Genomic DNA, 43845 nt, shown 5'->3' with positions numbered 1-43845 from the left:
CATGGCTCGATGCAGGGTATGGACCATGGCTCGATGCAGGGTATGGACCAGGGCTCAATGCAGGGTATGGACCAGGGCTCAATGCAGGGTATGGATCAGGGCTCAATGCAGGGTATGGATCATGGTTCGATGCAAATGCAAGGCGGCTCACCGCCTCCTGATGCGCGGGATCCGAATGCATACTCGGGTGGATATCAGTTGGGTGTCGGAAAGTTCGCGCTGGGCAATACCCGCCAGCTCATGATGGCCGATGAGCACAATTTTGGATCGTTCTTGATTGATCGCCTGGAGTGGGTACGCGGCCCCAACTCCAACGCCGCTTCTTACGAAGCGCAAGCGTGGTACGGAAGCACTTACGACAAGGTCGTGCTGAAGGCGGAAGGCGATGTGAAAAAAGGTCGACTCGAGGAGGCGCGTACCGAGTTGCTATGGGGGCATGCGATCACGACGTTCTGGGACACCCAGCTTGGGATTCGCAATGACGTTGGCTCGGGGCGTCCAGCGCGGAACTGGGCGGCTTTCGGTGTGCAAGGTCTGGCGCCATACTGGTTCAACATCCAGGCCACTGCATACGTTGGTAACAGTGGTCGTACCGCCCTGCGGTTGTCCACGGAGTATGAGTTGCTGCTGACTCAGCGCCTTATCCTACAACCGCGCGTGGAGGCGAACCTCTACGGAAAGAATGATCCGGCTTTGGAGATCGGCAGCGGCCTGTCCAGCGCTAGCGTCGGATTGCGTTTGCGTTACGAGTTCAGTCGGCAATTCGCGCCTTACATCGGCGTCGAGCGGTATCAGACTTTTGGCAACACCGCCAACATGATTCGGGCAGATGGCGGCCGAAGCGGTGAGACCCGATTTGTGGCAGGCCTGCGTGTTTGGTACTAGCCATTCTCTATTTACACCACCAGGAGGTATTGACATGTTGACCCCTCGTTACATCGCAAGCATCGCTGTCGCGGCATCGGCCATTTTCGCCAGCACGGCCGCATTCGCGCATCCTAAGCTGCTGTCTTCGACGCCTGCTGACAAAGCGGAAGTCGCCGCGCCGGCAAAGATCGAGCTTAAGTTCTCGGAAAATCTCTCGACGCAATTCTCGGGGGCTAATCTCGTTATGACGGAGATGCCTGGCATGTCCAGTCACGACGCCATGAAAGTCGCCGCGAAGGTCGCCGCCGACGATGACCCCAAGACGATGGTCATCACGCCCGCACAGCCGCTGATGACGGGAACCTACAAGGTCGAATGGCGTGCTGTCTCGTCGGATACGCACCCGATGACGGGAAACTTCTCGTTCAAGGTGAAGTAAAGTTATGGCAGACGACTGGCTCAATATCGCCCTGCGCTTTGCGCTGTACGTGGATCTGACGATCCTGTTTGGAGTCTCGCTGTTCGGTGCTTACGCCTTGCGCCCCGATCATCGGAGCTCAGCGATTGCGCGCCGGTATGTCTGCGCCATTGGCGTCGCCGCAGCTTCCGGTATTGTGCTGTCTCTCTGGAGTATCGTAGTGACGGCCAAAGCGATGACCGGAGCCGCCGAATACGCGGAGTTGAGCAGCCACGTCTTCGGCATGATGCTGAGTAGCACTGCGGTTGGCATTGGGTGGTTGGTTCGTATCGCAGCCCTGGCGGCTTGTTTAATCATCGTCATGTGTGTGCGTAGGATGCCAACTCTGCACTTTGATATCTTTGCTGTTCTGGGGGCGGTAGCGCTGGCAACAGTGGCCTGGGCAGGGCATGGCGCGATGCACGACGGTTCGCGTGGATACGTCCACATCACGGCCGACATCGCCCACTTGTTAGCCGCGGGTGCATGGGTTGGATCGCTGACAGCGTTTGTGTTGCTTGCGCGGGCGCAGCAGGCGGCTTCATTGGAGTCGGTGGAAATCCTCAACCACACGTCCAACGGCTTCGCCCGTCTTGGGACATTGATTGTCGCCACGCTGCTCGCAACGGGCGTCGTCAACTATCTGTTGATCGTGGGCCCAACAATCGACGGGTTGGCCACTTCGGCATACGGCGTCCTGTTGTTGGCCAAGTTGGCACTGTTTGGGCTTATGCTCGGGCTGGCGGCAGCCAACCGTTACCTGTTGAGTCCGCAACTTGAAATCGCAATGCGCAGCGGCGACCACGCTGGCGCAGTCATGACACTGCGCCGCAGCCTGCTCACGGAGGCCAGCCTCGCCGTCGTGATACTTGCTTTGGTTGCGTGGCTCGGGGTGCTTTCTCCGCCTGGGACCTAATTCCGTCATTTTCGTGTAGCCATTCAACGCTCCATGACAACGCCATTGAACTCGCAGTCTATATCCGCGTCTAGGCGATCTCTGATGGTCGGCCTGGCTCTCTTGCCTGCCATAGCTTTGGCGCAGAAGTCTGAGCCAAAGCCTACATTCCAAGTTTGGAAGACGCCGGGTTGTGGATGCTGCAAGGATTGGTTGTCCCACCTGCGGGACAACGGATTCGATGTAGTCACACACGACGTCGAAGACACCGTCGAGGCTCGACGCAAGACAGGCATTCCCGATCGCTACGCCTCGTGCCATACGGCAGCCGTGCAGGGCTATGCCGTGGAAGGCCATGTGCCTGCGCGCGAGATCAAGCGCCTATTGCGGGAACGCCCTAAGGCAATCGGGCTGGCGGTCCCCAGCATGCCCATCGGTGCGCCTGGCATGGACGGTCCGGCGTACGGTAATCGACGTATGCCGTACAACGTATTACTGATCGGTTTGGATGGGACATCCACTGTGTTCCAAGCGTACAGCTGAACGAATAGAAGACGTTGGCCGTGAAAACGATGGGTTCACCATGTATGTGGCCAACAAATCTGGCGATACACCGACGCAATCACTGGTTGGCTCACCAGGAGCGGTCATGAGGAACATGTCGGTGGCCGACCTGCCTGCCGATGTACTCGCGGCAATGGCTCTCGTCTTCGTCACATGGATTGTTCTCCTAGTGGGTTTCGCTTGGTACCTGCGCCGCAAACATGGCGTAAGACGGCACGCAGACGCGCGTGCCGCTATTCATGGCCGCCGTAGTAAGAAACCACGTCGACGCGCTTTGCGACGAAGCTCTGGGAACCCATGATCTGCCGCAGGTTCCAGGGTGCCTTGTGTCACGCACCGCTAGGAATTCGCCGTGTTTCTCGCCGCTGACTACAGCGTTCGAGCGATAGCTTCGATCGGCTTGATCCCCACGCCAAAACGCGCAATGCTATCTCGGTGTTCGGTGAGACTGGTATAGGGAACATAGCGAATGCCTAGTTCTGCAACCCTGCGGAAAGCGGGACGTGCGAGTTGGGCGCGCACGTCCGCCTCTCTGGCATCTGGAGCCACCAGGAATAGGTGTTTCCTTGTCGCTTGATCTGTGCCCAAAGCCAGATCTAGCAGTCGTACGATGCCCGAGTAGATGGATGTGGTGTGTTCGACCTCGAAGGCAGCTTCCACTTCCAGCGAGACAGCGTTCAGCCAGACGACATCGATGAGAGGCACGGTGTCAGCGCCTGAAACCAAAAGTGAATTCGGCAATGTTGCCAGGCAGCCCTCGCTGAGCACGCCGCCATTGTAGGGGCGGCTGCGGTCGTTGGTCGCCACCCAGACCGCGAAGCCCAATGCCTTGCCAAGATCGCGCAACCAGCCTTGCACCTCTGTATGAGAGGCATCGTCGGTTCGGCCTGCTTGAAGTTGCTTGGCGAAGGAGGCTGCTTCCTCGCGGGCCTTAGCCAGATCCTTCTCCCACTCAGCAATCGTGGTAGCGCCACCCTCTTGCGGCGGAGCTGGATAGCGCTCCATTCCGATATCGAACAGCAGTCCGGCAATCGCACCCAGGTCATTGGACAGCAGGTCGCGGTAGCGTCCATTCAGGGACAGCACGCCCTCGCGCATGGCCAAGTAGTGGTCCCATTTGCCGAGCTTGACACGAGAGCCCGTCAGCGCGTTGTATCCATTGACGATCGCAGTGTTGAAGGGAACCGCCAAAGTTGGGTGGATGAAATACAGCAGGTTGGCAACGGCTGGGCCCAGCCCCTTGATGCCGTGCCGGTTCAACTGCTGAATCGCTTGAACTACCTCTTGCTCGGTATCGCAGCAATTGCACGTATGCAGCAGTCTGGCGAACGCTCGCTGATGATCTGCGTTCTCGTAGATGTCCGGAATACGCAACTTGGGTTTCCAGAGGAATGCGTGGTCCGCCCCCTTGAAGATTTGGCGCTGCTCGGCAATCGCGGAGACCACGGTTTCGAGAGAGGATCCGCGATAGGCGTTGCCAAATGTCCCAGCCTGGATCTCGTTGACCACCGTACTAATGCCACGCCGGATGGAGCGGAAATTCTTGAGGCGCTCGGGCCAGAGAAACCACGTCTGGAAAGTTCCGTCTCTGTCAGGCTTCCATCGCTCAATGAGCGTTCTTGTTAAATCGGTCATGCAAAATCCACTATTTTTATCGTGGCACTGTCCGATCGGGACAGTGTATGTACTTTCCGGCACCGTTTCAATGCTGATTCGACAGAGTTAAAGCGACCTATTCACCGCCAATCTCCGCGTGCCATCCACGAAAAAAAGGTGCCAGGATTGCGACAAACGCAGTGCTTGTTAACAAAACTGTAATCGCAGCGACAGGGTGCTGTCGTCGTCTACAACGTAGAATTTAGCAGCATGGATGCATTCTCAGCATTTGTGCGGAGCACGTCATGAACCTCATGCGGGCCCTCCAAAGCGCCCTCATGCTCTTGCTGCTAGGTTTCGCGTCTGGGTGTACATCCGTCGCTACGACGCCAGCGCAGTTTGGGCATCCAGTCGCAATTGCACATGCGAGCCGAACAATTATTTTGACTCCACGCATCAGATACGTGCATGTGTACACTGGTGAAACAGTTGCTTTCCGGATTGGGGAAAAGGAAATTGGCTGGATGTTCACGGCCCCAACAATCGGAGGTGGCCAACCAATCGATATGGGCTCGATCTTTCCTGATATTCCTGAGGCAAAGGGCATCGCGATTTTTATTGAGCGGAGCAATCTTTACAGGGCAGGATAATCGGTCGCGATGGGAAAGGCGAAGCGCCGCAAGATGGCGCGCGGCTACAACCTCCGCTTCATGTGGTTCACATTCTTGGGATGACATGCCGATTTTAGCTTGACGAGAGCGAGACCTCGATTGACGAGTATCGAATGTTGTCGCTTTCCCCTACTTGACCACAATCTTTCCGATCATTCCGGCTTCGTAATGCCCTGGTACAAGGCAAGCAAAATCAACCATGCCGGGTTCATCGAATCGCCAAATGAGTGCTCCTTGTTGGCCAGGCTCGAGCGCGAGATGCTTTCCAATAGTGTGGTGGCTCATCTCCGGCATCTTGCGCATCATCTCGGCATGCTCCTTTAAGTCGGCAGCGGTGCCGATCACCAGTTCATGGTGTACTTTGCCAATGTTCTCGACAACGAAGCGCACAGTCTCCCCCACTTTGACGGTGAGCGTGGTCGGTTGGAAACGCATGTCATCGCTCATAGTCACATTGATGGTACGCGTCACCTTTTGAGGATCTCCAGGCTGGCCTGCCTTCGGCGCGGGTTCGCTGGAATTGGAACCGAGACCTTCGAGTTGATTCGCCGCACCAAAGGCGGCTAGGGGCGCAAAACTCAGTGCTAGGATGGAGCGAGAAAACCTGTTCATGAGCCTCTCCCTTTTGGAAAGCGGTTGAAATACTTGGTGCGGCTCGACGTTGCCGCGGGGTGGGCGGAAGCCGTTCGCCAAAACGGGGCCCGCCTCTACCGAATCGCGTTGGCTTGGCGACAAAAACTCGGCCCGTGGCATCAATGATAGATCTTGGAACACTCGCCCGTCGATCGGCAGTTACCCATCAGCAGGGGCAACATCAATTGCAATGAGACGCGTGCTGGTTGAAGCTCGCCAGTTGCGCTGGGAGAAAATCCGCTCGAGAAAGAGGGGGCACAGCGAAGACCAAGCTTTCTTTCGGACGGGGCGGCTAGGCGTGCAGATCCCGGTCTTCAAGCTTGATCGTCGGTGATGAGCTGAAGCGGAGCGCGTAATGTCAATCAGATATCCCGTGATTACTGAAGGCGGGTACGTTTTGCGGGCGTGCAGCGCGCTGGCACTGGCGGCGATGGTCAGTGGCTGCACAACTGCTTACGAAGGCAAATATGAGTACGCCGAAGGCTGGCGGCTAGGCGTGATCGTAAGAACCGGCACGCTCGCCGACATGGCCCCTGTGGAGGCAATGTGCTCGCTTGCAGACCAGAGCAGCACGGCACGCTTTGCCTATGTGCAGTTCATCTTTGGGCCGACCCACGGCAAGTTTCTTTACAGCGGACCACACCAACGCCATGTCATCGTGCCGCTGCCGCAAGGGGGTGGGCTGCACGAAGGCGCGCGCGTCTACATAAATCTCCAGGATTGCAACCAAGCGGCTGTTCCCGCATCCGCAACTACTCCATAGGCTGCGCGCTCACGGGGTAGCGTCGTCAGTCCGAGTTGGGCCGGGTGAATCCTCAAGAGCCTGCCTCCTTTGCCGCCGCCGCGAGAATACGTCTAGCGTGCGCCATAAACGCCTGTGCCGGTAGCGAAAGAGGCACACTGGCCGCCTGCAACGCCAGCGTCCGGAAACGGATCTTCTTGTCCAAGGGGCGAAACGCCGCGCCTCGCGCGTCCAGCTCGCTCAATGCGAGCGGGTTCACAAGGCCAATGCCGACGCCATTCTTCGCCAGCGACGCGACGGTGATCGAGTAGGGGGTCTCGCAGGCCAAGCGCAACGTCCGTCCGTCCACTGCCAGCAACTCGTCGAGTTGACGGCGCGTCGTATCCCGGCGTGACAGGGCGATGAACGGGTGATCGCATAGATCGGAGAGCTTCACGCGTCGTTGGCGTGCCAATGGATGGTTGACCGGCATCGCGACCACCGCGTTGGTTGTCACGATGGGTGTGGCGGTCAATCCTTCGAGTTCGACCTCATCAGCGGCGAAGCCGATATCGCACTGGCCTCGCGCGACCTGATCACGCACCTGCACGGAGCTGCCAATCTCGAATCGGACCAGCACATCAGGAAAGTCCTTGCGCAAGGCGGCAATGATTCTTGGCATCAGACCCAGGCCGAGAGCAGGCAAACAAGCCACGGCAATGCTTCCGCCTGATCCAGAGCGCAGTTGAGTCGCGTACTGCTGCAGATGATCCAGGCCGGCATAGGCACGCTCAATTTCCGCAAACCACAGCTTCGCTTCCGGCGTCGCTCGCAACCGCGAACGCTCTCGCTCAAACAAGCGCATCTGCAGGCTTGCTTCGAGCTGGGCGAGCAACCGGCTGACCGCGGGTTGCGAGGTATGCATGTACTGAGCCGCGCGGGCAGTCGTGCCCGTCAACATGATCGCGCGGAACGCCTCTATCTGTCTGTGGTTCATATCGATTTTGAATTGACTTGAGTCAACTTGGCATTGGAAAGAATAGACCGAGTGCAGGATACTCGCCAGTCATCAGGAAGACACCATGCCACCGAATACAACACCCAACTTCATGACCTCGTCGCCACGCTTCAGTGCGCTCACTGTGCCGGTGCACCGAGCTTCGACACTGGTTTTTGACACGACGGCCCAGTTCCTTGCGCGTAAAGGCCAGTTGTTCGACGGCTACTCATACGGGTTGTATGGGACGCCGACAACCCGCGCCCTGGAGACGGAAGTTGCTTCCATCGAAGGTGGATCCCGCACCGTGCTGGTGCCCTCCGGGCTGGCCGCGCTGACCCATCCCATGCTTGCTCTCCTGTCTGCTGGCGACCACGTCCTGGTGGCCGACTGCGTGTATGGGCCGACGCGCGAGTTCTGCAACAGCGTCCTCAGGAAAATCGGTGTTGCCGTCACCTACTTTGCCGCCGATGCCGCGACGATCGACGCGCACCTGCAAAGCAACACGCGACTCGTGCTGCTCGAATCGCCCGGCTCATTCACGATGGAGATCCAGGAGATCGCCGCCATCTCCCGCGAGGCTCACACTGCCGGCGCGCTGGTCATGCTGGACAACGCATGGGGCTTCGGCAACTCCGCCATGTTCGAGCATGGCGTGGACATCGTCTGCACCGCATTGTCGAAGTACGCGGCGGGCCACTCGGATGTCTGTTTGGGTTCCATTACCGTGCGTAGCGAACGCTTGTTCCGCCAGATCAAGACGTTTGTATCGGGTGTTGGCACCGGGGTTTCGTCGGATGACGCATTCCTCGTGCTGCGCGGCCTGCGCACCCTTTCCGTTCGCTTGGCCGAACACGCGCAACGAGGGCTGGACCTGACGCAGTGGCTGCGTGGCCGCCGCGAGGTCGCCTCGCTGGTCCATCCCGCTCACCCGGAAGATCCACAGCATCAACGCTTCAAGCGGTACTTCAGCTCCGGCAACGGCTTGCTGACCATTCTCTTGCACAGCCAGGATCTTGAACGCATCAGCGCCATGCTCGATGGCTTAAAGCATTTTCGGATCGGTGCCAGTTGGGGCGGCACGGACAGCCTGATTGCCATTGCAGACCTCACCGCCTCTCGCATCGTGCAGCCATGGCCTCCAGGACGCTATGCGCTGCGACTGCATATCGGGCTTGAACCGTTGGAACCCCTGTATGCAGACCTAGAGGCCGGGTTTACCAGGTTGAATGGGCAAGCGTAGACATCATTGAATCCAAGCAGAACACACTCATGGAGAAGACATCGTGATTCGACTACTCGCATTTGCCGCGCTCGCCACTGTGCTCGGCAGCGCAACCGCGCAGGAGACCGGGACGCTGGCGAAGATCAAGCAAACCGGCGTGATGACCTTGGGCGCGCGCGAAGCTTCCATTCCATTCAACTACCTCGATGACCATCAACGGCAGGCGGGGTACGCATGGGAGCTTTCCACCCGGATTGCCGACGCGGTGAAGAGGCAACTCAAGTTGCCCAAGCTCGAGATCAAGGAAATCAATCTCACCCCGCAGACCCGCGTGGCGCTGGTGGCCAATCAAACCGTGGATCTCGAGTGCAGCTCCACCACCAACAATCTGGAGCGCCAAAAGCAGGTCGCGTTCTCAAACACGTTCTTTATCGTTGGTGCGCGATTGCTCGTGCGCAAGAACTCCGGAATCCAGCATTGGGCAGACCTGATTGGCAAGAACGTGGTGGTCAGCGCCGGCACCACCGGTGAGCGCTTGCTCCGCAAGCTCAACGTCGAGAACAGGTGGGGCATCAACATCATTCTCGCCAAGGACATCAACGAGAACTTCCTGACCGTCGAGACTGGCCGGGCGGTGGCATCAATGCAGGACGACATCATCCTTTACAGCAACATCGCCCGCGCGAAAGACCCGTCGATGTGGGAAGTCGTTGGCATGCCGCAACAGCGCGAAGCGTACGGCTGCATGCTGCGAAAGGACGACCCAGCGTTCAAGAAGCTGGTGGACGACACTATCGCCGCCATGATGAAGAGCGGCGAAATGGAAGCGCTGTACAAGCGCTATTTCCAATCCACCATCGCAGTCAAGGGAGGCTTGCGCATTGATCGCCCGCTATCGCCCGAGATGCTGGACCTCTTCAAGCATCCGAATGACAAGGCGTTCCAGTAAATCACCCGCAACACGCATGCATTGATCAATGAACTACTCCTGGGATTGGCTCATTTACTTCAAGCCATCGGTGACGGGCGAAGGGCTGTATGGAGCGATGCTCCTGACAGGCCTGGGTTGGACCCTGCTGATCTCGCTGTTGTCCTGGACGTTGGCGCTGGCCTTGGGCACCCTCTTCGGTGTCGCCCGCACGCTGCCGCAGCGCTGGGTTCGATGGCCAAGCGCTGCGTATGTGCATTGCTTTCGCAACACGCCGCTGCTGGTCCAGCTCTTCCTGTGGTTCTACGTACTTCCCGAGCTGCTACCCGTCGACTGGGGCAATGCCATCAAGCAGATGAATCCGACGCTGAATCAGTTTCTGACCGTTGTCCTGTGTCTGACGCTCTATTCCGCAGCCAAATGCGCCGAGCAGATTCGGGCAGGAATTGAATCGATCGCTGCGGGCCAGCGGGCCGCAGGGTTGGCGCTGGGGCTTTCCACCGGCGGCATCTACCGCCACGTCATTCTGCCGCAGGCCTTCCGCATCATCATTCCGCCTCTGACCTCTGACTTCATGAATGTGTTCAAGAACTCGGCGGTTGCGCTCACCATCGGGCTCATGGAGTTGACCGGCCAGAGCCGCCAACTGAGCGAATTCAGTGCACAGCCATTCGAGTCGTTTCTGGCCGCCACCGTCATCTATATGTTGGTCACGCTGCTGGTGGTCTGGCTGATGCACGTGATCGAAGCGCGCTCGCGCCTTCCTGGCATGGTCGGTTCGCACTGAGGTCACGATGAGCTATCAATTCGACTGGTCCTCCATTCCGCGTGCGTGGCCTTACCTTGTAGAAGGGCTCGCGACGACGGGCGGCTTGGTTGCCGCCTCCATCACAGCAGGCATTGCTCTGGGCACCGTGCTGGCGATCGGACGGCTGTTCGGCCCGCGTCCCGTCACCATGACTGTTGCCGCGTATGTGAACGTGTTCCGCTCCATACCGCTGATCCTGACGATCTTCTGGTTCTTCTTTCTGGTTCCGGCCATGCTGCGCGCTGTGACCGGTGATCCGTATCTCACGGTCGGTCCGATATGGGCTGCGTTGGCGGCCTTCATTCTCGCCGAGTCTGCCTACTACTGCGAAATCATCCGCGCTGGCATCGGAAGCGTGAAAACCGGGCAACTGAGCGCGGCAAAAGCGCTGGGGCTTACGCAGTGGCAAGCCTTGCGGCACGTGATCCTGCCGCAGGCGTTTCGGAACATGACACCGTCGCTGATCAACCAGACGATCGCCCTGCTCAAGGACACCTCACTCGTCTACGTGATCAGCCTGACCGACTTCCTTGGCGCCGCTGGCAAGATCGGCCAGCGCGATGGGCGGCTGGTCGAGATGTACCTGTTCTCGGCTGCGGTCTACCTGGTGCTGTGCTCGTTTGGCGTCTGGCTCGTCGCCGCCGTGCAGAAGAAGCGCATGGGAGCCCGGGCGTGACCAGGCTCTTGCCCGGTTGCTCCGATATCAAGACACAAACGACACCAACCATGATCAATATTTCCGACGTCTCCAAATGGTATGGCCCGTTTCGGGTACTCACCGACTGCACGACTTCCATCGCCCCAAAGGATGTGGTGGTGATCTGCGGCCCCTCCGGGTCAGGAAAATCGACGCTCATCAAGACGGTCAACGGACTCGAACCGTTTCAGAAGGGGGATATCCACGTGGGAGGAATCTCCGTCGGCGCCGCAGACACGAACCTTGCGAGTCTTCGCGCCCGCGTCGGCATGGTTTTCCAGAGCTTCGAGCTGTTCCCTCACCTGACGGTATTGCAGAACCTGGCACTGGGTCAGATCAAGGTGCTCAAGCGCAACAGAGCCGCTGCAGAAGCCAAGGCGCTGGCGCTACTGGACCGCGTCGGACTCGTTGCGCACGCGTCGAAGTTCCCCGGGCAGTTGTCGGGCGGCCAGCAACAGCGTGTTGCCATCGCGCGCGCGTTGGCCATGGACCCGGAGGTCATGCTGTTCGATGAGCCGACTTCCGCGCTCGATCCGGAAATGGTGAATGAAGTCCTCGACGTCATGATCGATCTTGCCAGGGATGGCATGACGATGGCCGTCGTCACGCACGAGATGGGCTTCGCCAGGCAAGTGGCGAACAGAGTCATCTTCATGGACCAGGGACAGATTATTGAAGACGTGCCCAAGGCGGATTTCTTTGACTGCCCCGATGCGCGCACCGATCGCGCGCGGCAGTTTCTTTCAAAGATCCTCTCCAGTTAGCCATCCAATCGATACGTTTTTCCATCTTGCGCAGTGTGCCGGCACTTTACGCATGAAATCGCCGCAAGAGCGGCAACCACAACTACCTTGAGGAGACAACCATGAAAAACATGATGGCAGCGGCCGTCTTTGGCCTGGCGTCCATGGCAGCGCTGGCGCACAACATCGACGCCGATATCACCAAGTTCGAGAAGATCCATGCAACAAAGGATCCGAACAGCAAGGAGGCACGAGAAGCAAAGGTGCTGATCGAGCAGGCTCGCGCCGTGTACTTCCACTCGGACACCGTCCAACTCCTGCGCATCCGCGCGTTGCTAAACGATGGCTTCAAGTTCGTCGGAGCGCAGCCTGCTTTCCTCGGCAGCGAGATCAAACGCCTGGAAGATGCGATCGCATCGCCCAAGACCAGCGATCCCGCAATGACCGATGCCGCCAGGAAACTGCTGCTGCAGGCGAAGGCCGAGAAAGCCGCGTACGACGTGCTGCACGATTCCGTCGGCGAGAAGATCGATCAAGCCATGAAGCTGATCGAAGCGGCGAAGTAAGACGACCGCTCGACCACAAGGAGGAGCCATGAGAATAAGGACAACAGTTTGGAAGGTCGCGCCCGCGATCATCGCAATGACGAGTGAAGTCGCGCTGGCCCAGTCGAACGTGGAGGTATTCGGCATCGTCGATACGGCAGTTGAGTGGGCACGCAGTGGAGACGGAGTCAATGTCAACCGGCTGGTCTCGGGGCAGAATTCAGCGTCGCGTTTCGGCATGCGGGGCAGCGAAGATATCGGCGGCGGACTCAAGGCCAATTTCTGGCTTGAGAACGGCTTCAACACGGACACCGGCGCGCTGTCCGATAGCGCAAGGCTGTTCAACAGACGTGCGACGGTCGGCCTGTCGGGGCCATGGGGGCGCGTTGATCTCGGTCGCCAGTTCCGCCCCGAAGCCCGCGCCGTGTTCGGCATGGACCCATTTGATGGGGGCTCCACAGCATCGCCCTCCAATACCTACTCCAACACGGTGTTCCGCACCGACAATGCGGTCGTGTATGAGACGCCAAACGTGAACGGCTTCGTGGGCCGGCTCATGTATGCCTTCGGCGAGGCACCCGGCGCGTTCAACGGTGCCAACAACGATGTCGGCGCCTCCCTTCAGTACTATAACGGTCCGGTCTACCTCGCCTATGCTTATGACGCGCGCACCAACGCGACCAACAGCGACAAGCGAAGGTGGCACTCGTTGGGAGGCGCGTACGACTTCGGCGTGGCGAAGCTGTATGCCGCCTATCGCACCCGCAAGGAAGGTGCCGTGGGCCTCGACGAGAGCAGCTACTGGTTGGGTGTCAGCGTGCCGCTAGGTGCGTGGACCCTCTCCGCAACCGCAACGCGCGTCAATGACAAGACACCAGCCGACAAAGGTGCAACCGGAATCGGATTGGGTGCCGACTATGCCTTGTCGAAGCGAACGACGTTATACGGCCGGTTCGGCAAGGTCAACAACAAGAACGGGGCAACGTTCAATTTGGACAACGGCATCAACGGCCCCAGCCCCAGCTCGTTGGCACTCGGCTTGCGGCACAAATTCTGAGTTGCTATTCGGGGCACTCGATCACGACGTTCCGGAACATGCGGCTTCGCATCCGGAACGACGTCGGCTCAGGGCGTCCGGCGCCGAGCTGGGCGGCTTTCGGCGTGCAACCCCTAGTGCCGTATTGATTCAACATCCAGACCACCGCATACGTCGGTAATAGCAATCGCACCGCTCAGCGACTGTCTACGGAGAATGAGTTGCTGCGATAGCAGCAACTCATTCCGCCGCCGCGGTTGGGGACGAACTTCTATGGGAACGATGATCCGTCCCTGGATATTGGAAGGGGATTGTCCAGCGCAAGCGTGGGCTGCGACTGCGTTACGAATTCAGCCGCCAGTTTGCCCTACACATTGACGTCAAGCGCTACCAGACGCTTAGCAATACGCCAACCATCAAGGCCGATGGTGGCAGCAGCAGCGAAACCCGCCTTGTGGCAGGCCCGCGCGTTTGGCTCAAGCTTGTTCGTTTTTTTCACCACCCGCAGAGGTATTGACATGTCGAACCATCATTACATTGCAAGCATCGCTTTCACTGCATCGGCCATGCTTGCTAGCGCCGCGGCGTTTGCACATCCCAAGCTGCTGTCGTCGATGCCCACCGACAAAGCGGAAGGGGCGGCACCGGCAATGATCGAACTCAAATTCTCGGAAAGCCTCTTTACACAATTCTCGGGGGCAAACCTCGTTATGACCGAGATGCCCGGCATGTCGGAACACGACGCCATGAAAATTGCCGCGAAAGTCACCGCTGACGATGACCCGAAGGCGATGGTCATCACACCTGTGCAGCCACTGATGACCGGGACGTACAAAGTCGAATGGCGGGCTGTTTCGTCGGATATGCACCCGATGTCAGGGAACTTCTCCTTCAAGGTGAAGTAACGTCATGACAACGATCGGCTCAAAGAGAGGCGGCGGCAATTCGGGCAATCGAAATGGCGGAGAAACCGGGGCCTGGGGCGGCCAGAATGACCGGCAGACAGGCCTTAGAAGATGACGATACGAAGCAGGCAAACGCATTGTGTGAATTTGCCCCTGCTTCTCTGGACACCGCATCATGCCTGATGGACTGCTCCCGGGAGCGTGAGCATTTCCGGTCTCTGGTCTGGCGGCCAGTTTTTATGGACATCGCGTCTGAATTTAGCTGGGATTTCCTCGGAGCGTGCGAAGACCGCGGCAGCCCGATCGCCCCGCAAGCGCGTGCCGATCAGTACATTTTGGGCTGCCGCGGGGCCGGCAGCGCTGCCATCGGTTTGGAAAAGCAGGTTGAACTCCAAAAAGGGGAGGGGCTTCTAGTCGGCGGCGGTGAGGCGATAGGTGTCGACACAGTAGCGGTTCGAGTGATCCGGCGACGCCCCGTCGAGTTCCTTCAAGTTTGGCGGGCTACGATCGGGCAGCTTCACAAGCCCCGTGGGGGCTGCTTCAGCGTAGGCAACCAGATCAGTTCGCGGACGTGCGTCAGCAATACCGGGAAGGTCATTGCGTTATCCGGCACCAGCGCAGCAGGATTTTTGAGTCATGCATCGAAGCTCCGCTTACCCCAGATCAGGCGTCATTGCTTTGGGGCGCCAAGGTTGCGTGTGAAACCGTCGACTCTGCCCACCTGAGGCCCAATACGCCTCCAAAGCTCGGCCCTGTCTGTGGCGACCCGGTGCAGAATGGCACGCCAGGTAGGCTCGAGCGGCTTACGCGCCATGCGCGATGTCCTCCTTGGAAAGAGTGGAAGCACTAAGTGACGTCGCCGCAATTGACTCATGCGGATCGAACGCCCACCGGTGCTGAACATCGGCTTGAGATGGACAAACCAAGCCGTCAAGCTGATCACGCCGAGAAGCTCCAAGAAAGCGAATAGACGGGGTCAACGCTCGCCGCGCGCTCTTAACCTCTCCGTTGTTTCATTGACGAAGAGGACATGGAAACCAATCTCGATGGCGAACTGTGGGCGCTGATCGAACCATTGCTGCTGCCGAAGTCACATCGACCTTCGCACCTTGGGTGCAAGCCATAGGATGATCGCGCTGCCCTCACAGACAACTTGTCGTGCTGCAATCCGGCATTCCCGGGGGAGATGCCGCCCCAGCAAATGGGCAACGGCTGGGGCATGAGTTGCTGGGGCAGACACGCGACTAATTTGCGGCAGGCGTTTGGGACCGATTGCACGAACCCCTCTTTCAACTCCTGGCGAGTTCGGGGCTCCCAGGCGAGTCGGCTGCGCGCCGCCGCAGCACGATCCCGCAAATGGCCGGCAGCACAAACAGGGTTAGGACAGTCGCCGTCACCAAGCCGCCGATCACGACCGTCGCCAAGGGCTTCTGCACCTCGGCGCCGGTTCCGGTAGCGATCGCCATGGGCACGAAGCCGAGCGACGCCACCAGTGCCGTCATCAGCACGGGTCGTACGCGCTCCATGGCGCCTTCGATCACCGCCGCGTCGGGTGCTAGCCCATCCGCCATACGTTTACGGATCGCCGAGATCAACACCAGCCCGTTGAGAACCGCCACGCCGGACACGGCAATGAAGCCGACCGCCGCCGAAATCGAGAACGGGATGCCACGCAGCGCCAGCGCGAACACGCCGCCGGCCAGGGCCAACGGCACTGCCGTTAGCACGGTAGCGGTCAGCATGGCGTTGCCGATGGCCATATAGAGCGCTGCGGCAATCAGGATGAAGCAGATCGGCACGATGATCGCCAGGCGCTGGGTGGCGGCCTGGAGGTTCTGGAACTGACCACCCCATTCAATCCACGAACCGGTCGGCAGCTTCACTTCGCGGGCGATGCGTTGCGCCGCGTCGTCGACAAAGCTGCCAAGGTCACGCCCGGCCACATTGGCTTCCACGTAGATCCGACGTTTGCCGTTATCGCGGCTGACCTCATTCAGGCCCTGTGTAAAGCGGAATTGCACCAGTTGGCGCAGCGGCACGGAGCCGCGCGGCTGGCCATCTGCCGAGGGCAGCATCACCGGCAGCGCGCCAAGCATATCGAGATTGTCCCGCTGCGCGCCAGGCAGGCGCACCACGATATCGAAACGGCGGTCGCCGTCGAACACCTGGCCGGCGGCTTTGCCGCCCAATGCGGTCGACACGGTATCGGCCACCTCCTTGACGGTCAGACCGTAGCGGGCGATCGCCGCGCGGTCGAAGGCGATGTCGAAGGTCGGAAAGCCGCTTGTCTGCGGAACCCGCACGTCGGACGCGCCCGGTGTCTTGCGCAGCACGGCAGCAACGCGCTGGGCGGTGGCAGCCAGCTCGTCCAGATTGTCGCCATAGAGCTTGACGGCCACATCGCTGCGCACACCGCCGATCAGCTCGTTGAAGCGCATCTCGATCGGCTGCGTGACGTCGTAGTTGTTGCCCACCATCGGTGCGGTCTTCTCGCGGATACGCTCGATAACCTGTTCCTTGGTCGTTACCCCGGCTGGCCACTGATCTTTCGGCTTGAGGATAATGTAGTTGTCCGAGGCGTTGGGCGGCATCGGGTCGGCGGCCAAGCTTGCGGTGCCGGCCTTGGAGTAGACCGTCTTGACCTCGGGCAGGCTCATCACTGCGCGCTCGAGCGGCAGATCGATCGCCACCGACTGGTCGATCGACGTGGACGGGATCCGCACCGACGACAGGTTCAGGTTCTGCTCATCCAGCGTCGGCATGAACTCGCGGCCAACCAGGCCGAACGCCGCCACGGCCAGCACCAGCACGGCCACGCCCGCGCCGATGAACGGCAGCGGTCGGGCCACCGCACGTTGCAGCCACGGGCGATAGCGCTGCTTGGCGGCCACGATGACGCGCACCTCCTGCTCGGCCACATGCGAGCGCAGCAGGATCGCGATCATGGCCGGCACGAACGTCAGCGACAGCACGAAGGCCGACGCGAGTGCCAGCATCAGCGTGATCACCATCGGCGAGAACATCTTGCCTTCGACGCCCTGGAACGTCAGACACGGCACGAACACCAGGAAAATCACCATCTGGCCGTAGACGGTCGGGCGGACCATCTCGCGTGAGGAGGCGACCGTTTCGTCCAGCCGCTCGCGCAGCGTCAGCGTGCGGCCTTCCCGATGCTGACGCTCGGCCAGGCGGCGCAGCGTGTTCTCGACGATGATGACGGCGCCGTCGATGATGAGCCCGAAATCGAGCGCACCCAGACTCATCAGGTTGCCGGAGATGCCCAAGGCGTTCATGCCGATCGCGCTCATCAGCAGTGACAGCGGAATGATCAGCGCGGCAATGGCCGCGGCACGCCAGTTGCCGAGCAGCCAGAATAGGATGGCCACCACCAGCAGCGCGCCCTCGGTCAGGTTGCGCGCGACCGTCTCGACGGTGGCCACCACCAGTTGGGAGCGGTCCAGCGTCGGCACGATGACGACGCCCGGCGGCAGGGTTGTGCCGATCTTGTTGAGCTTCTCGCCAACCGCGTGCGCCACCGTGCGGCTGTTTGCACCGACCAGCATCAGCGCGCTGCCGACCACGGTTTCATAGCCGTTGCGGCTGGCCGCGCCGGAACGCAGTTCGCCGCCCACGTTGACAGTGGCCACTTGGCCGACCGTCACCGGCACGTTCTGCCGGTGCGCAACCACCGCTCGGGCGATTTCGTCGATGGTGCGGATGCGTGCGTCCGCGCGCACCAGATAGGACTCGCCCGAGCGCCGGATGAAGTTGGCACCCACCGAGAGGTTGGCGTCTTCCAGCGCGCGAGCCAGATCGGAGTATGAGATGCCGTAGGCCGCCAGCTTCGCTGCATCGGGCTCGACCACGTATTGCTTTACATACCCGCCGAGCGAATCCACGTCGGCCACGCCGGGCGTGGTGCGCAGTTGCGGCCGGATGATCCAGTCCTGCACGGTGCGCAGGTAGGCAAGCTTGGCAACCTGGTCGGCCAGGCGTTCGCCGCGATCGGTGAGGAAGCTGCCGTCGCTTTGCCAGCCGGGCTGGCCATCCTTGACCGCCGCGCCTTTGCCGTCGGGGTGCGCGTATTCGACGCTGTAGTGGAACACCTCGCCCAGGCCGGTGGAGACCGGGCCCATCTGCGGCTCGGCCCCCTCGGGGAGGTTGGGCCGCGCCTGGGCCAGCCGCTCCGACACCTGCTGGCGCATGAAATACAGATTCGCGCTTTCCTTGAAGATCACCGTTACCTGGCTGAAGCCATTGCGCGAGAACGAGCGCGTGCTCTCCACGCCGTTGAGGCCGGCTAGCGCGGTCTCGATGGGATACGTGACGCGCTTCTCGATCTCGACCGGGCTCAATGTCGGCACCACGGTATTGATCTGGACCTGCTTGTTGGTGATATCCGGCGTGACGTCGATCGGCAGCAGATTCAACTGCCATGCGCCGATCGCGGCCACCACGGCGGTCACGAACAGGACCATCCAGCGCAGGCGCACCGCGCCTTGCAGAATGCTGTGGATCATTCGTCGTCCCCGCCGCTCTTGTTCATCTCGGCCTTGACCAGGAAGGCATTGCGCGTCGCCACCTGCTCACCTGCACTCACACCCGACAGGATCTGCGCCACGCCACCGCGGCGGGTGCCGACCAGCACCGGCTGTGGCCGGAAGCCTTGCGGCGTACGCACGAAGAGGATGTCGCGCCCGTCCAGGTTTTGAACGGCGTCTTCCGGGACCAACAGGTCGTCCGCCTTGCCGGCGCGCGGATGCAATCGCACCTGCACGCCATCCCCGATTACCAGTGCGCCGGCGGCTGGCGTGGGCGTCAGGACCACCGTGGCCGCGCGCGTGCCGCCGCTCACGGTCGGTGTCACCGAGTGCACCACGGCTTGCAGCGGTGCGCCAGTCGCCGTCAGGATCGTCGCGGTGTCGCCTGCAGCGATGTGGGTGATGTCGGCAGCCGTGACCGAGGCCTCGACCTGCACTTGGCCCGTGCCCGCCACACGGAACAGCTCGGCCTGCGGCGTGACGGCGGCGCCGAGTACGGCAGCCTGCGCTGTCACCCGGCCAGCGATCGGACTGACCACGGCCACCGAGCGGCCATTGTCAGCAACATGAGCGGCGCGGGCGACCGTGGCGGCGCGCTGTGCTTCCGCGTTGGCCACGTCCAGGGCTGCCTTGGCGGCTTCCATCTCCTGACGTGGCGACACGCCCTGTTGATAGAGGCTGGCTTCCCGGGCGTAGGTCTTGCGCGCCAGCTCCGCCTTGGCCAGCGCCACGCGGCGCTCGGCCGCCATCGCGGCGGCGTCTGGGCTGTCCACCAGCGCCAGCACGTCGCCTGCCCGTACCGCGTCGCCCAGCCGGTGGTTGACGCGCTGGATGGTGCCAGACCCACGGGCAACGATGATCGCCTCGCTGCCTGGTACGGAAGCCACCGTGGCGGGGGCCAGGATTTCCGTGCTCACACCGCCCGTAGCAACCGGCCCGACGGCAATGTTGGCGGCGGTCAGATAGGCCTCGGGAATCTTGACCTCGGCCGGTGCGGCATGGACCGTTGCGGACTCTGCCTTGGGCGGCGGGGCGACTTTGGCTGGGGTTAGCCCGCGTGCAGCGCCGAAACCAATCAGTGCAGCGATGCCGGCAATCCCGGCGATCTTGGGCCAGCCCAAGGATTGGCGGTTGTCTTGCGTCATGGTGTTTCCTCGAAAGCCAGGCGGCCCTCTGCCTGTGCCAGTGCCGCCAGCGCGCGCACGCGCGCCAGGCTGGCATCAATCGTCAATCCCTTGGCCTCGAACAGCGCGCGCCGGGTGGCGAGCAGCTCGATCAGCGAAGTCTTGCCCGCGTCGTAGCCGATGCGGCCTAGCCGATAGGCCTCTGTGGCGGCTCGCTCGCCCTCGGCCGCAGCAGCCAAGCGCTTCTCCGATGCGGCCGCTTGTGCCAATGCCGAGCGGCGCGCAGCGGCCGCCTCCAGGCGAACGCTGTCCAGCCGCGCCTCGGCCGCCGCCTCGCGCTCCACTGCCGCCGTGGTCGCAGCATCGTTCCGGTCGAACAACGGAATCGTGGCGGACAGGCCCACGACGTACCCGCTGGCATTTGTCCAGCCATATCGCCGCAGCCCAGCACTGACGCCAACATCGGGGATCCATTTCTTCCGCTCGACCTGCACCTGAGCGTTCAACGCATCCCGCTCGGCTTGTGCCGTGAGAACAGCCGGCGTCTCGTCCGGCTTTGTCGTATTCGCGGGTGCAGGGCCAGCTGCCGCCAGCAATGAGGTGGGGAGCGTCGTATAGGGCTCGTCGGAGCCGGCCAGCACCGCCAAGTGCTCCAGGGCCTGTGTTGCCTCGGCTGTCGCCGCTTGTTCGGCAGCCTGCGCGGCCGCGACACTTGCTTGGGCCTGTGCGGCACGCAAGGCAGCCTCTTTGCCGAATTGCACCAGCGCCCGGGCCGCGCGCAGGTCGTCGGTTGCGCGCAGGCGATCCTCGGCTGCCAAGGCCTTGCGGCCAAGCATGGCTTCTGCCGTGGCATAGGCCACCGCCAGTTCAGCGGCATAGGTCACCCGCGTTTGCCGTTCGCGGGCCTCGGCAGCCACGAGGCCGCGTTGGCCTGCCTCGACGCGAGCACTACGCTTGCCGCCGATTTCCAGCGGCTGGGTGATCGTGTAGGTGTTCTGGCGCTGGCTTACGCCACCACTTTGCGGCGCGCCAAGGTTTTCGTACACCGTGTCCACGCGCGGATTCAGCCACGCACGTGCCTGAGCGGCGTCGGCGCCTGCCGCAGCCACGTTGGCGGCCTGTTCTCGCAACATAGGAGCATGCGCCAAGGACTGGCGCAGCAAAGCGGTGTAAGGCGGCGCCTCGGCAGCACTGCCAGGCATGGCAGCGAACGCCAACAAGAGCCCGGCAGCCTTGCGGTGGAAGTCATAAATTGCGGTGGAAATAGTCGACCTCCTCGTCGGAAGTCCTGGTATTTCACGCAATGTGTTGGTGGAAGCGGCCATGCTCGTTCCGTTTCATGGAAATGGTCAGTTGCGCAGAACAGGCTGTGCGTAGGTGCACACGCTTATGACTCGCATGCGCAACCTGAGAAGCACACTCGGCGTGGACAATCCATCAACCTGGAATCAATGTAGTATACCCCCCTATAGTATATTTGATGAGATCCTACATGAGCCACACAGTCCAAGAGAAGCAGAAGCTGCTCAACCGCGTGCGCCGCATCCGCGGGCAGCTCGACGCCATCGAGCGTGCGCTGGAGGATGAGCACGGCTGCGTTTCCGTCCTGCAGCAGATCACCAGTTGCCGAGGCGCCATGAATGGCCTGCTGGCGGGGGTGCTGGAAGACCACATCCGAACCCACCTCACCGAAGTGGATGCCGAACACGAGCACGCCAACGGCAGCGCCAAAGATCAGTTGATCGAGGTCGTACACAGCTATTTCAAGTGAGCCTGTTATGAGCGATTTCTACGACGCGCCGTTCGCCAGCGGCCATGACCACGTGTTCTTGGGTGCCGGGCACGAGAAGAACGAGCGCAAGACCTGGGCGGTGATCGTCTTGTGTGCCCTGATGATGGCCGTTGAGATCATCGGCGGCAGCGTGTTCGGCTCGCTGGCGCTGGTGGCCGATGGTCTGCATATGTCGACGCACGCCGGGGCCATGCTGATCGCGGCGCTGGCTTACACCTATGCGCGCCGGTATGCGCACGACCCGCGTTTCGTGTTCGGCACGGGCAAGCTGGGCGATCTAGCGGGTTACACCAGCGCCATCATCCTGGCGATGATTGCGCTGCTGATCGGCTACGAGGCGGTGGCGCGGTTCTTCTCGCCAGTGCCGATTCACTTTGCCGAGGCGATCCCGATTGCGATCGTCGGTCTGCTGGTGAACATCGCCAGCGCGTGGCTCCTGAGCGGCGGCGACCACCACGGCCACAGCCATGGCCATTCCCATGGCCACCATCACGGCGCCGCTCATGACGATGCGCACGACCACGGCGAAGACGTGCAGCACATCACCACGCCCGCTGGCGTGCTGGCTCTGTCGATCTTCGAGGATGGCGTGCCCCCTGTTTTCCGCCTGGCTGCGGAAGCCGCCGTGCTGCCGAATGACGCGGCGACGGTGACCACGATCCGCCCTGATGGCGCCCGTCAGGAATTCGTACTGGCCCGCAAGTCCGACGTCCTCGAATCCACCACGGACATTCCGGAACCGCATGCCTTCACTGCCGTGCTCAAGCTTGGCGGGCAGGAGCACACCGTCGTCTTTGAAGAGCACGACCACGGCTACGGTCACGAAGGGCACCATCGCGACCACAACATGCGTGCCGCCTACGTGCACGTGCTGGCGGATGCCTTTGTCTCGGTGCTGGCGATCATTGGCCTGCTGCTGGCCAAGACCTTCGGCTGGCTGTGGATGGACCCGCTGGCAGGCGTGGTGGGCGCACTGGTCATCGCCAACTGGTCATACGGGCTGCTGCGCGACACTGGTGGCATCCTGGTCGACATGACGCCGGACAAGCACATCGCCGGCCGCATCAAGATCGCCCTGGAAGCCGACGGCGACACGCTGCTCGACCTCCACGTGTGGCGTATCGGGCCCGGGCATCTCGGCGCGGTGGTGTCGGTGGGTACCCGCCAGGTGCAGCGCGGGCCGCAGTTCTATCACGGGCTCCTGCGGCGGTTCAATACGCTGTCCCACGTTACGGTGGAAGTGCATCCGCTGCCGACCAAATAGCGCAACGGCCAATACAGACGTTCCGCGAGGATGTCCTGCAGGGGGCACGGAGCCCAGCCGTAGGGCTGCTGCCACCGACGACGACAAGAAAGCGCCTTTGCGACCCGATCGGTATGCGCACGGTATCGCCGGCACCCGAGGCAACTTACGCGGGCGCGCTCCAGGGGACCGTCTGTCGGTGGCTTAGAGCAGCAGCGGCAACGAAAGGTTAATGTTTTGGGGTGGCCTGACGGTGGTGCATTCGCAGCACGCGTCCGGCGTCGTTGCACAGGGCTCCAAGCCATTTCGTACCGCAAGCCTGGTCGGAGAGCTCTTTGTGAGGCGCTCACACGTGATAATCCGCCATTATCACGTGTGAGAGATTGGCTCCAGTGAGGCGCCTTGACGCCTCAAATTAATACGTATATACATAGTACGTAATACCGTATCAAATTCTAACGCCATGGCCCGTGCCGGACTCAGTCGTCTTGACATTAAGCGTGCTCGCGATTCGCTGCTCGCCCAGGGGCAGCACCCGTCGATCGATGCGATACGTATCGCGTTGGGCAACACGGGCTCGAAGACGACCATCCACCGCTATTTGAAGGAACTGGAAGAGGAGGAAGGCACGGCGCTGAAGCGGGCTGGCACGACCTCCGACGCCATCCTGGATCTGGTCGGCAGATTGGCTGCGCGCCTGCATGAAGAAGGACAGGCGGTGGTCGACCAACAGGTTGCTGCCGCCACGGCGCAGCGCCAGCAAGTCCGGGCGGAGGCCGACAAGCTGTCCGCAGACCTCGCCGCGCTTCGCGCCGAGCTGGCGCAGGCCCACGCCACCATTGCCAACGTGCGGGCCGCGCAAAGTGACACGCAGACGGCGCTGCAGCAGCGCACCATCGAGGCTGAACGCTCGGCACAGCAGCTCCAGGACCTCACGGCCCGGCTGGCCGAGCATGAAGGCTTCCGTCGCTCGCTGGAGGACAAGCTGCAGCACGCACACCAGGCACTGGAGCACTTCCGCAATGCCAGCAAGGAGCAGCGGGATCAGGACGCCCGCCGGCACGAGCAGCAGGTTCAACAACTGCAGGCGGAAATCCGGCAGGCCAACCAGACGCTGATCGTCAAGCAGGGAGAGATCACGCAGTTGAACAAGGATGGCGCGCGGCTGGTCACCGAAGCCGGGACCGCGGCGAAGCGCGTTCGCGAGCTGGAGATGCGCGGCGAACAGGCCCAACTCGCACTCGACCAAGCGCGCGCCGATCGAGCCCGAATGGAAGCAGAGCGTGATGCTCTGCGCGCCACAGTCCAGGCGCAAGTGGGAGAGCTGGCGGCGGCGCGAACGGAACGCGAGAACATGGTTGGAGAGTTGGCCAAGCTTTCCGCGCTTCTCGAGGCGCAGCAAGTCATGCTGACCGATTACCGGGCGCAGCTCGGCGTGGCGGGCCCGGCAGCGTAAGGGGTGAGTCGCTGCATGTCAGGCGGGAGCTCTGCCACCGCCAATATTCGGCAGAAACGACATATTCACTGCGCAGTGAATATGCTGCCCACCCTCAGCCAGGCCTTCCGGACACAGCTAGGTTTGCCTGGGCCAGCAGTATGAAACCGCCAGATTCCGCACAAAAAGGACGACTGTCGCGAAATCGCTGAATTTCCAAGCCACTGATCTACAAGGAAAACTCAGACGGAACCGCCAGATTTTGCACGAAAAGGACGCTTACCCCGAGAATAAGAGCGGCTGCAAATCGCTTCATGGGCATCCTGGTTACACGGGTGGGGGCACGGAGCGCCTTCGTTCCGTTGCCTGTCTGACCTATTCTGACAAGAGCAATCGGTTGTCAATGCGCCGTGCTTTAGCCCCAAAGCCGCCTCGTGTCAGCTCGCTTTCGCAGCTTGGCCATGTCCAACTTCCGCCTGTTTATTGCGCTCGATCCCACGCCCGAGACGGTTGCGGTCTTGCGGCGCGCGCAGGTCTGTCTGCGGGACGTCCATTGGAGTGGGGCGCGTTGGCTACCCCCGGAACAATGGCACGCAACGCTACGCTTCTTGGGGGCAACGCCTGAGGATCAGGTGCAGCACTGGAAGCACACGCTGCAGCAGTTCGACATGCTCGCCCGGGATGCAGCGCCACTGCCGATCGACGGCGTTGCAATCTGGCCAGCGCCAGCGCACCCCCGTGTGATCGTGGTCACCGCGAAGTTCGCCATATGGGCGCAGGATATGGCGACGCGCTTGGAGGCCCTCGCGCGCGAAGCCGGCTATCGCGCGGAAACGCGAGCATTTCACCCGCATGTCACGCTCGCGAGAGTTGGCGCACATGCGGCAACTGCGCGATGCTTGGCCGCGGTGGACAATGCCGCCCGGGCGCTCGATGGCGCGCACCTGCAGTTCGGTAGTGTCTCTCTGTTTGTCAGTCGGTCGCCGGCGGAGGGGCCAGCCTATGAGAGGCTGGCGACCATGGAGTTTCGCCCGAACTGAAGATGCGGCCGCCTCCGGTGGTCGTCGGTGGGGTGCGGTTAGGCGGCGATATTCTGGACCAACAATGCCAGTTCGATGTCTGGCGACACGGCGGACTGTTCAGCGCTCAATGGTCGCGGCAATCCGATCGACAGTGCGAACGCTGGAGAGCCCCAGGATTCGGTTCACTTCGACATAGTCGACTCCATCGAGGAGCAGGCGCCGGCAGACCGTATTGCGCAGGACGCGCGGGCTCATATCGGAAGCAACGAAATCGATTGTGGTCAGTGCGGATTTAACGATTCGCCCGACACTGGCCTCATTGATCCGCGACCCGTCCGTGTGCAACGTGAGCAAGGCTTGGCCCTGGGTACCCTCTGCTGCCCGTCTGGTGAGCCACGTCCGCAGCGCCGGTATTGCGAATGGTGTGATGGGGACCGTTCGAGCACCGCGCGCCGCCTTCGCTTTGATGTGCAGGTAGGGCAGAGTGGCATCGAGCTGCAGGTCATCTAGCTCAGTGGCAATGCCTTCCGACAGTGTCACGCCGGTCGCCAGGTAGAGCGCTACGACCGCGCGCCCTCGGACTTCTCGCAATCCGTCATCGGGCGCTGGCTGCGTGTAGGCCTGCAGCAGTGCGTCCTTGTCTTCGGGGAGGAACAGGGGCTGATCCTCATCAGGCCAATGGCCCGTGCGCAACTGCTCCGAAGCCGGATTTGACACTCGGACATCGGCGCGCACGAGTTGCCGGCCGACGCGGTCAAGCAGCTTCAGGTACCGCATCCTTGTCGCGGCCGATCGGGCGCCGACCGATTCACAAAATGCCGCTACGTGCTCGTCTCCGTAGTTGGCCAGGTCGCGGCCCGTCTCGCGAAGGTAGCGCAGGAATTTCTCGAACATCGCCTGATGCTGGGCACGCGAGCGTGCCGAGAAGTGCTGGCCGTCGACGCCTTCGGCCTCCCGCTCCTGCCAATCAGCGTAAGCGCGTTCCGGATTGTTCAGCCAAAGTGTGTCCATCGCAATTTACGGCCTGCTATATACTGAAGTACAGCTACGACCACATTTCGGCTTCGCCGAAACCCCGCCTCCACAGGGGAGGGGCATATGCCTTCTTGGACCAAGTTAGCCGCGAAGAAGCCCTTGTCAACGAGATGGCAGTGCCGTCGCCCACGTCATTCGGCAGCCAGATCGCATTAGGCGGTCAGAAACTCTTCGATCTGGCGGCCAGCACTCAGATGGGCAACCAGCCATCCTGGCCTCTTGCCACGTCCCGTCCAGGAATTACCCGCCTCATCCCGGTATTTGGCCGGCGGCTTGCTTCTCGCCGCGCCGTCGCCCTTGAAGCCGAGATCCAATGCCGTGAGCCCGTACAGATCGATCTTCTCGTGAATATCCACGATTGCCGCTTGCATTTCCTTCTGCCTGAGAGCTTCTGCTTCCTTCTGGAGGGCGGCAATCTGTTTGACGATGTCTTTGTAGCTGGTCATGGAAGTCGGTTCCTGGGCAATCAGGTGCCGATTCAAGCACAGATTACGGCCGCGCGTCACGTGGGCGCAGCGTTCGCAATGAAACAGCATTTGTGCTTTTCAGATCACATAATAACTATTATGTTAAATGACAAATGTGATGCCCTCGGCTTGAGCCGACTGGCCCGTTAATTTGCATAAATTTGTTACCCGTTTTTGCATAAATTTGTTACCCGCCCCTAGGCGCTCACCTTTCGGAGGCTGGCAGTTTCGATGACGGCACAGCCGGCGACTATGCCGGGAGCGCCGTGTGCTCTCTCTACCGTTTGCACGTGCTCGCGCCCCCCGCCTGCGAGATACCCCTGTCCGAGTTGTCGGCCTCTTTGCTAGCCGTGTAAAGTGACGCAAAGTTACTTTAGGACACTGCCGTGGCGTGGCAGACAATACCGAGGGCGGACATGGAATCTTCGGCGGTGCCCTGGTCACAGGGCGTGCAATTACTGTCTTGGCTGGCGCGCGAGCCATGTGTGCAAAATCCGGATGCGGTAGCGCGCGCGTGGGAGGTGATGGCCCCTGCCGCACCGACGCTGGCCGATTGCGGACGGATGTATGCAGCCTATGGCCGGAGCTTTTCGGTCGCCCAACTGCGCTACATCGCGCAGCATTCGGCAGCGCTGTTGCTGGCGCGCTGGGCGGCCTCCGGTTGGCCTTATCTGCGGTTCAATGAGGACCTGGGCTTTACCGCCGGGCCCACTTACGTCGAGCTCCGACCAGGTCAGGTGACGCCTAGCTTCTGGGCATTTTGCTTCGGCACCGTGACCATATTCAGCCTGGCCGTCGCGGCATTCACCTATGGCAAGACTTCCGGCGGCGTGGGCGGTTTGGTGCTGGCGGCCATCTGCTTGGCCTTTCTGATGCTCGAGTTCGTCGATCTGCGCAGCCGTCACCATGCACGGCGCGCGATCGCCCTGTGCGCGGCGGGGCCGCACGCCGACAGCATGACGATCGCCGTGATGCCAACCAGGGGATTCGGCTTGAAGGACTCCGTGTTTTGAGCCAGAACCGCTCGGCAACTAAGGGCAAGATTGCGCCCCCCTTGTTCGTCCGTACAGCCCGCTGTGGCGCCCTTGCGGTGTCATTTAAGCCCCAAATGCCTCTCCGATCTGCCGAGCCCGTTTGACTTCATCGCTATGCAGGTAGACCGAAGTCGTCGACACCGACGCATGCCGCAGATTGTCCCGGACGATGGTCAACTCGGCGCCCCGATCCAGAGCGTGCGTGGCGTGCGTATGCCGCATCCAGTGCGGACTGGCACGGCGCAGCTTGTCCGCAGCCGCAGGATGGTCCGAACCAATGATGTCAGCGGCCAGCTTGAAGAACCGCCTCACGACCTGCCAAAGGCGCGTGCTCGTGATTCCTGAGCCGGACTCGTCGCTCAGGTCACCGACCAGGCGAATCTCCGGACGCCACAAGCGCCGGCTGATGGGCAAACCGCGTTCGGACAGATAGCGCTCCAAGGCCCGCCGGGCCAACGGCGGCAAGGCCACCTTGCCGATGCGCCCTCCCTTCCCGGTCAGCTCGAGCCATTCATCGCCTTCTGCGTCGACCCGAATATCCCCGAGCGTGACGCCTACCAGCTCGCTGGGCCGGAGCCCCGTCGCATAGGCAAAATCCAGCACGAAGCGCAGGCGCTGCGCCGCGGCGGCCTCCCAACCGTAGGACCACTCGAGCCCGTCGGCAATGGTCCGCACCAACTTCCATTCACCGTCGGTAAAGGCGCGCGAATTGTCCAGCGCCGCGGTGCGGCCGCCGCCGCGCACCTTGATGCCGGCGAAGGGATTGGCCAGCACGTAGCGTTGCTCGACCAGCCACCGGAACATCGCCCCAAGGATGGACAGCGCATGGGCGACCGAGCGTGCGGCCAGCGCACCGGTGAACGGCCGCCAGTCCGGCGACGAGCGCGGGCGTGGCGGCCCGACCCACCGCTCTCGTGGCATGGGACGCCGCAGGAAGGCGCGGTAGGCCACGGCGTCTTCGGTGGTCAACGACGACAGCGGCCGCTGACGCTCGACGATGGCCCACAGGATCAGCCGTTCCGCTTCCTTGCGGTAGGTGCGGTGAGTAGCCGGTGACTCGTGCAGCGCCAGCCAGGCCTTATGCGCAAGTCAGTAACGATTCTCTGATACTCGCAGGCTGTGTTAAAGCGGACACCCGCACAAACACAGCAGAGGATCTGCACGATGACAGCAAGACGAACGACCATCCGGCAACTGCCGTTGACCGAGGTCGTTGACCGCGACACACCCGGCGCGACGCCGGTTAGTATCACCACCCCCGAGGGCGGCACCATCTATCACACGGTCCCGCTCGCAGACCCCGACACCGGCAAGCGACGCGACACCCGCCCAAAGTGGATCGCTGGCACCTTTCCTCTCTTTCCCATTGTCCGACTTGCTGACGGCGCGCCGTGGGCTGAGGCGAACCTCTGGCTCATCGATATGATCGAGTCGAAGTCGTCGCCGAACATGCTGACGTTAGCCAGCATCGCTGACGACCTGGTAGCGTTCCGTCGTTATCTGGATGACGAGGGTATCGACTGGCTCGTCTTCCCTGTGAACAAGCGGCAACGTCCGACCTACCGATATAGCGGCTCGATCAAGCTGGCCGTGCAGGCCGGCGAGCTGTCTCCGGGCGTTGCCAGGCGTCGTATGGGCACCGTGGTGCGCTTTTATCGCTGGATGATGACCGAAGCAGGCTTTCGACCCACGAACGCGCCGTGGGTCGAATCTGATCGTTTCATTGAGTTCAAGGACCAGAAGGGCTTCAGCAGCGTGATCGAAGTCAAGACCACGGACCTGTCGATCAGTGGCCGGCGCGCAGAAGACCCGTGGGACGATCACATCCAGGACGGTGGTCGCCTGCGCCCGCTCCCCTCTGCCGAGCAGTCGGCGCTGCTTGAATCGTTAGCCACACTCGGCAACATCGAGATGACGCTCGTTCATCTGTTCGCGCTGTTGACAGGCGCCCGCATCCAGACGGTACTGACCGTGCGTGCGAAACACGTGATGCGCAAGCCTGACGGGTTTCACGGCGACGACATCCGTCTCGCCTGCGGGCCAGGTACCGGCATCGACACGAAGGGCGGTGTTAAGGGCGTGTTGCACGTTCCGCGCGGTTTCTATGAGCGGCTGTACATCTACGTGCACAGCGATCGTGCGCGCAAGCGCCGCCAGATGGCAGATGGCGGCGATCACTTCGACCAGGTCTTCGACCAGGCGCTCTTTTTGAGCCATCGCGGTGCGCCGCTCTACGAGGATCGCGCGTCGCGCGACCCGCTCACCTCTGGCCCGCGCGTGCGCCGTCACGTCAAGACTGGGCAGGCCGTGCGCCAGTTCATCAGGGACGAACTGTTGCCCATGATGCGTGTGCGGCTCGACAACCCCAGGTACGAGTTCAGCTTCCACGACCTGCGCGCGACTTTCGGGCTGAACATGGTCGACGCGATGACGGCGAACGGGACGAAGTACACGCGGGCGCTCGATCAGTTGCGGCAGTTGATGTGGCACATACACCCTTCAATGACTGAACGCTATCTCGCTTACCGCGATAATCGCAAGCTGTTCGACGCTGTACAGGACGGCTGGGGAGCACACCTGTCGACGCTGGTCACGCGCACCCTCGACACTGTGGAGACAGCATGAACCGCCTGTACGAGGAAGTGCGCATGCCACTCGCCGAGGGCACGACGCTGCTGCATCCCGAACGCGCGCTGCTCAGGTGGGAAGGCATGAGCGGACGTTCCGATATCGGTCAGATCTGCTATCTGACGCGCGACACGTCGAGCCCGCAGCGCACGCGACGCACTTTCGACCCAACAAGCTTCTGCAGCGAACGCGCCAGGGTCGTGCGTCTGCTCGTGACCCAGCTTTCCGGGCGTATGGCCCTTGGCGCGAGGCGTCCGGCGACGATCTTCATGGATTTGCGCGTCGTGCTTGATTTCGTCAACTGGGCCGACAGCCAGGGCTTGCATCAGGTGCTCTGTGACGAGAAGGCTACCGCAGAGGCGGTTCATCGGTACTTCCGTGAGAGGCGCGAACAGGTCTCGCTGGGCAACCAGAACCGCAATTCCGTCGCCAGCCATCAGCGCAGTCTGTTGTCGATGCTACGTGAGTTCTTCCGAAGCGACGACTTCTGCGTCGACGCGAGGGTGCTGCGCCACCAACAGGATGCCTGGGTGCCGACGGCTGTGCCTGACGCCGAGGCACAGGCCGCCCTGCTCGCGTGGGCCGACGCGCTCTTCAGCAGCATCAGCACGCTGGTGCTCGACTTCAAGCCGTACCCCGTGCGCGTGACCACGGTACGAGGTGAGAATCTTTGCCTCGTTCCGCACATCTACGGCCGTAGTGACGGCGACGACTCGCGCGGCCTGATCGGCTGGAATCTGGAGACAGGAGAGCCGCGCACACGGGAGGAACTCAGGACGCGGATGGTTGAGGCAGGGGCTAACAATCCGCGTGAGCGTTCGTGGAACATCGCCAGGTTAGCGGCTAAACATCTTGCGGCGGCGAACGCGGACGCGCAGTCGTCAATCCGACGCTCGCACGCTTCGATAGCGGCCTCTTGCTTCGCCGCGCTGTTTCTTGCCGAAACGGGCATCAACCTCGCGCAACTGCTAGCCATGAAGTGGAGTCCGGAGCTTGCCACGAGCCTGCAAGATGCGTCGGTTGCGCGTCAGAAGTTTCGTCAGGTCAAGTACCGGGCAGGCGGGAAGGAGATTACGTTCACCGTCTCGCTGGGCTTCATGCCGAAGCTCAGGGCGTATCTGGCGTTGCGCGAGTATCTGGTGCAGGACGCAGAGTGGGACGCGTTGTTCGTCGTAGTCGGGCATCATGCACAGCTGCGGCGGCTAACGGGTCTCTCAACCAAATTCCTGGAGCGGCTTTACCGTCGACTCGACACGCTCGGGATCGTGCTGCCGCGCATTGGCGCGCGTCAGTGGCGTGCGGCGAAGCAGGATTGGGCGGTGAGCAACCACGGCCCCGTCATCGCAGCCAAGCTGATGGGGCACTCGCTGGAGACGGCGCTGCGCTCGTACTCGAACGGCACGGATGCCGCGCACAAGGCTGAGATGGGGGCGTTCCTCGCTTCGGTCGAGAAGACCGTGCTGGGGCCAGGCAACGACCCGGCGGGCAGCATCGGGAGCGCAGTGGGCATCTGCATCGGATTCCACAAGCCTGCGCCGATCGCGGCTTCGGTCACGGTACAGCCTGACTGCCGCTCGACCGAAGGGTGTCTCTTCTGCGACCAGTACCGCGTGCACGCTGACGCGACCGACATCCGCAAGCTGCTGAGCTGCCGTCACTGCGTCAGACTCGTGTGCGGGCGTGCTGACTCGATCGAGCAGTATGACAGATCGTTCGGTGCGGTGCTGCGACGCGTTGACTTCCTGCTCGACGAACTGCGCAGGCGGGATGCCGCGCTGGTCGAACAGATCGAGCATGACGTTGATATTGAGGGGAATCTGGACGCTTTCTGGTCGACCAAGCTCGACCAGCTTTACGAATTGGGAGTGGCATGAACAACACACTGATCGCGCCGACCGCTGAGCGGCCCGACTGGTATCGGGTCGAGGACGATACGGTCGTCACGCGCGACACGTCCGGGAACACTGTTTCGCTGTTTGGTGACGATACCTGGGACATCCGTGCTTACGCGGTTGGGCCACGCAGCACGCATCTCTATTTTAGGAGCCACTTGCCTGACGGCGTGAGTCGCGCGCTTTCAGAAGCAACCACGCGTCAATGGAAGCAGGTCATGTACTTTCTGATGCACGAAGCGACCGATATGGTACCGGCGTCCGGCACGCTTCAGGCTCGTTCAATCAACCTGAGGGAGTTCACGTTCTTTGCCGCCGCACGTCAGCTTACGCTCTACGATGGCCTGTCCAATGTCGCCGTTGTTCTGGACTATGCGGCGCAAGCCGGAATGGAGTCGAAGGCCCAACGCCTTCATTCGATTCTGGTGAAGCTTCACCGTCTGGGCGTCGAGACCACAGGGCTGCGCGTACCGCTGGTCCAATTACATAAGCCTCTGCTTAAACGCTGGGCGCAACACGCTGGATACTCGCAATACCCTGCCATCCCGACGCGGATCTACCAGCACTTCCTGTCGACCTGTCAGCATGACCTCGGCATCGCTGAAGACGTCGCTGATGTTCTGTCGGACTACCTCGCACGCGTATACGCTGGTGAGAGGCCTGGCGTCCCTGCAGAACTGGTAAGTACTGCCACGCACTTCCGGTGCGAGGACCCCCGTTACGTCGTGTCGTCGCTTGTGGCGTCGATCACCGCGCTATGTCAGCTTGTCATCCTGTCGTTCACCGGCATGCGCGCGGCAGAAGCAGAGACCCTGCCCTACAACTGCCTGAGCGAGTCCCGTCTGGATGGCGTGACGCACTACACCATCGAGGGCGTCACGACCAAACTGTCGGGCGGTCGTGCCAGGCGCGCGTGCTGGGTGACCAGCCCGCTCGCTGCCCGCGCTATCAGGCTCGCGCAACGCCTGTCGGGCGAGGCGCACCGTGCGCACGGCGCGCAAGGCTACGCCGAATCGACGGACGGTTCGCACCTGCTGTTCTGCCGGATGGGTCTGCCGATAGGCCCGCGTCATGGATACGTGGCAAACCGGGCGGCAAGTAAAGTCGCTAACTATATCGAAGCCTTTCGTGAGCGCGTCTTTCCGACGATCACATTCGAGGACATCGCCGAGCTGAAGCGGGTCGACATGCACCGCGCGTGGGAAGACGAGCCGAAGTACGCGCTCGGGCAGCAGTGGCCGTTCACTCGCCACCAGCTTCGCCGGAGCCTAGCCCTCTACGCCCATCGGAGCGGCCTCGTGACGCTACCTACGCTCAAACGTCAGCTGCAGCACCTCACGCACGAGATGAGCACCTACTATGCGCGCGGCTCGGCGTTCGCGAAGGGTTTCATCGACACCGACAAGCGCCACTTCGCGAAGGAATGGGCCGAGACGCAGGGCCTGTCCGAGTATCTCGCGTACGCCGAGCAGGTGCTGTTCGCTGACGAGCGGCTGTTCGGCGGGCACGCAGCGTGGACGCAGAGCCGTGCCGTGCAGGCCTCGCCTGTGTCGGTCTACTCGCGCGAGCAAACGATCAGAAAGTTTGAGAAGGGTGAACTCGCATATCGCGAGACGGTGCTGGGCGGCTGCGCCAGCGTCGAGCCCTGCAGGTCGACACCGCTCGACTGGATGCGTCTGGATTGTCTTGAATCGAACTGCCGTAATCTCATCGTCGTGCCGTCGAAGCTTCAGCGAGTGATCAAGGCGCAGCAGGCTACGGTCGGGAAGCTGCGCGCAGTTGATGAGACAAGCGTCGAATACCGTATCGAGGCGCAGACGCTGCAACGACTGCTTGACGCGCAGGAGAAACTGATCAAACCGGAGGCAGCATGAGCGACGCCATGACCGACTACTACGCCGCCCTTGAGCGGCTGAAGAAACGAAAAGGAGTGCGTATCAACAATGACACCGTGGCGATCGAGGCGGGCCGCAAGAAGGGCAGCATCAAGAAGTCGCGCCCGCAGTTCACAGCACTGATTGACGCGATCGATGCAGCCAACGCGGTAGCCGGGCGCCCGAAGCTCGAACTGGCCGAGCGTCTGGACCGGGCGAAAGGCGACGCGAAGGATCTGCAGGCACAACTTGACGAGTCACTGGCTCGTGAGCTCGCACTGCTGCGGCAGGTGTTCAGCCTGCGCAAGGAACTGGCCGCGCTACGAGGCGGTAGCGTCCTGCCCCTGCACCCGCGCTAGATCGGGGCGGGCGTTTTCGCTCGAAACGGGCACTTGGGCTGCTTTACCTGCGTCGGGTGTCTTGAGTGCGTCGACTTGGTGCTCGCGAAGGTTCTCGCTACGGGGCACCCCGGCGTGGTGTCGCATCAAATCCGATCGTGATTCTGTGACACCGATGAACGGGTCAAGGGAGGGCGAAGCCCGGCGAAGTGAACCCTTGACGCGCGATGGTTTGACACGCTCCGACCATGCGAAACTTGCGGCGGAAGATGGACACCCGATCGTCGTTCTGTCCACTTTTTCGGCTAGCCAAATGGACATCCTGCTGACTGCCGATCCCAGTATTTTCAAGGCTCCGGCTGATGTCCATTTTCTTTCTCTTGCGCGTAAGGCCTGCACGGCTTCGTAGTCGTTCGATGCGTCGAGCGTGCAGGCCTGTCGCGGTGCCCGGAAGCTGCCTCGCGAGCCGTCCACCTCGTCGGGCAGTTTCAGCCGCTCCCACGGGACCACCTCGCCTGGCGGCGCGCCGACGATCAGGGCACGCGCACGCTCCGTCAACCGCGGATGGGCGTGGAAGAAGGCCTCGATGTGCCGCGCGCTCGCTTGCCCCAGCCCCGGGATCGCGCCCCACCAGCGGCGCCGGCGCGGCACGCGCACGGTCAGGTCCGCCAGTGTGGAAATGCCGTGGGCTCGCAATGCGCGCACGGCCCGCGGTGCCAGCCACAGTTCAATGTCGTCGGTGACCTGTGGCTGCGGCGCAGGCAGAGCACGCAGAACCCTGATGGCCTGGCCATCGGCGAGGCCATCGGGATTGCGGGGACGCTATGCGTCGATTCACCTACAAACTTGGGCGCCAGCGGCCGTCAGCATTTTCGTTAAGTTGCTGAGGTGCGTTGGCCGTAGCGAGCGCAGACAGTTGTGACACAGCCGCAACAGCCCTATGGTACGTCCCCGGTTCTGTAGACAGTTACAGCGATCGAGTTGGGTGAGCTTCCTCGAAAGCCATGGGAGACAGGTCGCCATTGTGCCCGTGGCGGCGCTGTCGGTTGTAGAACACCTCGATGTAGTCGAACACGTCTGACCTGGCATCGTTCCGTGACGGATAGACCTTGCCCCGGATTCGTTCCTTCTTCAAGCTGCTGAAGAACGACTCGGCCACCGAGTTGTCCCAGCAGTTGCCACGCCGGCTCATGCTCACCTCCAACCCGTGTTCGCGGCAGAACCGCTGCCAGTCGTCGCTTCCGTACTGCACGCCCTGATCGGAGTGGATCGTGACCGTTCGCGTCGGCCTGCGGCGCCAGATCGCCATCAGCAGTGCATCCAGCGCCAACTCCCGCGCCAACGTCGGTTTCATCGACCAGCCGATGACCGCACGGGAGTACAGATCCAGCACCACCGCCAGGTACAGCCAGCCTTCGGCCGTGCGCAGGTAAGTGATGTCCGTGACCCAGGCGTGATCCGGCTCGGGCACGGTGAACTGCCGCTGCAGCCGGTTGGGCGCTACCACTGACGGTTTACCCGTCTTGTAGCGGCGGCGTTGCGGCGACCGCACCGAGCGTAAGCCGTTCTCGCGCATTAGGCGTGCAACCCGGTGCTTGCCGACACGTTCGCCGGCTTCGATGAGATCACGATGAATGTTGCGGCTGCCGTACACGCCGCCGCTGGCCAGATAGGCTTCTTCGATCAGCTTGAGCAAGCGTGCATCCTCAATCGACCTGGCCGAGCGGGGCTTGGCCAGCCAGGCGTAGTAGCCGCTGCGTTCGACCTTCAGGACCCGGCACATCGTCGTGATCCGGAACTCGTGCTGGTGCGCATGCATGAACCCGTACCTTGCCCTTACCCCCTGGCAAAGTACGCGGCGGCCTTTTTTAGGATGTCGCGCTCCTCCTCGACACGGCGAAGTTCGGCGCGCAGTTGTTGGTTCTCGCGCTGCAGATCGGCATCCTGCTGCGTCTTGCGTGCCTGCCGGCTGACCCCGCTGCGGCGAAGCCACTCGTACAGGCTGTGGCTCGACACCCCCAGCCGCTGCGCCACTTCCGCCACCGGGTAACCGCGTTCGGTCACCTGCTTGATCGCCTCGGCCCGGAACTCATCCGTATATCGCTTGCTTTTCATGCTTCCTCCAGTCTCAAAAACACCCTATCAGGTGTCTACAAGACCGGGGACGTACCACTACCGCGGCGGGGAGGGCTGGCAATCGCAGTGATGATAGTGTGGAACTTGCGGCAGACTGAGACCGCTAACCAACACTCCAGGGAGACCTTTCTTGAAACGGATCACCATCATTCTCACGGCCGTTCTGGCCTGTGCGTCGGGCGGCGTGTGGGCGCATAGTGGTGGGACTGACAGCCAAGGCTGCCATATGGACCACAAGACCGGCATTCGTCACTGCCACTGAAGTCAAGCAGTATTGCGGCGTCCGCCGACATCGCGGACGCCAGCGGCTTAAGGTCTTGAGTAGTTTGCTCGGCCTCAAAAAAGCGAAGCGGGGCTTCCCTTCTTGCGCCGGTCTCCGTCCTTGCCTGACCGCGCCACCCTTGCGGTTACTTCCACCTTCGTAGCACACGTTGAAACACCAGACTGTTCGGCAGCTGCAGCACCACCTCTTGTCCTTCGACTGTTGTTTCCAGTAAGGTGGTATAGACGAGATTTACGTCGAGCACACGGCCCTTAATTCCCGGCTTTTCCCCGTTCTCAAGAAGCTCCACAACATCCCCAATGCGGAACGCACCGGTGACGTATATCAGGAGCGCGCAGAACAGGTTCGAGAGTACACTCCACGCGGCGAAAAACGCGACCGCCCCGACAGTGGCAAATCCCGTGAATGCGGTCCACAGGACGGTTCCAGACACGCCCATTCGCTCCAGAGCCCAGAGCGTGGCAGCTACGTACACGATGGTCGCGACCACACGCAAAGACAGCGCCGCAACTTTTCCTGGCAGAGAATATGTATTGGTCAGCTTTCTAAGCAACCGCCGCGCGATGCGCACTGCTAACCATGCGCCAGCCGCAATCAGCACGACCTCGATAGCGGGAACAAGAATGTCGAACCAATCTGCCAGCCACTGCGGCAAGCTTTCGTGTATAGCTTGAAGAAGTTTGTTCATCGAAATAGAGATACAGCCACAGCACCGTACTGTGGCACAGATACCAATAATCGGATTTTTACCGTTCCGGTCTTTGCTTGAAGGTCAAGCGCGACAACTTACATGCCGGCGTCGTGCCTACACTCACCGGTTTTTGATCGAGGTGCAGGCTCGATCGGCTCAACCAACAGATCACCGAAAAAGTAGGCGGCAAATTGATGGCGATTGCTGAGGTTCGCCTTGGCGAATACGCCCGCGGCAATTGTCCGCACCGTCACATCATGCCACGCTAGCGAGTGAGCGCACTCTTCAAGGGTCAACCCTTTTATGAGAAGCATCGCCACTTCCGTTTCCGATGGCGTATATTTCCAGCGCTCGAACTGCAGCAGCATCGACTGCAACAACTGCCGCGTCGCCTGAATTGCCACCTCGTTTCGTTCCGCCATCACCTGCCCTCGTACCTTGGCTGCGCCAGGTAGCGCCTCAGAAACAGGTCGGTTTGGGCTGACACGACGACACCGTTTTCGAATCACGAACCAAAGGATCGCGAGGCCGCCCACTACCTACGCGACTGCGTCGGCGACGACATGAGCGTCCGGTGTTCGCGTTGCAAGGTGGTAGAAATCCCACGCCTGATAGGTCGAGATTGCCATCAGAAGTGCCGTCAGTCTCGACCGCATAGCAGCGAAGTCCTTGCGACTTTTTGGGGTTGACAACGAACACCCCGGATCTAAGCGCAGCGCGAAAGACAAGCACCTTCGAAAGAGGCTGCGCCTAAGAACATCTGATGGAAAGCGACTTCCTAGGCTTGAGCACTAAGGGTGATGAGGCCCGCTGACAACTGCGGGGCGTCAAGTTTACTATGCAGAACATTGCGGCGACATTGCCGAATGGTTACGCACCAACGCATCGAACCCGACGCCCGTTCTCCGAAGCACTTGGGTTACCATGAGCTAACGCTGACGCTTCGTCAGGCAACTTCTTCTGCCGCAAAGCACTCGACGGCGGACTGCGCCGTCATCATCTCGTAATCCCCCCGACAGGTGAGCGCCCTAGAATCCCGCTGTTCGCTCTCTGCTGGCCAAGTCGCCATCCTTCGGACTCCCGCGTGAATCGCATCCTCGGCTCGTGGGGCGTCAAGCGGCGCCGCGTGAACTGCTCCATGATCCAACATCACGACGGCGACGAACCACATCCGGCATCTATGTCGTTGCGCCCTGAGAGCATTTGACCAAGCGCGGTAGCAGTGGCCACCGCACACCTGGACGGGCAGTCTCTTGAAGCGACAGATTTTCATGGCTTTGACCATCGCACTCACGGTGGTCCTCTGGATGTCCACGCTATCCGTGCGTCCCCTCTATGAACCCGACGAGGGTCGTTACGCCGAGGTTCCGCGCGAGATGTTCGTCTCCGGCGATTGGGTCACGCCGCGGTTGAACGGCATCAAGTTCTTCGACAAGCCGCCCCTGCAGTATTGGGCGACCGCCAGCGCCTATACGCTCTTCGGGCCGTCCGAGTGGACAGCAAGGATCTGGAGTGCGCTTGTGGGACTGCTGGGCGCACTCGCCGCATGGTGGGCGGCGCGATCGCTCTATGACACGCGCATAGGCCTCGCCTCAGCGCTGGTGCTCATCGGCGCTCCCCTCTGGATTCTCGGCTCGAATCTGACAACAACAGACATTGGTGTCGGCGCACTGCTCGGCAGTGCCGCTCTCGTTTTCGCCGTGGCCTACCAGAATCGGGAACCTCGCTTATACCCCCTGATCTGGTTGTTGGTCGGTCTGGCATTTCTTGCCAAAGGCCTGATTGCCCTGGTACTGCCAGGAATCACGCTGCTGCTATACGGGGCGGTCACTCGACAATTTTCCGCATTTTTTAGCGCGAGATTCTGGCGCTGGAGCCTGCTTGCGGTGGCCATCACCATGCCTTGGTTTGTCGTGGTGTCCCAGCGCAACCCCGAATTTCTGAATTACTTCTTCATCCACGAACACTTCGCGAGATTCTCGTCCTCGGTTCACGAGCGGGACAAGCCATTCTGGTTCTTCCTGGCCGTTGGTGCGGCAGGCGTCCTGCCGTTCATGGGCTTGATTCCCCGTGCTATCGCACTCCGCTCTCGCAGCGCACAGGCAACGCCTGGCTTCGACGCACGACTGTTTCTGTCGCTGTGGGTAGTCGTTGTCATTGCCTTCTTTTCGATTTCGCGCTCGAAGCTGCCGCTCTATATCCTGCCCGCCTTACCACCGGTGGCCGTCTTGCTCGCGTACAGATCCATGACTGCAGCCCGCCCCACACTGGCGGCAAGCTTTCTTGCCATGCCTGTGCTCGGCGTTGCCATCGCCGTGCTGCTATGGCATCCGACAATGTCGAATGCGGTACTGAAGCTCAATATCAGCAATCCGGCCTCATTGCATACCTGGGGCGCCATCACGATGGGCATTCTGGTCATCGGTGGCTTCCTGGCCTTTGGGATCGCCCTGCGCGGCCACAGGCTCTGCGCGGTTGCCGTCGCTTCGCTGGCGACGCTGGCCAGCCTTCAGGCTGGCTTGATGGCGTCTCGGGCGTTTGGGTCCCTCTCCATCAAACCACTTGGCTTGGAAGCCAAGGCGGCGTCCCGCGACAACACACAACTGTTCAACGTGGGCCAGATTGACCGAGGTCTGGCGTTTTACGCCGAACGAGAACCGATCATTGTCGGGGCCAGATCCGAGCTGGATCTCGGCTTCTCGGTCGAGCCCGACAAGTGGATTGCTAATGAAGAAGCTTTTGCGCAGCGATGGCTGACCCCTGGTCACAAGCTCGCGGTCATGCGGCACGAGACGTTTCATCGACTGAGACCGCTGCTCGGCGGCAACACAACTGTGATCGGACGACATGGCGTCAACGTTCTGGTGCAAAAACCATGAACATCCCATCACGATTTGTACGGTTTCTGGGCGCGGGGGCGACGGCAACCGCTACACACTACGCAACACTGATCACGCTGGTCGGTTTCGGGGTTGCAGCGCTACCGGCGTCTGCCGCCGGCAGTGTTGCAGGCCTTCTGACGCACTACTGCATCAGCAGCCGATGGGTGTTCACACCAGTCCGACCACAACGCGCCACTTTCGGACGGTTCATTCTCGTTTCCGCGCTGGCGTTCTTTCTTAACTCACTTCTGATGTGGGCTGGACTAGCATTGGGGCTTCACTACCTGGTTGCTCAAATCCTCTCGACAATTTTCGTCATGTTGGTCAACTACGTACTCCATGCAAATTGGACGTTCATGAATGGAGCGATGCGATGAATGCCGCCAGCCTGCTGCCAGAGAAGATCTCGGTCGTCGTACCGCTCTTCAATGAAGAAGCTGTCCTGCCACAGTTTCACTTTCGGCTTCTCCGCGTGATGGATGGATTGGCATCGGACTACGAGATTATCTACGTGGACGATGGCAGCCGCGATCGATCACTGGCGGTTGCACACAATCTCAAGGCGGCCGAAGCGCGCGTCGGCATTGTCGAGCTGAGTCGCAACTTCGGCAAGGAAGCCGCGCTAACGGCGGGCCTCGACGTGGCAAGCGGCGACGCCGTTGTGATCATCGACGCCGATCTGCAGGATCCGCCCGAACTGATTCCGTCGTTGATCGAGAAATGGCGCGAGGGGTTCGACGTGGTGTACGCCACGCGCACTTCCCGGGATGGCGAATCGTTCCTCAAGAAGTTCACCGCGCACTGGTTTTACCGCCTGATGGGCAAGCTCAGCGATACGGAGATTCCGGCCGACACCGGCGACTTCCGCGTCATGAGCCGTCGTGCCGTTGCCGCACTCGGACAACTCCGGGAGCAGCACCGCTTCATGAAGGGGCTGTATGCCTGGATAGGATTCCGGCAGACGGCCGTCTTGTATCGGCGTGACGCGCGGGCATCCGGGACGACCAAGTTCAACTACCGCAAGCTGTTGCGTTTTGCCGTGGATGGCATCACTGCCTTTTCCACCGTGCCGCTCAAGTTTGCAACCTCGATCGGCCTGCTTGTTGCCGTTCCCGCCTTTGGCATGGCCGCCTTCATCGTTGGCAAGACGCTGCTCTACGGCGACCCCGTACACGGCTACCCATCCATGATGACCGCCCTGCTTCTGCTGGGCGGCCTGCAACTGGTTTTCCTAGGCGTGCTCGGGGAATATGTTGGGCGTCTGTTCAATGAAGTCAAGCGGCGGCCGGTGTATCTGGTGGCAAGCTATACGGCGCCGATCGGCCCCGGCACCCCCACCGCTGAGCCGGGGCAGGTGGCCGCAGCGACACGGGGTGGCACCCCGCCTGCAGCAATCTTTCACGCACCCGGATGCCCGGAAGGCAAAGCTCCTGGCCTCCCCGAGGCTCCTCAGCGGGATGCCATCCTCACGGAAACCCTTGCGCCAAGCCGATAGACAGCCCGCCTTCCATGCGCTCTCACGACATGGCCAGCAACTATCGGGATCATGACGTTTTCGAAAGAAAGAGCCTCGTATTCAACTTATTCCGTTCTTCGCATCCACCGACCATTGACCCTGTAGTCACTACAGACTATTTACTACAGGCATTGGCTGACGCGTAGCAGCGCAAGTCGTCGCAGCACCCGACACCACGGGGCCGCAGCGACGATCCATCCACTTAGGAGGAATGATGGGTTTCTTGGAAAGGCTCATGGGCCGTCACAGCGGCGGTCATCACGGCGGCGGAAGTGAGCACGGTCGTCGAGGAGGTCATCATGATGGTGGCGGCAGCTACGGCTATGGGAATCCTTTGCCACCACAAAGCCCCGCCGGCGTCCACTGCCCCAACTGCGGCACGGTGAGCGCCCAGGGCGCGCGCTTCTGCCAGCAATGCGGCAGTTCACTGGCTCCGGCGCCGTGCAGTCGATGCGGCACCTTACTCCCACGCGACGCAAAGTTCTGTGGAAGTTGCGGCAATGCCGCCAAATGAGTCGGCGGCCATAGCTGCCGCCGCATCTGGCATCGCCATCATTGCGGCCGGGGCCCGTCATGGGGATTTGTCGCGATAGGCTAGCAGTCGAAGCGCATTGAACACGACGATCAGCGTCGACCCCTCATGCATGGCCACGGCGGGCCCGATACCGAGGCCGAGGATCGTGGCTGGCAGAAGGAACGCCACGACGCCGAGGCTGATATACACGTTCTGAAGGATGATGGCCCGCGTATGTCGGCTTAAACCGACCACAAAAGGCAGGTGTTGGAGGTCGTCGGCCATCAGCGCAACATCCGCCGTTTCCAGTGCCACATCTGAACCTGCCGCACCCATTGCGATGCCCACCGTGGCGTTGGCCATTGCCGGCGCGTCGTTGACGCCGTCGCCGACCATGGCCACTTTGGCTTCCGCGCGCAACGTCTGGATGGCTTTGACCTTGTCCTCAGGCATCAGATCGCCCCAGGCTTCATCGATACCTACGTCCTTGGCGACGGCTTCGGCTGCGCGCTGGTGATCGCCGGAGATCATGATCATGCGTGTGATACCCAGCCTGCGCAGTGCCTCGAGGGCAGCGCGCGCCGAGGCGCGCGGCGTGTCCATCAGCCCAATGGCGCCGAGGTCCCGATCTCCCTGCCTGACGATCATTGTCGTGCGGCCAGTGCTGCGCAGCGTCTGCACTGCGCTCGCCATCGATTCGCTAAGCGGTGCAATCCCGTCGGCGCCGAACATGTCAGGCTTGCCAATCCAGACGGTCTTACCGCACAACGTCGCCGTGACCCCGCGTCCGGTCAAGCTTTGGAGATGAGACGCTTCCGGGATGGAACTGCCTTCCAGGCGCTTGCGGCCATCGCGGGCAATGGCCGCAGCCAACGGGTGGTCGCTGAGCGACTCCACGGCGACCGCTACGCTCAACAATTCCGCTTCAGCTACTCCTTCGGCGACCATCACATCGGTAATACGGGGGCGCCCCTCCGTCAGCGTCCCCGTCTTATCGAATGCAATGGCTTTCAGTGGTAATGCCCCCGTTTTCCACAGTCGGCAGAAGTAGAAACTAAGCGGCCATGGCCAGCCGCTGCTTCGGGGTAAAGCCGCCCAATGCCATATTTG

Annotated in this window: 41 protein-coding genes and 2 pseudogenes; 29 read left to right on the top strand and 14 right to left on the bottom strand. The window is 61.4% G+C overall.

Annotated features, from left to right (window positions below):
* The 4 genes from ACUXH0_RS25715 to ACUXH0_RS25700 all read left to right on the top strand — a co-directional run.
* A partial coding sequence (locus tag ACUXH0_RS25715) for a copper resistance protein B (protein ID WP_476196440.1) occupies positions 1-885 on the top strand: 885 nt, incomplete at its 5' end.
* 34 nt (positions 886-919) lie between these two features.
* Positions 920-1306, top strand: a complete 387-nt coding sequence (copC, locus tag ACUXH0_RS25710) for a copper homeostasis periplasmic binding protein CopC (RefSeq protein ID WP_012755710.1) — start codon at positions 920-922, stop codon at positions 1304-1306.
* 4 nt (positions 1307-1310) lie between these two features.
* Positions 1311-2240: a copper homeostasis membrane protein CopD gene (gene copD / locus ACUXH0_RS25705; RefSeq protein WP_012755711.1), complete on the top strand. Its 930-nt coding sequence runs from the start codon at positions 1311-1313 to the stop codon at positions 2238-2240.
* Between the two features lie 33 nt (positions 2241-2273).
* Positions 2274-2762: a DUF411 domain-containing protein gene (locus ACUXH0_RS25700; protein WP_024977761.1), complete on the top strand. Its 489-nt coding sequence runs from the start codon at positions 2274-2276 to the stop codon at positions 2760-2762.
* A 390-nt stretch (positions 2763-3152) separates the two neighbouring features.
* On the opposite strand, the gene ACUXH0_RS25695 is transcribed toward ACUXH0_RS25700, so the two are convergent.
* Positions 3153-4418, bottom strand: coding sequence for a hypothetical protein (locus tag ACUXH0_RS25695; RefSeq protein WP_012755713.1), 1266 nt, complete (start codon positions 4416-4418; stop codon positions 3153-3155).
* A gap of 266 nt (positions 4419-4684) precedes the next feature.
* Here ACUXH0_RS25695 and ACUXH0_RS25690 point away from each other — a divergent pair, with 266 nt between their 5' ends.
* Positions 4685-5029 (top strand): CzcE family metal-binding protein, encoded by a 345-nt coding sequence (locus tag ACUXH0_RS25690; RefSeq protein ID WP_021197777.1) that lies wholly within the window; start codon positions 4685-4687, stop codon positions 5027-5029.
* A 150-nt stretch (positions 5030-5179) separates the two neighbouring features.
* Here the strand turns inward: ACUXH0_RS25690 and ACUXH0_RS25685 are convergent, their stop codons facing one another.
* Positions 5180-5662: a cupredoxin domain-containing protein gene (locus tag ACUXH0_RS25685; RefSeq protein WP_012755714.1), complete on the bottom strand. Its 483-nt coding sequence runs from the start codon at positions 5660-5662 to the stop codon at positions 5180-5182.
* Between the two features lie 394 nt (positions 5663-6056).
* On the opposite strand from ACUXH0_RS25685, the gene ACUXH0_RS25680 reads away from it, so the two are divergent.
* Entirely contained in the window at positions 6057-6446 is a 390-nt protein-coding gene (locus ACUXH0_RS25680) for a hypothetical protein (RefSeq protein WP_235180696.1), read from the top strand.
* Between the two features lie 52 nt (positions 6447-6498).
* On the opposite strand, the gene ACUXH0_RS25675 is transcribed toward ACUXH0_RS25680, so the two are convergent.
* Positions 6499-7401, bottom strand: coding sequence for a LysR family transcriptional regulator (locus tag ACUXH0_RS25675; protein ID WP_012755716.1), 903 nt, complete (start codon positions 7399-7401; stop codon positions 6499-6501).
* A 112-nt stretch (positions 7402-7513) separates the two neighbouring features.
* Here ACUXH0_RS25675 and ACUXH0_RS25670 point away from each other — a divergent pair, with 112 nt between their 5' ends.
* From ACUXH0_RS25670 to copC (ACUXH0_RS25630), 9 genes are all read left to right on the top strand, one after another.
* Positions 7514-8644: a trans-sulfuration enzyme family protein gene (locus ACUXH0_RS25670; protein WP_021197779.1), complete on the top strand. Its 1131-nt coding sequence runs from the start codon at positions 7514-7516 to the stop codon at positions 8642-8644.
* A gap of 43 nt (positions 8645-8687) precedes the next feature.
* Positions 8688-9575 (top strand): transporter substrate-binding domain-containing protein, encoded by an 888-nt coding sequence (locus ACUXH0_RS25665; RefSeq protein WP_012755718.1) that lies wholly within the window; start codon positions 8688-8690, stop codon positions 9573-9575.
* A 28-nt stretch (positions 9576-9603) separates the two neighbouring features.
* A complete protein-coding gene (locus tag ACUXH0_RS25660) occupies positions 9604-10341 on the top strand; it encodes an amino acid ABC transporter permease (RefSeq protein ID WP_012755719.1) in 738 nt (245 codons plus the stop codon).
* A 7-nt stretch (positions 10342-10348) separates the two neighbouring features.
* Positions 10349-11038 carry an amino acid ABC transporter permease gene (locus tag ACUXH0_RS25655; RefSeq protein WP_012755720.1) on the top strand — a complete coding sequence of 230 codons (690 nt, stop codon included), beginning with the start codon at positions 10349-10351 and terminating at the stop codon, positions 11036-11038.
* A gap of 50 nt (positions 11039-11088) precedes the next feature.
* Positions 11089-11823: an amino acid ABC transporter ATP-binding protein gene (locus ACUXH0_RS25650; protein ID WP_012755721.1), complete on the top strand. Its 735-nt coding sequence runs from the start codon at positions 11089-11091 to the stop codon at positions 11821-11823.
* Between the two features lie 101 nt (positions 11824-11924).
* Complete coding sequence (locus tag ACUXH0_RS25645) at positions 11925-12368, top strand: hypothetical protein (RefSeq protein ID WP_012755722.1); 444 nt, start codon at positions 11925-11927, stop codon at positions 12366-12368.
* Positions 12369-12444: 76 nt separating this feature from the next.
* Complete coding sequence (locus tag ACUXH0_RS25640) at positions 12445-13404, top strand: porin (protein WP_021197781.1); 960 nt, start codon at positions 12445-12447, stop codon at positions 13402-13404.
* A 289-nt stretch (positions 13405-13693) separates the two neighbouring features.
* Positions 13694-13900 (top strand): copper resistance protein B, encoded by a 207-nt coding sequence (locus tag ACUXH0_RS25635; RefSeq protein WP_225694736.1) that lies wholly within the window; start codon positions 13694-13696, stop codon positions 13898-13900.
* Between the two features lies 1 nt (position 13901).
* Positions 13902-14288: a copper homeostasis periplasmic binding protein CopC gene (gene copC / locus ACUXH0_RS25630; RefSeq protein WP_012755724.1), complete on the top strand. Its 387-nt coding sequence runs from the start codon at positions 13902-13904 to the stop codon at positions 14286-14288.
* A gap of 1289 nt (positions 14289-15577) precedes the next feature.
* Here the strand turns inward: copC (ACUXH0_RS25630) and ACUXH0_RS25625 are convergent.
* From ACUXH0_RS25625 to ACUXH0_RS25615, 3 genes are read right to left on the bottom strand one after another with little or no spacing between them, the layout of a single operon-like run.
* The gene (locus ACUXH0_RS25625) at positions 15578-18808 is read right to left on the bottom strand and encodes a CusA/CzcA family heavy metal efflux RND transporter (protein WP_012755726.1); all 3231 of its coding nucleotides are present in this window, start codon (positions 18806-18808) and stop codon (positions 15578-15580) included.
* Complete coding sequence (locus ACUXH0_RS25620; protein ID WP_021197783.1) at positions 18805-19974, bottom strand: efflux RND transporter periplasmic adaptor subunit; 1170 nt, start codon at positions 19972-19974, stop codon at positions 18805-18807. The genes ACUXH0_RS25625 and ACUXH0_RS25620 overlap by 4 nt, the downstream gene beginning before the upstream one ends.
* Entirely contained in the window at positions 19971-21086 is a 1116-nt protein-coding gene (locus ACUXH0_RS25615; RefSeq protein WP_394804347.1) for a TolC family protein, read from the bottom strand. Before ACUXH0_RS25615 ends, ACUXH0_RS25620 begins: the two co-directional genes overlap by 4 nt.
* A gap of 359 nt (positions 21087-21445) precedes the next feature.
* Between ACUXH0_RS25615 and ACUXH0_RS25610 the strand changes: the two genes are divergently transcribed.
* From ACUXH0_RS25610 to thpR, 4 genes are all read left to right on the top strand, one after another.
* Positions 21446-21724, top strand: a complete 279-nt coding sequence (locus ACUXH0_RS25610) for a metal/formaldehyde-sensitive transcriptional repressor (RefSeq protein ID WP_009238035.1) — start codon at positions 21446-21448, stop codon at positions 21722-21724.
* A gap of 7 nt (positions 21725-21731) precedes the next feature.
* Positions 21732-23009 carry a CDF family Co(II)/Ni(II) efflux transporter DmeF gene (gene dmeF, locus ACUXH0_RS25605; protein WP_009238036.1) on the top strand — a complete coding sequence of 426 codons (1278 nt, stop codon included), beginning with the start codon at positions 21732-21734 and terminating at the stop codon, positions 23007-23009.
* 442 nt (positions 23010-23451) lie between these two features.
* Positions 23452-24444, top strand: a complete 993-nt coding sequence (locus ACUXH0_RS25600; RefSeq protein ID WP_009238037.1) for a DNA-binding protein — start codon at positions 23452-23454, stop codon at positions 24442-24444.
* A gap of 440 nt (positions 24445-24884) precedes the next feature.
* Complete coding sequence (gene thpR / locus ACUXH0_RS25595; protein ID WP_012755729.1) at positions 24885-25463, top strand: RNA 2',3'-cyclic phosphodiesterase; 579 nt, start codon at positions 24885-24887, stop codon at positions 25461-25463.
* Positions 25464-25562: 99 nt separating this feature from the next.
* Here the strand turns inward: thpR and ACUXH0_RS25590 are convergent, their stop codons facing one another.
* Entirely contained in the window at positions 25563-26456 is an 894-nt protein-coding gene (locus ACUXH0_RS25590) for a tyrosine-type recombinase/integrase (protein ID WP_012755730.1), read from the bottom strand.
* A gap of 176 nt (positions 26457-26632) precedes the next feature.
* Positions 26633-26926: an H-NS histone family protein gene (locus ACUXH0_RS25585; RefSeq protein ID WP_012755731.1), complete on the bottom strand. Its 294-nt coding sequence runs from the start codon at positions 26924-26926 to the stop codon at positions 26633-26635.
* A 437-nt stretch (positions 26927-27363) separates the two neighbouring features.
* Here ACUXH0_RS25585 and ACUXH0_RS25580 point away from each other — a divergent pair, with 437 nt between their 5' ends.
* Complete coding sequence (locus ACUXH0_RS25580; RefSeq protein ID WP_157774032.1) at positions 27364-27960, top strand: hypothetical protein; 597 nt, start codon at positions 27364-27366, stop codon at positions 27958-27960.
* A gap of 84 nt (positions 27961-28044) precedes the next feature.
* On the opposite strand, the pseudogene ACUXH0_RS25575 reads toward ACUXH0_RS25580, so the two are convergent.
* Positions 28045-29067: pseudogene (locus ACUXH0_RS25575) on the bottom strand (tyrosine-type recombinase/integrase); the annotation flags it as partial.
* 114 nt (positions 29068-29181) lie between these two features.
* On the opposite strand from ACUXH0_RS25575, the gene ACUXH0_RS25570 reads away from it, so the two are divergent.
* The 4 genes from ACUXH0_RS25570 to ACUXH0_RS25555 are packed head-to-tail and all read left to right on the top strand — an operon-like array spanning position 29182 to position 34734.
* Complete coding sequence (locus tag ACUXH0_RS25570) at positions 29182-30606, top strand: site-specific integrase (protein WP_259393703.1); 1425 nt, start codon at positions 29182-29184, stop codon at positions 30604-30606.
* Positions 30603-32483 (top strand): integrase, encoded by a 1881-nt coding sequence (locus ACUXH0_RS25565; RefSeq protein WP_092582952.1) that lies wholly within the window; start codon positions 30603-30605, stop codon positions 32481-32483. Before ACUXH0_RS25570 ends, ACUXH0_RS25565 begins: the two co-directional genes overlap by 4 nt.
* Positions 32480-34375: an integrase gene (locus ACUXH0_RS25560; protein WP_092582951.1), complete on the top strand. Its 1896-nt coding sequence runs from the start codon at positions 32480-32482 to the stop codon at positions 34373-34375. Before ACUXH0_RS25565 ends, ACUXH0_RS25560 begins: the two co-directional genes overlap by 4 nt.
* Positions 34372-34734, top strand: coding sequence for a hypothetical protein (locus tag ACUXH0_RS25555; RefSeq protein ID WP_092582950.1), 363 nt, complete (start codon positions 34372-34374; stop codon positions 34732-34734). Before ACUXH0_RS25560 ends, ACUXH0_RS25555 begins: the two co-directional genes overlap by 4 nt.
* Positions 34735-35034: 300 nt before the next feature.
* Here the strand turns inward: ACUXH0_RS25555 and ACUXH0_RS25550 are convergent.
* Both ACUXH0_RS25550 and ACUXH0_RS25545 read right to left on the bottom strand, forming a co-directional pair.
* Positions 35035-35502 (bottom strand): annotated as a pseudogene (locus tag ACUXH0_RS25550) (phage integrase family protein); the annotation flags it as partial.
* 178 nt (positions 35503-35680) lie between these two features.
* Positions 35681-36828, bottom strand: a protein-coding gene (locus ACUXH0_RS25545; RefSeq protein ID WP_404944692.1) for an IS3 family transposase whose coding sequence is annotated in 2 segments (ribosomal slippage) — positions 35681-36585 and positions 36585-36828 — 1149 coding nt in all. Because the reading frame shifts where the segments join, the coding sequence is not laid out codon by codon here.
* 205 nt (positions 36829-37033) lie between these two features.
* On the opposite strand from ACUXH0_RS25545, the gene ACUXH0_RS25540 reads away from it, so the two are divergent.
* On the top strand, positions 37034-37111 hold the full coding sequence (locus ACUXH0_RS25540) for a YHYH domain-containing protein (RefSeq protein WP_223819874.1): 78 nt from the start codon (positions 37034-37036) through the stop codon (positions 37109-37111).
* 145 nt (positions 37112-37256) lie between these two features.
* On the opposite strand, the gene ACUXH0_RS25535 is transcribed toward ACUXH0_RS25540, so the two are convergent.
* Positions 37257-37820 (bottom strand): mechanosensitive ion channel family protein, encoded by a 564-nt coding sequence (locus tag ACUXH0_RS25535; RefSeq protein ID WP_012435773.1) that lies wholly within the window; start codon positions 37818-37820, stop codon positions 37257-37259.
* Positions 37821-37918: 98 nt separating this feature from the next.
* On the bottom strand, positions 37919-38245 hold the full coding sequence (locus ACUXH0_RS25530) for a helix-turn-helix transcriptional regulator (RefSeq protein WP_049768032.1): 327 nt from the start codon (positions 38243-38245) through the stop codon (positions 37919-37921).
* Positions 38246-39094: 849 nt separating this feature from the next.
* Between ACUXH0_RS25530 and ACUXH0_RS25525 the strand changes: the two genes are divergently transcribed.
* The 4 genes from ACUXH0_RS25525 (at position 39095) to ACUXH0_RS25510 (ending at position 42735) form a co-directional block, all read left to right on the top strand.
* Positions 39095-40702, top strand: coding sequence for a glycosyltransferase family 39 protein (locus ACUXH0_RS25525; RefSeq protein ID WP_008650720.1), 1608 nt, complete (start codon positions 39095-39097; stop codon positions 40700-40702).
* Positions 40699-41082, top strand: a complete 384-nt coding sequence (locus ACUXH0_RS25520) for a GtrA family protein (protein WP_008650722.1) — start codon at positions 40699-40701, stop codon at positions 41080-41082. Before ACUXH0_RS25525 ends, ACUXH0_RS25520 begins: the two co-directional genes overlap by 4 nt.
* Positions 41079-42200: a glycosyltransferase family 2 protein gene (locus ACUXH0_RS25515; protein ID WP_008650723.1), complete on the top strand. Its 1122-nt coding sequence runs from the start codon at positions 41079-41081 to the stop codon at positions 42198-42200. Before ACUXH0_RS25520 ends, ACUXH0_RS25515 begins: the two co-directional genes overlap by 4 nt.
* Before the next feature lie 232 nt (positions 42201-42432).
* A complete protein-coding gene (locus ACUXH0_RS25510; RefSeq protein ID WP_008650724.1) occupies positions 42433-42735 on the top strand; it encodes a zinc ribbon domain-containing protein in 303 nt (100 codons plus the stop codon).
* Between the two features lie 57 nt (positions 42736-42792).
* Here the strand turns inward: ACUXH0_RS25510 and ACUXH0_RS25505 are convergent.
* The coding region (locus ACUXH0_RS25505; RefSeq protein WP_476196441.1) for an HAD-IC family P-type ATPase at positions 42793-43845 on the bottom strand (1053 nt) is incomplete at its 5' end.

It is taken from the genome of Ralstonia sp. 110700041-2 (assembly GCF_056280165.1).
This window is presented reverse-complemented; position numbering and strand designations above follow the sequence as displayed.

Excerpts from the sequence above, each read along its gene's own strand:
- copC (WP_012755710.1), top strand. The coding sequence starts at position 920 with ATGTTGACCCCTCGTTACATCGCAAGCATCGCTGTCGCGGCATCGGCC.
- copD (WP_012755711.1), top strand. The coding sequence starts at position 1,311 with ATGGCAGACGACTGGCTCAATATCGCCCTGCGCTTTGCGCTGTACGTG.
- ACUXH0_RS25700 (WP_024977761.1), top strand. The coding sequence starts at position 2,274 with ATGACAACGCCATTGAACTCGCAGTCTATATCCGCGTCTAGGCGATCT.
- ACUXH0_RS25695 (WP_012755713.1), bottom strand. The coding sequence starts at position 4,418 with ATGACCGATTTAACAAGAACGCTCATTGAGCGATGGAAGCCTGACAGA.
- ACUXH0_RS25690 (WP_021197777.1), top strand. The coding sequence starts at position 4,685 with ATGAACCTCATGCGGGCCCTCCAAAGCGCCCTCATGCTCTTGCTGCTA.
- ACUXH0_RS25685 (WP_012755714.1), bottom strand. The coding sequence starts at position 5,662 with ATGAACAGGTTTTCTCGCTCCATCCTAGCACTGAGTTTTGCGCCCCTA.
- ACUXH0_RS25675 (WP_012755716.1), bottom strand. The coding sequence starts at position 7,401 with ATGAACCACAGACAGATAGAGGCGTTCCGCGCGATCATGTTGACGGGC.
- ACUXH0_RS25670 (WP_021197779.1), top strand. The coding sequence starts at position 7,514 with ATGACCTCGTCGCCACGCTTCAGTGCGCTCACTGTGCCGGTGCACCGA.
- ACUXH0_RS25660 (WP_012755719.1), top strand. The coding sequence starts at position 9,604 with ATGAACTACTCCTGGGATTGGCTCATTTACTTCAAGCCATCGGTGACG.
- ACUXH0_RS25655 (WP_012755720.1), top strand. The coding sequence starts at position 10,349 with ATGAGCTATCAATTCGACTGGTCCTCCATTCCGCGTGCGTGGCCTTAC.
- ACUXH0_RS25650 (WP_012755721.1), top strand. The coding sequence starts at position 11,089 with ATGATCAATATTTCCGACGTCTCCAAATGGTATGGCCCGTTTCGGGTA.
- ACUXH0_RS25645 (WP_012755722.1), top strand. The coding sequence starts at position 11,925 with ATGAAAAACATGATGGCAGCGGCCGTCTTTGGCCTGGCGTCCATGGCA.
- ACUXH0_RS25640 (WP_021197781.1), top strand. The coding sequence starts at position 12,445 with ATGACGAGTGAAGTCGCGCTGGCCCAGTCGAACGTGGAGGTATTCGGC.
- copC (WP_012755724.1), top strand. The coding sequence starts at position 13,902 with ATGTCGAACCATCATTACATTGCAAGCATCGCTTTCACTGCATCGGCC.
- ACUXH0_RS25625 (WP_012755726.1), bottom strand. The coding sequence starts at position 18,808 with ATGATCCACAGCATTCTGCAAGGCGCGGTGCGCCTGCGCTGGATGGTC.
- ACUXH0_RS25620 (WP_021197783.1), bottom strand. The coding sequence starts at position 19,974 with ATGACGCAAGACAACCGCCAATCCTTGGGCTGGCCCAAGATCGCCGGG.
- ACUXH0_RS25615 (WP_394804347.1), bottom strand. The coding sequence starts at position 21,086 with ATGTTGCGAGAACAGGCCGCCAACGTGGCTGCGGCAGGCGCCGACGCC.
- ACUXH0_RS25610 (WP_009238035.1), top strand. The coding sequence starts at position 21,446 with ATGAGCCACACAGTCCAAGAGAAGCAGAAGCTGCTCAACCGCGTGCGC.
- dmeF (WP_009238036.1), top strand. The coding sequence starts at position 21,732 with ATGAGCGATTTCTACGACGCGCCGTTCGCCAGCGGCCATGACCACGTG.
- ACUXH0_RS25600 (WP_009238037.1), top strand. The coding sequence starts at position 23,452 with ATGGCCCGTGCCGGACTCAGTCGTCTTGACATTAAGCGTGCTCGCGAT.
- thpR (WP_012755729.1), top strand. The coding sequence starts at position 24,885 with ATGTCCAACTTCCGCCTGTTTATTGCGCTCGATCCCACGCCCGAGACG.
- ACUXH0_RS25590 (WP_012755730.1), bottom strand. The coding sequence starts at position 26,456 with ATGGACACACTTTGGCTGAACAATCCGGAACGCGCTTACGCTGATTGG.
- ACUXH0_RS25585 (WP_012755731.1), bottom strand. The coding sequence starts at position 26,926 with ATGACCAGCTACAAAGACATCGTCAAACAGATTGCCGCCCTCCAGAAG.
- ACUXH0_RS25580 (WP_157774032.1), top strand. The coding sequence starts at position 27,364 with ATGGAATCTTCGGCGGTGCCCTGGTCACAGGGCGTGCAATTACTGTCT.
- ACUXH0_RS25565 (WP_092582952.1), top strand. The coding sequence starts at position 30,603 with ATGAACCGCCTGTACGAGGAAGTGCGCATGCCACTCGCCGAGGGCACG.
- ACUXH0_RS25560 (WP_092582951.1), top strand. The coding sequence starts at position 32,480 with ATGAACAACACACTGATCGCGCCGACCGCTGAGCGGCCCGACTGGTAT.
- ACUXH0_RS25555 (WP_092582950.1), top strand. The coding sequence starts at position 34,372 with ATGAGCGACGCCATGACCGACTACTACGCCGCCCTTGAGCGGCTGAAG.
- ACUXH0_RS25535 (WP_012435773.1), bottom strand. The coding sequence starts at position 37,820 with ATGAACAAACTTCTTCAAGCTATACACGAAAGCTTGCCGCAGTGGCTG.
- ACUXH0_RS25530 (WP_049768032.1), bottom strand. The coding sequence starts at position 38,245 with ATGGCGGAACGAAACGAGGTGGCAATTCAGGCGACGCGGCAGTTGTTG.
- ACUXH0_RS25525 (WP_008650720.1), top strand. The coding sequence starts at position 39,095 with ATGGCTTTGACCATCGCACTCACGGTGGTCCTCTGGATGTCCACGCTA.
- ACUXH0_RS25520 (WP_008650722.1), top strand. The coding sequence starts at position 40,699 with ATGAACATCCCATCACGATTTGTACGGTTTCTGGGCGCGGGGGCGACG.
- ACUXH0_RS25515 (WP_008650723.1), top strand. The coding sequence starts at position 41,079 with ATGAATGCCGCCAGCCTGCTGCCAGAGAAGATCTCGGTCGTCGTACCG.
- ACUXH0_RS25510 (WP_008650724.1), top strand. The coding sequence starts at position 42,433 with ATGATGGGTTTCTTGGAAAGGCTCATGGGCCGTCACAGCGGCGGTCAT.